At 37.4% G+C, this 43,869-nt stretch carries 38 protein-coding genes; 20 read left to right on the forward strand and 18 right to left on the reverse strand.

Going from position 1 to position 43,869, the window contains the following annotated elements:
* Positions 1-351 precede the first annotated feature (351 nt).
* Positions 352-1,119, reverse strand: coding sequence for a MerR family transcriptional regulator (locus ASU02_RS10950; protein ID WP_057763455.1), 768 nt, complete (start codon positions 1,117-1,119; stop codon positions 352-354).
* Between the two features lie 272 nt (positions 1,120-1,391).
* Between ASU02_RS10950 and ASU02_RS10955 the strand changes: the two genes are divergently transcribed.
* From ASU02_RS10955 to ASU02_RS10970, 4 genes are all read left to right on the forward strand, one after another.
* Entirely contained in the window at positions 1,392-2,573 is a 1,182-nt protein-coding gene (locus ASU02_RS10955; protein ID WP_057763456.1) for a YhgE/Pip domain-containing protein, read from the forward strand.
* Positions 2,574-2,617: 44 nt separating this feature from the next.
* Entirely contained in the window at positions 2,618-3,154 is a 537-nt protein-coding gene (locus ASU02_RS10960; protein WP_057763457.1) for a PadR family transcriptional regulator, read from the forward strand.
* Positions 3,155-3,421: 267 nt separating this feature from the next.
* The gene (locus tag ASU02_RS10965) at positions 3,422-4,615 is read left to right on the forward strand and encodes an epoxide hydrolase family protein (RefSeq protein WP_057763458.1); all 1,194 of its coding nucleotides are present in this window, start codon (positions 3,422-3,424) and stop codon (positions 4,613-4,615) included.
* Positions 4,616-4,756: 141 nt separating this feature from the next.
* The gene (locus ASU02_RS10970) at positions 4,757-5,647 is read left to right on the forward strand and encodes a helix-turn-helix transcriptional regulator (protein ID WP_057763459.1); all 891 of its coding nucleotides are present in this window, start codon (positions 4,757-4,759) and stop codon (positions 5,645-5,647) included.
* A gap of 336 nt (positions 5,648-5,983) precedes the next feature.
* Here the strand turns inward: ASU02_RS10970 and ASU02_RS10975 are convergent, their stop codons facing one another.
* Together ASU02_RS10975 and ASU02_RS10980 are read right to left on the reverse strand one after the other, a co-directional pair.
* A complete protein-coding gene (locus ASU02_RS10975) occupies positions 5,984-6,853 on the reverse strand; it encodes a cation diffusion facilitator family transporter (RefSeq protein WP_057763460.1) in 870 nt (289 codons plus the stop codon).
* Positions 6,854-7,329: 476 nt separating this feature from the next.
* Positions 7,330-7,836 (reverse strand): VanZ family protein, encoded by a 507-nt coding sequence (locus tag ASU02_RS10980; RefSeq protein ID WP_057763461.1) that lies wholly within the window; start codon positions 7,834-7,836, stop codon positions 7,330-7,332.
* A 232-nt stretch (positions 7,837-8,068) separates the two neighbouring features.
* Here ASU02_RS10980 and ASU02_RS10985 point away from each other — a divergent pair, with 232 nt between their 5' ends.
* From ASU02_RS10985 to ASU02_RS10995, 3 genes are read left to right on the forward strand one after another with little or no spacing between them, the layout of a single operon-like run.
* Positions 8,069-8,776, forward strand: a complete 708-nt coding sequence (locus ASU02_RS10985; RefSeq protein WP_057763462.1) for an ABC transporter ATP-binding protein — start codon at positions 8,069-8,071, stop codon at positions 8,774-8,776.
* Position 8,777: 1 nt separating this feature from the next.
* The gene (locus tag ASU02_RS10990; RefSeq protein WP_057763463.1) at positions 8,778-9,839 is read left to right on the forward strand and encodes an ABC transporter substrate-binding protein; all 1,062 of its coding nucleotides are present in this window, start codon (positions 8,778-8,780) and stop codon (positions 9,837-9,839) included.
* Complete coding sequence (locus ASU02_RS10995; RefSeq protein WP_057763464.1) at positions 9,814-10,584, forward strand: ABC transporter permease; 771 nt, start codon at positions 9,814-9,816, stop codon at positions 10,582-10,584. Before ASU02_RS10990 ends, ASU02_RS10995 begins: the two co-directional genes overlap by 26 nt.
* Positions 10,585-10,639: 55 nt before the next feature.
* Here the strand turns inward: ASU02_RS10995 and ASU02_RS11000 are convergent, their stop codons facing one another.
* Together ASU02_RS11000 and ASU02_RS11005 are read right to left on the reverse strand one after the other, a co-directional pair.
* On the reverse strand, positions 10,640-11,323 hold the full coding sequence (locus ASU02_RS11000; RefSeq protein ID WP_057763465.1) for a response regulator transcription factor: 684 nt from the start codon (positions 11,321-11,323) through the stop codon (positions 10,640-10,642).
* Positions 11,320-12,696 carry a sensor histidine kinase gene (locus ASU02_RS11005; protein ID WP_057763466.1) on the reverse strand — a complete coding sequence of 459 codons (1,377 nt, stop codon included), beginning with the start codon at positions 12,694-12,696 and terminating at the stop codon, positions 11,320-11,322. The genes ASU02_RS11000 and ASU02_RS11005 overlap by 4 nt, the downstream gene beginning before the upstream one ends.
* A gap of 208 nt (positions 12,697-12,904) precedes the next feature.
* On the opposite strand from ASU02_RS11005, the gene ASU02_RS11010 reads away from it, so the two are divergent.
* Entirely contained in the window at positions 12,905-13,498 is a 594-nt protein-coding gene (locus ASU02_RS11010) for a YdhK family protein (RefSeq protein ID WP_057763467.1), read from the forward strand.
* Between the two features lie 101 nt (positions 13,499-13,599).
* Here the strand turns inward: ASU02_RS11010 and guaD are convergent, their stop codons facing one another.
* From guaD to ASU02_RS11045, 7 genes are all read right to left on the reverse strand, one after another.
* On the reverse strand, positions 13,600-14,967 hold the full coding sequence (gene guaD / locus ASU02_RS11015; protein WP_057763468.1) for a guanine deaminase: 1,368 nt from the start codon (positions 14,965-14,967) through the stop codon (positions 13,600-13,602).
* 204 nt (positions 14,968-15,171) lie between these two features.
* Positions 15,172-16,263: a GerAB/ArcD/ProY family transporter gene (locus ASU02_RS11020; RefSeq protein WP_057763469.1), complete on the reverse strand. Its 1,092-nt coding sequence runs from the start codon at positions 16,261-16,263 to the stop codon at positions 15,172-15,174.
* 24 nt (positions 16,264-16,287) lie between these two features.
* On the reverse strand, positions 16,288-17,382 hold the full coding sequence (locus ASU02_RS11025; protein WP_057763470.1) for a GerAB/ArcD/ProY family transporter: 1,095 nt from the start codon (positions 17,380-17,382) through the stop codon (positions 16,288-16,290).
* 43 nt (positions 17,383-17,425) lie between these two features.
* Positions 17,426-17,650: a hypothetical protein gene (locus ASU02_RS11030; RefSeq protein WP_232426225.1), complete on the reverse strand. Its 225-nt coding sequence runs from the start codon at positions 17,648-17,650 to the stop codon at positions 17,426-17,428.
* Positions 17,650-18,825: a Ger(x)C family spore germination protein gene (locus tag ASU02_RS11035; protein ID WP_057763471.1), complete on the reverse strand. Its 1,176-nt coding sequence runs from the start codon at positions 18,823-18,825 to the stop codon at positions 17,650-17,652. Before ASU02_RS11035 ends, ASU02_RS11030 begins: the two co-directional genes overlap by 1 nt.
* 31 nt (positions 18,826-18,856) lie before the next feature.
* The gene (locus ASU02_RS11040; RefSeq protein WP_082631763.1) at positions 18,857-20,428 is read right to left on the reverse strand and encodes a spore germination protein; all 1,572 of its coding nucleotides are present in this window, start codon (positions 20,426-20,428) and stop codon (positions 18,857-18,859) included.
* A 178-nt stretch (positions 20,429-20,606) separates the two neighbouring features.
* A complete protein-coding gene (locus tag ASU02_RS11045) occupies positions 20,607-21,392 on the reverse strand; it encodes an ABC transporter ATP-binding protein (RefSeq protein WP_057763472.1) in 786 nt (261 codons plus the stop codon).
* Positions 21,393-21,510: 118 nt separating this feature from the next.
* Here ASU02_RS11045 and ASU02_RS11050 point away from each other — a divergent pair, with 118 nt between their 5' ends.
* On the forward strand, positions 21,511-22,524 hold the full coding sequence (locus ASU02_RS11050) for an NAD(P)/FAD-dependent oxidoreductase (RefSeq protein WP_057763473.1): 1,014 nt from the start codon (positions 21,511-21,513) through the stop codon (positions 22,522-22,524).
* A 44-nt stretch (positions 22,525-22,568) separates the two neighbouring features.
* Here the strand turns inward: ASU02_RS11050 and ASU02_RS11055 are convergent, their stop codons facing one another.
* Entirely contained in the window at positions 22,569-23,564 is a 996-nt protein-coding gene (locus ASU02_RS11055; protein WP_408607264.1) for an iron-hydroxamate ABC transporter substrate-binding protein, read from the reverse strand.
* Between the two features lie 147 nt (positions 23,565-23,711).
* Here ASU02_RS11055 and ASU02_RS11060 point away from each other — a divergent pair, with 147 nt between their 5' ends.
* The 3 genes from ASU02_RS11060 to ASU02_RS11070 all read left to right on the forward strand — a co-directional run bounded on the left by ASU02_RS11060 (position 23,712) and on the right by ASU02_RS11070 (position 26,974).
* Positions 23,712-24,758 (forward strand): FecCD family ABC transporter permease, encoded by a 1,047-nt coding sequence (locus ASU02_RS11060; protein ID WP_057763474.1) that lies wholly within the window; start codon positions 23,712-23,714, stop codon positions 24,756-24,758.
* On the forward strand, positions 24,758-25,777 hold the full coding sequence (locus ASU02_RS11065; RefSeq protein ID WP_057763475.1) for a FecCD family ABC transporter permease: 1,020 nt from the start codon (positions 24,758-24,760) through the stop codon (positions 25,775-25,777). Before ASU02_RS11060 ends, ASU02_RS11065 begins: the two co-directional genes overlap by 1 nt.
* A gap of 225 nt (positions 25,778-26,002) precedes the next feature.
* Positions 26,003-26,974: a nuclease-related domain-containing protein gene (locus ASU02_RS11070; RefSeq protein ID WP_057763476.1), complete on the forward strand. Its 972-nt coding sequence runs from the start codon at positions 26,003-26,005 to the stop codon at positions 26,972-26,974.
* Between the two features lie 33 nt (positions 26,975-27,007).
* Here the strand turns inward: ASU02_RS11070 and ASU02_RS11075 are convergent, their stop codons facing one another.
* Both ASU02_RS11075 and ASU02_RS11080 read right to left on the reverse strand, forming a co-directional pair.
* Positions 27,008-29,122, reverse strand: a complete 2,115-nt coding sequence (locus tag ASU02_RS11075) for an MMPL family transporter (RefSeq protein WP_057763477.1) — start codon at positions 29,120-29,122, stop codon at positions 27,008-27,010.
* 116 nt (positions 29,123-29,238) lie between these two features.
* Positions 29,239-29,814 carry a TetR/AcrR family transcriptional regulator gene (locus ASU02_RS11080; RefSeq protein WP_057763479.1) on the reverse strand — a complete coding sequence of 192 codons (576 nt, stop codon included), beginning with the start codon at positions 29,812-29,814 and terminating at the stop codon, positions 29,239-29,241.
* A 253-nt stretch (positions 29,815-30,067) separates the two neighbouring features.
* Between ASU02_RS11080 and ASU02_RS11085 the strand changes: the two genes are divergently transcribed.
* Genes ASU02_RS11085 through ASU02_RS11090 form a run of 3 tightly spaced genes read left to right on the forward strand, consistent with a single transcriptional unit; the run spans position 30,068 to position 31,289 of the window.
* Positions 30,068-30,667, forward strand: a complete 600-nt coding sequence (locus ASU02_RS11085) for a TetR/AcrR family transcriptional regulator (RefSeq protein ID WP_057763482.1) — start codon at positions 30,068-30,070, stop codon at positions 30,665-30,667.
* Positions 30,668-30,696: 29 nt separating this feature from the next.
* A complete protein-coding gene (locus tag ASU02_RS25805; protein WP_082631764.1) occupies positions 30,697-30,840 on the forward strand; it encodes an anti-repressor SinI family protein in 144 nt (47 codons plus the stop codon).
* Positions 30,841-30,899: 59 nt separating this feature from the next.
* Positions 30,900-31,289: a PilZ domain-containing protein gene (locus ASU02_RS11090; protein WP_057763484.1), complete on the forward strand. Its 390-nt coding sequence runs from the start codon at positions 30,900-30,902 to the stop codon at positions 31,287-31,289.
* Positions 31,290-31,440: 151 nt separating this feature from the next.
* Here ASU02_RS11090 and ASU02_RS11095 read toward each other — a convergent pair whose 3' ends face one another.
* Positions 31,441-31,680, reverse strand: a complete 240-nt coding sequence (locus tag ASU02_RS11095; protein WP_057763486.1) for an EAL domain-containing protein — start codon at positions 31,678-31,680, stop codon at positions 31,441-31,443.
* A 163-nt stretch (positions 31,681-31,843) separates the two neighbouring features.
* On the opposite strand from ASU02_RS11095, the gene ASU02_RS11100 reads away from it, so the two are divergent.
* Positions 31,844-35,251 (forward strand): MHYT domain-containing protein, encoded by a 3,408-nt coding sequence (locus tag ASU02_RS11100; protein WP_057763488.1) that lies wholly within the window; start codon positions 31,844-31,846, stop codon positions 35,249-35,251.
* Between the two features lie 233 nt (positions 35,252-35,484).
* On the opposite strand, the gene ASU02_RS11105 is transcribed toward ASU02_RS11100, so the two are convergent.
* Together ASU02_RS11105 and ASU02_RS11110 are read right to left on the reverse strand one after the other, a co-directional pair.
* Complete coding sequence (locus tag ASU02_RS11105) at positions 35,485-36,063, reverse strand: helix-turn-helix domain-containing protein (protein ID WP_057763489.1); 579 nt, start codon at positions 36,061-36,063, stop codon at positions 35,485-35,487.
* 144 nt (positions 36,064-36,207) lie between these two features.
* On the reverse strand, positions 36,208-36,927 hold the full coding sequence (locus ASU02_RS11110) for an EAL domain-containing protein (protein WP_057763492.1): 720 nt from the start codon (positions 36,925-36,927) through the stop codon (positions 36,208-36,210).
* A 342-nt stretch (positions 36,928-37,269) separates the two neighbouring features.
* On the opposite strand from ASU02_RS11110, the gene ASU02_RS11115 reads away from it, so the two are divergent.
* From ASU02_RS11115 to ASU02_RS11130, 4 genes are all read left to right on the forward strand, one after another.
* Positions 37,270-37,995, forward strand: a complete 726-nt coding sequence (locus ASU02_RS11115) for a LytR/AlgR family response regulator transcription factor (protein WP_057763494.1) — start codon at positions 37,270-37,272, stop codon at positions 37,993-37,995.
* A 133-nt stretch (positions 37,996-38,128) separates the two neighbouring features.
* Positions 38,129-39,658, forward strand: coding sequence for a glycine betaine uptake BCCT transporter (locus ASU02_RS11120; RefSeq protein WP_057763496.1), 1,530 nt, complete (start codon positions 38,129-38,131; stop codon positions 39,656-39,658).
* 160 nt (positions 39,659-39,818) lie between these two features.
* On the forward strand, positions 39,819-40,277 hold the full coding sequence (locus ASU02_RS11125; protein WP_057763498.1) for a MarR family winged helix-turn-helix transcriptional regulator: 459 nt from the start codon (positions 39,819-39,821) through the stop codon (positions 40,275-40,277).
* A gap of 2 nt (positions 40,278-40,279) precedes the next feature.
* Positions 40,280-43,408 carry an MMPL family transporter gene (locus tag ASU02_RS11130; protein ID WP_057763500.1) on the forward strand — a complete coding sequence of 1,043 codons (3,129 nt, stop codon included), beginning with the start codon at positions 40,280-40,282 and terminating at the stop codon, positions 43,406-43,408.
* The last annotated feature ends 461 nt before the right edge of the window (positions 43,409-43,869 follow it).

The raw sequence follows: 43,869 nt of genomic DNA on the forward strand, positions 1-43,869 counted from the left end.
CCTATGAGACGAATCCCTGAAAAATCATAAGGAAAAGTCCCATAGAAAGGCCCTATGAGACGAATCCCCGAAAAAGCATAAGGAAAAGTCTCATAGAAAGGCCCTATGAGACGATTCCTCGAAAAAGCTTAAAGAAAAGTCCCATAGAAAGGTCGTATGAGACGAATCCCCGAAAAAACATAAGGAAAAGTCTCACAAAAGAGTTCTATATGACAAATTCATCAAAAAGCTAATGGGAAAGGTCCATAAGCTAAAAAGAGAAGCTGACTCAAATTGATCGTTTGTAAACGACAACGGGAGTCAGCTTCTTTTTTGTTGTAGGCTATAATTCATCACTAAAAAACCTTTTTCCTAGTCCAATTCTGCTTGTTTCATACAATATTCCATTGCCTCGTTTAGCCATTGCTGCTCATCATCAGAAAACGGGGAAGGTGTCAAATTTTCAAGTTCCTGAATATCGAGTTCCTCGACGTCAGTATCTGCTAGTTCTTGTATCAAATCCTCACCAAGAAATGCAAAAGATGCTTCAAGATAAGTTTGAATCATTTCTTGTACTTTTGGGTCCTCTACAGGTTTTCCATAAAGCTGTTTTACTTCCTTAGCTAATTGAATAAATGTCTGATCTAAGGTGGCTTTTTCTTCTTCAGTTTTTTTCGACAATTCTTCTGCAATATCCGCTTGTATATGCCGTTCCATCCATTCCTTCTGTATATTTTCTGTTTGCATACTATGGATGAGAGTGAATAAGATGGCACTATCTACCTCCCCCTCTACCTCCAGCAGCTTAGTAACTCTTTTAATTGCCGTCATTGATTGTTCGATTCTTTCTTTTTCATTTTCTAATGCTTGAAAGTGGAGAGATAACGTTTCATTTAAATCAACAGTAAAACTTGATTCGTTTAATAAATGAAGGATTTTATCCAAACTATACCCAAGAAATTTTAGACTTAAGATTTTCTGCAAGGTTAGAATATCTCGGTGACTGTAAATGCGATGTCCTGACGTTGGATTCTTTTCTGGCTGTAAAAGACCCATTTCGTCATAGTAATGCAAAGTACGAATAGAGATTCCAGTCTTTTCCGAAAATTCTCCGATGGAAAACTTATTATTACCTTTCATCTAAATTCCTCCCATAAAAAAGTATAGTTTCATTATAAAACCTGACGGAACTGTAGGTTCAAGCAAGAATTGGGATGTTGAATAAAGTTTATATAATTTAATGCCATTAATGTATTAAATAAGTTTTTACCTTAACTAATGTATTAATAAAGATTTTTTAATTGACTTTATATAAAAGTATAGAATAAAATAAGGGAATACTTTAATCAATGTACTCTAATTAGAGTACATTGATTAAAGTAAAAATATAATTCAACAAGGAAGGATACATCATGAAATTTACTCAGTTCATAAAAACTAAAGGTGCAATTGCTGCTATCATTATGGGGATTTTCTATTCCCTTGCGATGCTAGGTATATTCTTGCCTGGTTATACGGCAATACCAGGAAATATCGATAAACTGCCGATTGCTATTGTCAATGATGATGCTGGTGAATATGGGGCAAAGATTGCTGGCCAGTTACAAGAAAATTTACCATTTAAAGAAATAGATACAAATCTATCAAATAAACATGCCTTAGAGGATTTGGAGAAAAATGATTTAGCATTAGTTGTGCATATCCCTGAAACATTCTCTGCGAATATGAAAGAAGGCAAAACATCATCAAGTATCGACTTTACAATGAATGAAGCAGGAGCAACGGTTGTTTCTTCTAGTATGAATTCAATTGTTACGCAAATTAATAACCAAATAAGCGCACAATTCTCTCAGCAAACAGCTCAAGGCGTGTTAATGAATTTACATGTACCAGAAAAGCAAGCTGCTGAATTAGCTGAAAAGATTGAAACAGCTTATGTGGGAAATATTGTTACTATTAACGATATTCCTAATGGCATGCATCATAATATGCTGCCAATGTTCTTAACAATGGCAGGCTATGTTGGTGCAATGATCGGGGCGATGCAATTAGTAGGGGCTTTCAAAGCGAGCAGAGGAAAGGCAAGTAAAACTCGTTTATTCATTTATGTGCAAGTAGCTGCGTTATTCATTGCAGCTGTATCATCACTAGCTGCTGCTGGCTTGGCCTACTTAGTGAATGAACTAAGTGGGGACCTGTTCTTCAGTCTGTTAGGACAGCAAGTTTTAAACTATATGGTTGCCTTTAACTTCACTGCAATTTTAATTTTCTTAGTTGGTGAGGGCGGGATGATTTTGAACTTGCCCATTCTATTGATACAAACAATTGCAAATGGTGCCACGATTACACGTGAAATGATGTACCTTCCATATGAATGGATGAGCTACATCTCTCCCATGTATTACTCTGTACAAGCATACTTTGCAAACCTGTACGGCAGTATTAGCCCAAGTCCATATATCTGGTCAATGGTTATGATTGGTTTGGTTGCGATGCTAATTAATATCGCAATCGTTACATTTTTGCATAAACCAATGCCAGTTGAGGTACTAGAAACAGAAGATGTAAAGAATGCAGCTGAAGTCACAGCTTAGTTTTGCTAAAATAAGAGGAAACTCTTCTTGAAGGAGCATCGAGAATGTCCATTCAAATTTTTATATTAAGCAAACTAATGGAGGACAATAATTATCCATACAAATTAAAAAAACAGCTTTCAGAGCCTATTCCCTTGGATGAACTAGGCGGATTGACAGAAAGTAAATTGTACTACCATTTCGATTCGTTGGCTAAAAAAGGTTTAATTGAGCCGGTTGAAATTATAAAAGAAGAGCACCGGCCAGATAAGCAAGTATTTGCTATTACGGATAAGGGCCGTGAAGCACTGCCAAAATTAATCTACAAAATGTTTGAACAGGCAGAGGGTATTAAAGATATGGTCGTTGGCTTAGCAAATATGAAATATGTCGATCGTAATAAAGTTGCAGAAATACTTGAAAAAAAATTAAAAATGATCGAGGATGGCTGGGAGCAGCTAAGCAGGTTTGAGCATGTGCAGACAGACAAGGAGTCTGAGACAATTAGAGAGTTTTTGAGCGGTTATCTTTCAACTAAAACAGAGCATAAGATTGAATGGCTTGAAAGGTTAATTATTCATATTAAAGAAGGGGAAATATGACTTGTTGCTGATGGTATTGCACCGAATGCAGTGAACTAGCTTCAGAACATAACTATCTATAATAATTTTAAATAAAAAGCTATGTGAAAACTTATATTCACATAGCTTTTTTTTATTGTAATATGCCCTCTGGGTTATGAAAACTAAGCTGTTAGCCTTTTTAAAAAGTTTGGAGGAATTAAACTCGAAATTTTTAATCCTGACATACATGGTGTCAGGATTGATCGTATATTCTGTGAGTATCCCAATATTGAAAGGAGTTTTAGTATGAGTACTTTTAACTATGAAAAGACAAAACAATCTTCAGATCAGGTGGCTGATTCCATTCATCCCTTCCATATCGAGGTTTCAAGAGTTGATCTTGACGACTTGAAAGAACGATTAAATCAAGCACGTTGGCCAGATGAACTGCCGGGAACAGGATGGGAACGTGGCGTGCCGAAGAGGTATATGGAGGAGCTGTGTGATTATTGGAAAAATAGTTATGACTGGCGTATGCATGAAGCACAACTTAACGAGTACCCTCAGTTTTTAACGGAAATCGACGGGCAAAACATTCACTTTCTTCATATAAAGTCACACGAACCTGATGCAACTCCTTTGATGCTCATTCATGGCTGGCCGGGGTCGTTTGTCGAATTTCTGGATGTCATCGATCCTTTAACGAATCCACGGGCTCATGGCGGGGAAGCTGCGGATGCATTTCACCTTGTTATTCCATCCATACCGGGCTTTGGATATTCTATCCCATTAAGTGAGCCAGGCTGGACACCTTGGCGTATGGCGGAAGCTTTCATTCAGTTAATGGAACGACTCGATTACAAACAGTTCGGGGTACAGGGCGGTGACACTGGCTCATTTATCGCTCCTGAGATGGGGCATATTTCACCAGAACGAATAATTGGTATACACCTCAATGCGTTACTTACTTTTCCATCAGGTGAAGAAGGTGAGCTGGATCAATTGACAGAAGATGAACAAACACGTATGACAAGATTAGAGACGTTTAATGATGGTTATTTGCAAATACAGTCTAAAAGCCCACAAACTCTAGCATACGGACTGAATGATTCTCCAATCGGCCAACTAGCCTGGATTGCCGAGTTATTTAAAAGATTGTCAAATACTACGGATGGTTTGGCGGAGCAATCAATTAGCCGTGATCGAATACTGACGAATGTCAGCTTATACTGGTTTACCGGAACGGCTGGTTCATCTGCTCAAGTTTATTATGAGTCTATGCATGACGAAGCTGCTTGGGTGCCAAAGGGGCGTGGTACAGTTCCAACTGGAGTGCTGTTGTCCCTGTCCCAGGATACAACAATCAGGGGTTTAGCTGAAAAAAAGCATAACATTGTTCATTGGAATGAATATAAAAATGGCGGTCACTTTTTTGCCTTAGAACAACCTGAACATTTTGTTGAAGATATACGTATGTTTTTTAGGAATATTCAATCATAATAGTCTGCACGTAGAGAGAGGAAAAGAAATTGAAAAGTATACTAGTTAAGTAGTATGTTAAGTCAGAGAAAGTTTTATATTTATTTTTTTCAATGAAATAGAGGCAGCAAGAAAAGTTTATTCATGTGAGGAGGGAAGAGGATGAAACTCGATCGTTTGCTGGGTATCACGATGGCTTTGTTAACCAAAAGGAGAGTGACAGCCACGGAGTTAGCTTCTAGGTTCGAGGTCTCTATTCGAACAATCTATCGTGATATCGAATTAATTAATCTATCGGGTATCCCTGTTACTTCATTCTCTGGTACAGATGGCGGTTTTGAACTAATGAGCGGGTTCTTCTTAACTAAGCAATACTTCTCAATTGATGACTTTTCTGTGATCTACAATCTTTTAAAGGAAATGGATGGTGCGGTTGGAGGGAAAGAATACACAACTTTAATCAATAAGCTTAGTACCTTACAGCCTGCCCTCTTACATGCGGATCGACAAGACAAAATTATTTTCGATATGAGCGCATCGGAGGGAGAGAAGGAGATTATTATTCCCTTGCTAAAAGCGATCGATCAAACGAAAAGGATTGAGTTTACTTATACAAATGCTTTAGGTCAAGAATCAATCAGAAAGATAGAACCGTTGAATCTTTTATGGGAGCGGGGAACTTGGTACATAGACAGCTATTGCCTATTACGAAAAGACAAGCGCTATTTTCGCGTTTCAAGGATGACTAATCTCGAAGTGTTAGAAGAGCTTTTTACACGGAAAATATACTTCAAACGTCCGGTTCAAGAACATGGCACAAACGCTCACCTCCGTTTTGATTTATCGGCACAGCCTCGAGTGTTCGAGCAATTTCCAGGAGAATTTACACATCACGGAGATTTTATTGACGTACAAACCATATTTTATTCAAGAGAGTATGCGATCTCAATCATTTTAAGCTATGGCGAAAAAGTTGAAATCATTTCCCCTGTTGAACTGAAAGATGATTTGATGCAAAAGATGAATGAGATCCGAAAGGTTTATTTCAATTGAAATGCCTAGCATATGCATAGATTGACAGAAATAACGCCAGTAACCTAACTTGAAAGGGGACTGGCGTTGATTTTTCTTTATGTCAAAGTATTTAAAGATCCTATTATGCCTTTTTCCATAAGATCGTGTTCAATCCCATCTAGGTGCCCATAGTCATACCCATTCACTGCAATTGTTGAAGAGATACTTTTGACATAAGAAAGGTGATCAAGGCGCTAAACAATCAATTAAATTCTTCTTTAAAGTATCATGGGGCTTTGTATATATAACAAAAAAAGTCGGTTTCTAATCGTATAGAAATCCGACTTTTTTATTATTTAGAGTTGTTTTTGCTAGTTAATTCGGCTCCACATGAACATGTACATCAAATACCCCGTAATCCTTCATCATGACTTTTTCGACATGGGTTGCAATATCATGTGCTTCTTTAATATCCAGCGTGGAATTAACCAGAATGACGACATCTATGACTTCGTTATTTCCGTAGTATCTTCCTTTAATTTCTTTTATTCCTTTTACGCCATCCACTTTTGTGATTACATCCTGATAAAGATGAATTTTCTCTTCATCAAATCCGTCGGAAAGTTCATGAGAGGCTTGTTTAAAGATATCCCAGGCTGTTTTACAGATCAAAAGTCCGACAATAACGGCAGTTACCGTATCCAGCCAGGGCATTTTCAATTGAGAGCCTAGAATACCTACGGCTGTTCCTATACTCACCCAGGCATCTGAAAGGTTATCTTTTGCTGCTGCCATAACGGCTTTGCTATTAATTTGATTAGCTAACCTTTTGTTGTAAAGGTATACAACATACATGGCTAATGCAGAAAAAATACCTACATAAGCTGCTAGAATATCGGGTGTTTCATTATCTCCTCGGAACATGGAAGTTATTGCATCAATCAGCACTTCGAGTCCTACTGCAGCCATAATAAATGAGGCGACCATTGAGGCAATCGTTTCACTTTTCCAATGTCCATAACGATGATCTTTATCTGGCGGTCTTTGTGATAACTTAAGTCCAATGAGTACGGCAATAGATGCAATAATATCGGTTGTATTGTTAAGCCCATCTGCTTTTAATGCAGCAGAATCACTCATATGCGCAATAACTAATTTTAAGATAGAGAGGCAGATGTAAGCAAGAATACTAATGATTGCCCCTCGTTCTCCTAATTTAAGATCTTTATATTTTTGTTCTTCCATTTTCTTTTGCCCCCTATTAACCCTTGAACATGATACAACTTAAAATATGGGTGGGTCTAGAGCAATCTTTTTGCACTATTTTATATAAGTAAGTAAGGGGCAAGTAAGTTGCGTTTGGGAAAAAACACTATTTGGTCACAGTACTTAAAGGTTTTATCAGCGATTGATAATTTGTTTTATCTGCTTCTCCTTTAACGAGGAGGTTAATTTTTATTTTTTGTTCACAATTCCTTTCAACTTTTCTCACTGAATCTTCACCCTTCCAGTCATGGGAACAACAAGATAATGATCTTCACTTGATTTAAAGGAAGCCTCGAAATGATTTATTTGGAGGGAGCTAAAGGAGTTTTGAAATGGAGGGGAAGAAATAACCTTTTCGATAATGCAGTTCGTTGAGTTTCACAAAGCACTGTTTAAGATGTAACACAGATTAGGATAATTAAAACAGCAAGGGCAATTGCTAATTGACAGATAAATTACCAATTAGCAATTGAAACCAAAATTGAAATAAATAAAACGGGTACCCCTACTAAAGCGGAAGCAACGGTTATTAACTTTCTTACTCGGTGCCCATTTTTTAAAATTCTCTCCAATAATAAGTAAATCAGTATTCCGATTAATCCCCCTAAAGAATTTAAAATAAGATCATCAATATCACTTGCACCAATAGCGAATATATATTGGATGATTTCAGCACCTAAGGATAAACCGCAAATAACTATAAAACTTTTAATCGCTCTCTCTTTAAAAATCATCAGATAAATCCCTGCAGGAACAAACATTAGTACATTTCCCCACACATTTACATCTACCGATTTGGTGCGGATGCCATCATCAACTCGAATATAGCTGCGGATGGTTTCGAATGGGATAAGATTTATGCTTCTATATTCGCCTCTTGATAAAAAAAGCAAATCTATTAATAAAAATAGATAAAAAATAAGCATTGCCCAAAATAAAAATGGATATATTCCTTTTTTCATAGTTAATCTCCTTCTAGATTCTTTCCCCTTTAACTTAATAGACGAGACGGAATGGGAGAAACCCTACAAGGGAAAGTATTAATATTTCCCGTCACATTTTTGCCATAATTTTATGGGCAAGGTGTGATTGTTATCATAAGTAATGAGAAATGTTATCAATTATAATTCCAAATGAAAACTATTATCATTTATGGGATTGATAATACTTTGACAAAAATACTAGGGGAATGCTATGGACGTACTACTAGAGTTTAATTCTGTGTCGGTTAGTTTTTACGAGGAGAAGGTAATTGAAAATCTATCTTTTTCTTTAAAACAAGGGGATGTGATTGCATTATTAGGTCCTTCTGGCTGTGGGAAAACAACGATATTAAATATTACTTCAGGCTTGATAGATCCAACTAGAGGGAAGGTTAGCCTTCATACCAAAAAGTTTGGTTATGTATTTCAAGAGCCAAGATTACTGCCATGGCGAACAGTTATAGACAATATTTTATTTGTTATGAGGGAAAAAAATAAAACTGACAAGAAGCAGAAGGCAATTGAAATATTAAGGATGGTTAGATTGGATCATGTTGCGAACTATTATCCTTCTAAGTTATCGGGAGGTATGAAACAGCGAGTCTCAATCGCTCGTGCACTAGCAACCCATCCTGAACTTATATTAATGGATGAGCCGTTCTCTGCACTTGATCCAAAATTAAAATATGAACTTCAGCAAGATGTTATTCAATTAATTGATGAAAATCATATCGGGATCATCTATGTCACACATGATCCATTGGAGGCACTGAGACTGGCTGACCGAATTTTAGTGCTTTCAAGTCAGGGCTGCTCAATCATACATGAAATGAAAATTGCTAAAAAAAGAAATGAAAGAGATTACGAATTTTTAACGCAAGTTGAAATAGAACTCAGGAAATGGGTTGGGGGGATTTAACGTGGAAAAACTATATAAAAACAACATTCATTATCTACTTGTATTCTTCTTATTAATCACTGTATTTTTAACGGGATGTTCACAATCAACTGATAAAGAGTCAGCTTCTCAAGCGAGTGAAGGACAAAGCAAGAAGACTGAAATAGCAGAAAAGTTAAATGAACTGACCATTCAAGCACCAATGGGAATCTCAATTGCTGCACCAATTTACAAAGTAGTGGATGATAATAATTTAGACGAATTTACGAATCAACTAATTTACATGCCTTGGAAGAATCCAGATGAGCTTCGTGCACGAATTAGTGCCGATCAAGCAGATATATCAGCCGTCCCAACATATGTTGGTGCCAATCTATATAATCGAGGGATGGATGTAAAACTAATGAATGTTTTAATTTGGGGAATTTTGTATGTAGTAGGACCAGATGGTGAACAAGTGAGCTGGGAGCAATTAAAAGGGCAAACCATTCATGTTCCCTTCAAAGGTGATATGCCTGATCTTGTATTTCAATATTTATTAAATAAAAACGGCATTGATACAACAAAGGATATAAAGATAGAGTATGTTTCTTCCCCGCAGGAAATTGTTCAGCTTATGATTGCAGATAAAGCAACATTTGCAGTTGTTCCAGAACATGTAGCTACACTATCCGTTGTTAAAGGAAAACAGGAAGGAAAGAACCTTGCAAAGATTATGAACTTACAGGAGGAATGGAAAAAAGCAACAGGAAGGGATTCATATATTCCACAAGCAGGTATCCTCGTCTCAAATTCATTGATTGAGGAACAGCCTGAATTAGTAAAGGAAATTCAAAATCAATTTGAACAAAGTGTTCAATTTATTAATGAAAATCCGTCAGAAGCTGCAGCGATTATTAATAAAACGAATGAGGATGTACCAAAACCGATTATTGAGCAGGTTATTCCGTCACTAAATTTGCAGTTTGTTTCAGCCAAAGATGCCAAAGATGATTTAGAGTTTTTCTTTAACGAGCTTTCAACGCTTTCTCCTGAAATTATTGGAGGGAAACTGCCGGATGCAGGCTTCTATTACGAAAAATAAAAAAAGAATTATTAGAATCTTAGTTATCCTGTTATTACTTTGTATTTGGCAAATATGCTCCTATTTTTTGCCTAGTATATTATTGCCTTCACCCATCGAAACGTATGATGAATTTGTAAAATTAATTATTAATGGGGAATTAATTAGCCAGCTAGCTCAGTCTGGCTTCAGAATGCTGATAGGGCTTGCGATTGGCATTATCATTGCCATTTCTAGTGGATTAATTGCAGGAAAGTTTGAAGTTGTCTATGAAATCTTTCGTCCCATTTATTCTATGATTATGGGCTTGCCACCGATTATTGTCGTTGTATTAGCGATCGTTTGGTTTGGAACAAGCTCAGCTGTCCCCATTTTTGTTGTAAGTGTGCTCGTTTTTCCTGTCATTTATTTAAATACGGCAGATGGATGGCGAAATATTGATAAGCAATTACTTGAGATGGGGGCCATTTACAAAACTTCGCACCTTCAAAATTTAAAGTACATTATTCTCCCAGGATTGGCTGTTCCAATTATCTCAGCGCTTTCATTAGCGGCTGGTTCAGCTGTACGAATTACAATTATGGCAGAATTATTAGGTTCTAATTCTGGGATAGGCTATTCCCTTGCATTGGCAAGAGTAAATATAAACACAGCGAAAGTATTTGCTTGGACGATTATTTGTATATTAATTATACTTATCCTTGATCATTTTGTGCTTAATCCAGTAAAAAATTATGTACTTAGATGGAATAAACAAGGGACTTAAACTTTTTAAAGCTAATCCAACACAATGTTAAGTGGCTGTTAGATTAGCTTTTCTATTATAATGTTTCTTTCCCAGCCCATTTATATCCAACTCCCCAAACGGTTAGTAGATGATTATCAGCAGGGAATCCGGCTTTTCGAAGCTTTTCTCGCAAATTCCGGACATGAGAGTCAATTGTCCGATCTTCAGTTGATACTTCATATCCCCAAATAGAAATGATTAAATGCTCTCTCGTAAAAACTTTATTTTGATTATTAAGAAATAAACTCATCATCCCAAATTCCTTAGGTGTTAGTAAGATACCCGCTCCATTGTACAGAAGCTCATAGCAATCCTCATCAAGTAAGAGGCCGCGAAATGTGATTTTTCCTGTATCGGTCTTCTGTCTTCTTAAAACTGCTTCAATCCTTGCGATCAGCTCTTCTTCGTCAAAAGGTTTAGAAATATAGTCATCCGCACCATAATTTAATCCTTTTACTATATCGGACTTTTCGCTCATAGCTGTAAGCATAATAATTGGAATGTCCCATGTTTGTCTGATCCTTTCACAGGCTTCCAGTCCATTCATTTCAGGCATCATAATGTCTAAAAGAATTAAATCTGCATGATGGGATTCTAAATAGTTTATTGCCTCTCGGGCTGATTCCTTTTTAATACATTGATATCCGATAGGCGATAAATATAAAGTTAATAAATCAAGCATCATTGGTTCATCATCAACGAGTAAAAGAGTCTTCATCGTTTCAGCTCTCCTTTAAAGATTAGTTCAATTTCAGTCCCGACATTCTCTTGGCTCCTAACCATAATTTCTGCTCCATGTGCTTGAACAAGTTCTTTTACAATCGCAAGCCCTAGTCCTGTGCCGCCTAAAGAGCGTGCTCTTGATTTTTCTACTCGATAAAAACGATTAAAAATGAGTGGAATTTCCTTTTCCGGTATTCCTTTTCCGTTATCTAGGACAGAAATATGAATTGATTTTTTATTTTGCCATGCCTTCAGTTCAATTTTTGCGCCCGCTTGAGAGTATTTCATGGAATTATCTAGTAAGTTGAGAATGATCTGTTCAAGTCTTAATGGATCCGCTTGTATTAAGGTGTTTTCTGGGCATAGCAGTTCAAAATTTATTTTTTTCTCTTGAAAAGCAAGGGAAAGCTTCTGTTCCATTTTCTTGAAAAATGGCTTTAAATCAATACGTTCTTTATGGATAACAAACGAGTTTTGATCAATTTTTGCGAGATTAAATAATTCTTTGATTAACTCTGATAAACGGTTTGTCTCTTCAACAATAATTTTTAAATACTTTTCTCTTTCTTCATCGGGAAGTTTCCGTTTTTGCACAATATCTGCATATCCTTTGATATAAGTCAGAGGTGTTCTCAGTTCATGAGAAATACTTGCCAGGAATTCATTTCTTTCTTGTTTTAAATAATTTAAATCTGTAGCTAATAATTCGATGGATTTTGCTAAATCACCTAACTCATCATGAGATGATATAGGCAATGAGACTGAAAACTGACCTTTGCTTATTTGTGATGTTGCTTCTTTCATTTTTAGAAGTGGCTTTGTAATTCCCCTTGAAAGAAAAATGATAATAATAATAGTCAGACACACGGAGATCCAGCCGGCTAGAAAAAAGTGGTCATTTAATCCTTGTATGAGCGAATGTACAGATGCTGTGTTTTCAAACATGAAGACATAGGCTGCTGGCTGTCCGTTCATTTCAATAGGACTAATGGTGGCAATATAGGGCTCATCTTTCCAGTTGTCTTCTACGATTTCCCCCTCGGCTGAAATAGAGGAGGAAGGTATCCTCAGATATTTCTCAAATGAGGCCGTATCGGATGAGGATCCGAGTACATTCCCGTTTTTATCCGTGATAATTACATCGGTCATTGATTCAGATTCCATTAAGACGACATGATCAATCGTTTCAATACTGAAATGCTTTTCAAGGATGGCACTATGTGAATTCCCCCTTGCTTTCAGTGCTTTAAGCTCTTCTTCCACTCTTGATTCAGCAATTCCCTTATGCAAAAAGAAAAACATGAAGGTTATCAAGCCAAATATAATCAAAAAAAACAATATCCCGAGCTTTACAGAGAGTTTTTTCAATACACTCACCTAATTTCAATTGTTTTTTCTATTTTACTTACTATATCTGAAGATTTTATGCAGAAAATAGGATCATACTAAATGTAGTTTAATTACTTTTGGGTGTATGTGCATAAATAATGCACATTTTTATAGTACTCTATATTCGTAATAAAGGTAGCCTCTGTGCCCCCAAATATTGAACTAATCATCGAAAGGAGAATTTTTTATGTTGATAAGAAGGAAGCGAGTATTTTTAACTGTATTTGCTGCCATATTTTTAGTACTAGGTGCATGTTCTAATGATACTGACAAAAACACAAAGAAATCAGAGGAGGAGAACACTGAAAGCGCAGATAAAAAGGAAGGAATGGATCACAGTAACATGGATATGTCTAGCTCTGGCGAGATCCCTGAAGACTTGAAAGCAGCTGAAAATCCAACCTATCCAGTTGGAAGTAAAGCTAAAATCGAATCAGATCACATGGAAGGCATGAAGGGGGCAGAAGCAACGATTGTAGGAGCCTATGATACGATTGCATATACCATTTCATATACACCAACGACTGGTGGGGAAAGAGTGGAGAACCATAAGTGGGTTATTCACGAGGAAATTCCAGAAGCGGGTGATAAACCGCTTGAACCAGGCTCTGAATTTGTAATAAATGCTTCGCATATGAAAGGCATGGACGGAGCGACAGCAGAAATTGACACAGCCGAAGAAACTACTGTTTATATGGTTGATTTCACAACCACTACCAGTGGAGAGGAGATTAAAAATCATAAATGGGTAACAGAAAGTGAATTGTCACCAATTGAATAATGCAGCTTATACTTTAAGGGAAGGCTTAAATAATTTAAATTATCTATCAACTATTTGCCCTCACAAATGTTTTGATTTTTAAGCTGTGAGGGCAACTAGTTCTACATACGTGAATGAACCTTCTCTCCTTGAACCCAAACTTCACGGATGTTTTCTGGGCGGGCCAGATACATAATTTTCTGAAAGACATCAAATAAATCTTCATTTGTACTATAGATAGGAAGTTTTGCAGATGCAATAGTTGTATCGATAATTTGTACGTCCCAAGCATAGTTTTCTGCTAAGCGTCCAATTGGTAAGCTCAGGCTTTCTCCGCCGCCTGCAGTAGCAAAATAAAAGGCTTCATTTATTGTGATTCGTGAATTTGGAACTCCTCGTTTTTCAGCAGGAAGGGATGGATTTACCCCATCATCGAGCATTCTGGATGAAATAACTGCTTGTCGGGTATTATCGAAAAGACTTGGGGAGAACCCTCCGGAAATATCTGATCCTAAACCGATCTCTACACCCTTTGCATGTAAATGGGCGATTGGTATGACACTATTGGCAAAGTAGGCATTGGAGATTGGACAATGACTAACAGCCGTTCCTGTATTCGCAAATAACTCTGCATCATCGTCATTTAAGAAATTACAATGTGCCATGACAGACTTATCACCCAATAAACCAAAATCATGTAAAGCAAATGCGTCATTCTTATTAAAACGATCTTGAACATATGTATGCGCCCAGTCGCTTTCACTGCAGTGAGATTGGATGTGTGTATCATATTTAGCAGCTAATTCTCCTAAGCCCTTTAAGGCTTCATCCGTACAGCTAGGAATAAACCGAGGTGTAATTACAGGGTATACTCCTTGTTTGACTGACTTTGCCAATTCTTTAACTGCTAGAATAAATTCTTCTGTATCTGCTAATGCAGTCTGTGTATCCGCATCACGATAATTCTCGGGGGTTTGTTCAGGATCATCCATAACAACCTTGCCAACTAAACCGCGCTGTCCTTTTTCAGCACATATTTTTGCCAGCAGCAAACTAGCCTCTTTATGAATGGTAGCAAAATAAAGTGCGGTAGTTGTTCCATTTGCTAGGAGGGTGGTGACTACGCCCTCGTAGATATCCTTCGCAAACTGTATATCAGAAAATTTTGATTCCAGCGGGAAGGTATACGTGTTTAACCAATCATAGAGAGGAAGATCTAAGGCTGTTCCAGATTGGGCCCATTGTGGTGCATGAACGTGCAAGTCGATAAATCCGGGTAAGAGATATTGACCATCTGCTAAACGATGGAAGTTTTCTGTCCCTTGGTATAATTCTAGTAAGTATTTATAGTCATCCGCTTCTGGACCAACGACTTTTTCAATCAATCCGTCTGCATTAATACAAAATAAATATTCCTTTAAAATCTCTACTTCTTTTGGTGAGCTGCTGGAAAAAGCAGTGGCTTGAAAAACTTTTGTGTATGAAATCATAGGTACCCTCTTTCTTTTGCTGGTGATATAGAGTCCTGAAAGCAAGAATGCCTATTCCTCATAAGACTCCAAATACACCTTAGAAAAGGAATGACAACTTGTCCCCAAAAAAGTATATCGTATTTTTTCATTTTCCTTAAGTATTTAGAGTGCATGGAATTGGGAATGGATTATCTGGGGGATCCACCGAAGAAAAGCTTCAGACTAATGAACCTCTAAAGTCTTTGATTTCTTCCTTATCATAGCCACACCTAAAATAAATAAGGGAATGAATGTCTGCATGATTGGAAATAAAAGCGGAAAAACAGTTATATCTATATGATTGTTTACCATTAAATTCGGCACTCCCCAAACACTAACTTCCACTATTAAGATGCCAATCGGCCAAACAATGGGTTTATAATCAGATAATTTTAGCCATTGAGCTGTTGTTAAAATTGTAACATAGTAGAAAACAGTAATTTTTATAAAAGTTCCTAATATCCATATCGCAATGATAATAGGTTCGATACTTTCAATGAAATCTCCAAGGTTTACTAATTGAGTGGCTGATAAAAAAGGGTAAATATAAAATTCAGTATTTTGATTTAGAATAAACAGAACTGTAATGTTTGTTATTATAAAAGTGACTAAAATTAAAAGGACAGTAAAGATTCCCCATTTCATCCCCTTTGAATCTGATAAGGAGGGGAGGAGAAACACAATTAGAAATAGCTCGCCAAACCATACTTGAGGGATAATTGCTCCTTTTAAAGAGGGAAGGAGCCCATTTTCTAATATCGGAAAAATATTTGAAGGTTCTAATTGCGGAAGTAATAAGAAAATAATAATAAATACCGAAAAGATAAAGATTGGAAAGAAGAATTGAGCAACTCTTCCAATCACTTCTATCCCAGCAATGACTGTAAATGCCGAAAGTAAAAGCATGGAAATCATAATGACACTTACAGGAGTTTTAATAAAGAATACCTTTATAAATTCTGCATAGGTTCTAGTAATTTGCCCGGATGCAATGAGAAAGAAAGTGAAATATAGAAAGCCGAGAAGTTTTGTAGCAAGCGTGCCAATGGTATGCTCACATATTTGAAAAAATGTTTGCCGAGGGAATCGTTTTGATAATTGAATCACAATGATAACCGTAAAAAAGCCGATGATTGAAGCCCAAATAGGAGAAAGCCACAAGTCTTTCTGAGCATATTTGGCAGTAATTGAAGGGACTGTAAGAATAGCTGTTGCGATAATTGTCAAATACATCATCATCCCCATTTGCATGGAGGAAATTCTCCCTTTATCCATCATCCCGCTCCTTTCATCAAAAAATTATATCTTCACTGGCTTTACTTTTTTTCTAAAACTGGAAATGCCTAATAAGAGTAATGGAATGAAAGTCTGCATTATTATGCCAAGAAAAGGAGAGACGGTTTCATCGTGTTGATTGATAACCATTAAATTTGGTAAAGACCAGAAGCTTAATTGGACGATTAGAATGCCGAGCGGCCAAACGATTGGTTTATAGTCAGTCAGATTTAGCCATTGTCCGATCCCTAATGCAGTCACATAATAAAAGACAGTTATTTTTACAAACGAGCCCAATATCCATAATGCAATGATGATTGGATCCATATTTTCGATGAAATCACCTAAGTTAACAAATCTAGTAGCTTTTAAAAAGGGGTAAATGGAACCGGCTATGTTTTGTCCTAAGATGAAAAGAACAATTAAATTTGCTGTTAAGAAGGTGAACAACACCATAAATATCGTAATCATTCCCCATTTCCTTCCCTTGCTTTGATCTGATAAAAATGGAAGGAGAAAAATGATTAGGAAAAACTCACCAAACCAAACTTGAGGGATGATGGCCCCTTTTAATGAAGGGAGGATTCCGTCTTCCATAATAGGCAATAGATTACTTAAATTTAGTTTAGGAATTAATAAAATAATAATGATAAAAATTGAAAAGAAAAAAATAGGAAAAAAGATTTGTGATACTCTTCCAATTACTTCTAACCCTCCAATGACGGTAAAAGCGGCAAGAACGGTCATTGAAATAACAATGACACTTATTGGTGTTTGCGGTAAATACACTGTTAATATAAAATCAGCGTAGCTTCTAATGATTTGCCCCGTAACATAAGCTAAAAAGCAAACATAAATAAATCCTACTAGCTTACCGATATAAATCCCTGCTGTTTGTTCACATATTTGAAAAAAGGATTGCTGCGGATGATTTTTAGACAACCTGATAACAATAATTAAGGTTATAAATCCAACAAGTGAGGCCCAGATTGGAGAAAGCCATAGATCTTGTTTGGCATACTTTGCAGTTATTCCGGGAACTGTTAAAATGGCTGTGGACATTATTGTCAAATACATGATCATCCCCATTTGCAAAGAGGAAATTTTTCCTTTCTCCATTCCTAAACCTCCAATCAACAAGAAATCAAAAACAGTTAAAAATTTATAGACTTTCCATAAAATTGCCGAACGGGCGAAATATAGTTTCAAGCAATGTGACTGGTCCTGGTAAGTTTGGAAGATCAAAAAGGGAAAGAGCTCCAGCTATTATAAGCAAAATAAAAAAGGTGATCTTATCTCTTTTAGGATAGGTTTTTATTTTCTTCCACTCATATAAAATAATGGTCCCAATAATCACCATGACACAAAAGAATATTCCCCATTTCACTATTTTTTCACCTCGTTCTTAGGCAGCCCGCTAGGAGTACTTGTATATCCAGGTCTGCGAATATAGGCATCAACATCCACAATTACTTCAACCTGGGGGAACATTTCATTCCAACGGTTTTTTACCTTTTTCCATTCCTTTGGATAGTGGTGATGAAATTCTGTCGCAAAATTAATAATATCAATATTAAATTCATTTTGAAGCGGATTGATTGCTGCTTGAATCCGATGCTTTATATTTTTTTCAAAATCATTTTCTAACCTCTTAATTGTTTCAGGATCCATTAAATTTAGCTTGGTTTCATTTTGAACTACATCTCCTTCAGCTTGCACTTTAATTGTCATTTTCCATTTATCTTTTGATATTCTAGGCTTTAGTTTGACATTAGATTGTACTGGACTAACTGAAATCTCTTCCCCTTCATTACCAGCTTTAAAGGAAATGGTGCTATCTTTTAGCATATTTTTTATCCACATGATTCCACGTGTTTCATATTCTCCTATCGTGCCGATCATTTTATCTTTCGAAAATATAGCCGAGCCTGAAATATAAGGTATTGATTCATTTTCCATTTTTCCTTTATTTGGAGGGTAAACTTTTATAAGCGGAAGCACGGCGTTTTGGGCATCACTTGTCAACATTAAATCCAAGTCCTTCATTGTTACAGAAAGCCCAATATTGAAATCTAATAGCTCTTTAAGAACCTCCCCAGAATATCGTTCTAAAGGAGGCAGTAACTGAAGAACCTTTTCTGTGTCAGCTTTACTAACAAACATAAATGCCCTGCCGCGTGGCTCTGGATGACGCACTAAGAAATCGAGCTGCTCCCGAATTCCATTTTCGGCGAGTCCCATACCAAAAATGAAAACTTTGCATTGCCCCCAAAAGATTGTTCGGGGCAGCACCATTTGAAGTTTCGAAACAGCATCCGCTAAATTGCTGCCAGTCCCTTTCCGAGTTAATGTTAGATCCCCTCCGCCTGTCCCCAAGCCGCCGCCGCCGCTGAGTGCCCGGGGGATAAATACTTGTGCGGTAACTTTAATCTGATTATCCTCTGTTAGGTCTATTGCTGTCGCTGTTATGATAGCTATATCATTGACTTCAACGCGATCCCAGCAGCCACTGAGCATAAAAATACTTAGAAAATAAGAAAGAGATAGGAAAAAACGCTTCATCAATATTTTCTCCTTTGCGAATAAAATTAGGCTATTCTCCTCCTTTAGAAGGATCAGGTTTTAATCCAGGAGATTGACGGTTTTTGTTATATTCACCCGTCAGATGAGGACGAGTTTTAAGTTTCCACCAAGGGGCCCTTATCAATGTATCTTTCAGTTCCGACCCTTTTAATGGAGCTAAAGGACTTAAATAGGGAACACCAAAAGAACGAATAGTTGATAAATGAACAATGATTGCAATAATCCCCATCATCACTCCGAGAAGACCTAATGCCCCAGCCAAAAAAATAATGGGGAAGCGCAGAATTCGAAATCCGATGCCCATCGCATATCGTGGAATCATGAATGAAGCAATGCCAGTAATAGCTACCACAATAACCATGGGTGCTGATACAAGTCCCGCTTGGACTGCGGCTTGTCCAATTACTAATGCGCCAACAATGCTGACTGCAGCACCAACTTGTTTTGGCAATCGAATCCCCGCTTCTCTTAAAGCTTCAAAGGTAACTTCCATCATTAGGGCTTCTACAAGAGCAGGGAAGGGTACAGCTTCCCTTGAAGCAGCTACACTAAGCAGTAGAGCTGTAGGGACCATTTCATGGTGAAAAGTTAGGATGGCTACATAAAGGGATGGCAGCAGCACTGATATAATTAGGAATAAATAACGCAGCCAACGAACCGCTGAACTGATTGGGAAGCGCTGGTAATAATCTTCGTGTGATTGCAATAACGAAAAGAATGTTGTTGGAGCAATAATTACAAATGGAGTCCCATCAACTAAGATGGCAACCCTGCCTTCCAGCAAATTGGAACAAACAACGTCAGGACGTTCTGTGCTTAATATTTGCGGGAAAGGAGAGTAAGGATGGTCTTCTATTAATTCTTCAATATACCCGCTATCTAAAATGCCATCAATCTTAATTCGTTCTAAGCGATTGTGCACCTCTTCGATAAGGTTATGATTGGCAATCCCCTCTATATAAGAAATAACAACCTTAGTTTTTGTGAGCTGACCGATAAATAATTCTTCCATTTTGAGAGAAGGACTTTTAATAATCCGCCGTAACTGAGAGGTGCTTACGTTAATTGTTTCCGTAAAACCTTCTCTTGGTCCTTTAATGCCTACTTCAGCAGTTGGCTCTCCAATTGCTCGTTTCTCCCATTTAGCTAGGCAGAGGGAATAACCAATATTAATTCCATCACATAGAAGCAAAGGATTTCCTGTTGAAATAGAGTCAATGCATTCGGGTAGTGTAGAAAGCTTTCGTAAATTAGTAACAGGGATTTTGTTTTCGAGCATGTTCATCATTTCATTTGTATTTTTCGCAGAAGAATTCATTAATGGATTAAGAATTTGCTCATCCGCTTCTTCCACATTTGCCAGCCCATCGATATATAGGAGGTAAGCTTGAATGACTCCTCCTATTAAAATTGGCCGGAAAACAACATCAGAGCAATTAGCATATATAGAACGGAAATATTCAATATTTTCATTAATAGTATAGGTCAAAGTAGCTTGTTTGTCTGATGGTTTTTTTTGTGTAGCTGAATGTGACAGGTTTATATGTTTTGTTTTAAGCAGATTTTTTACTCGACGAACCAACCATTTTTCCTCCTATAAAAAAATCCCTTTTAATTACAGGTTTTCTTAGTTATCCCATGAATTAATAAAAGTTATACACTTGATTAAATGTATGGGGAGAGGTTAGGTGGAGAGGAATAAGGCGTATGATGCCAATAAAAAAACTGCAGAGAGAGCTGCAGTTCTGAAACAATATTTCCTATTTTATTAAATCATACGTCACGCACATCGGTTTTCCCGTTCGCGGATCACGGCTGATTTCTGCATCGATATGGAATACTTTCTGCAATATATCTTTCTGCATTACTTCTTCGCTTGTTCCAGCCTTAATAAGGCTGCCATCCTTTAAGGCGATCATGTTGTGTGAAAAGCGTGCTGCATGGTTTAAGTCATGTAAAACCATGATAATGGTTCGATTTTGAGTTTCGTTTAAGTTTTTCAGCAGCTCCAAAACCTCTAATTGATGGGCCATGTCAAGATAGGTGGTAGGCTCATCTAAGAAGATAATTTCGGTTTCTTGTGCAAGAGCCATAGCAATCCATACACGCTGTCTTTGGCCGCCTGATAGGGAATCTACTGTCCGAAATTTGTAATCAAATGTATTTGTCACTTGTAAAGCCCAGTCAATAACTTCATAATCTGCATGTGATAATTTTCCGAATCCCTTTTGATAGGGGAATCTTCCATATGAAACGAGCTCTCCTACTGTTAGGCCAGATGCACTATCTTGGGTTTGCGGCAAAATAGCCATTTTCTGGGCCAGTTTTTTCGTGTTTTCCTTTGCAATAGATTGCCCATCTAGTAATATACTTCCTTTAGAGTGGGGGATAATACGAGTAATGGCCTTTAGCAAAGTGGATTTTCCACAGCCATTCGGGCCGATGATGGTCGTAATTTCATTGCTATTAAACTGTATATTCATTTGGTTAACAATGATATTTTCTTGATAACCGATAGATAAATCTTTCGTTAATAGACGATTCATGCCAAAGCCTTCCTTCATGAATTCTTGCATTCATTATTGAGTTGTATCTAAATTCATCTTATACTAGTTGATAATGAGAATCAATCATAAATAGACTTTAGGAAGTGGGACTGCAACCATGGAAATATTTGATGTAACCATAATTGGCGGCGGGCCAGCAGGATTGTATGCAGCTTTTTATAGCGGATTAAGAGAACTAAAAGTAAAGATTATTGAGGCACAGCCATATTTTGGCGGGAAGATGCAATTATATCCAGATAAAGTCGTATGGGATGTAGGGGGACAGCCGCCCACATTAGCTTGCAAGCTTATCGATCAAATTATACGGCAAGGCTTAACATTTAATCCGGCTCTAAGCCTGAATGAAAAAATAACGAGTATTGAAAAGCAGGAAGATGTATTTATTGCACGTTCAGACAAAGAGGAGCATTACTCTAAAACCATTATCCTCGCTATTGGCGGTGGGATATTCTCCCCGCAAAGGCTGACGCTTTTTGAAAATCACCTGGAAAATGTCCATTACACATTAAAAGCTCCTAGCTTTTATAAAGATAAAAGAATTGCTGTTTCTGGTAAAGGGATTTCAGTATTTGACTGGGCAAATGCAGTGGCAGATGTTGCTCAAAAGGTAACGATAATCATTTCTGAGGGGAAGGAAAAAATTCCTCCAGAGCTTCTAAAACAGTTAAAGGAGAAGTCGGTAGACATATTTGATCACTCGATGATTACTCAGGCTGAAATGAATGATAAGAACCGCATCATATATTTAAGATGCGAGAGCAAGGAAAAAGGATTAACCCATCAAGTGGATGAGGTACTGATTAATTTAGGCTATGACAGGGATTTTACTTTACTTAGAAACTGCCAGCTTCCGATACAGACGGTAGAAAATAGCTATATTGATGGGCAGCCTAATGGGACAACCTCTGTGCCAGGTCTATTTGCGATTGGTGATATTATAAAGCACGACGCAAAGCTTAATTTAATCACTGGCGCCTTTCAAGATGCAGCGAATACAGTAAATGAATTGACGCAATTTATCAATCCGAAAGCGCGCAAAACAGCGATGGTCTCGACTCATAATACTGTGTTTAAGGAACGAAACAAAGAGATCCGCAGAAAACTAAACTAAAAAATATGGGCTATCACACTAATTTGTGATAGCCCATTTATCAATTATTTTACGATGCTTTTTAAGATGTTATCGATCATTTGTTCATTTGCAATCGCACCAGTGTATAACCAGCTTTCATCAGGTGAGAATTCGTATACATTTCCAGCCTTCACTGCAGGAACACTCTTCCATAATGCATCGCTTAAGGAAGCAGATCCGCTTGCAGCATCACTGTTAATAAGAAATAGGTGATCTGCATTAAGTTCCACTAATTTTTCTAAGGAAATCGCATTCCAGTTGCTTTCTCCGCTAGCTGAAATTTCCTTCACCACTTCTGGCACCTTTAATCCTAAATCCTCATACATAACTGCACCGCTTGATAAGTTTTCACTCACGACGAAGAATTTTCCGCCTACAAGCCAAATAGCTGCAACAGAAGGATTACCAACTTTATCTTCTATTTCTTTTTTTGCTTCCGCAGCCTTTGTTTCGTAATTTTCTAATACCTTCTTGGCTTCATCTTCCTTGCCAAATACTTCACCAACAAGCAGAAGCTCATCTCGCCAGTCATTGTTTACCTCTGTACCGATTACATAGGTAGGAGCAATTTTGCTATATTGTTCATACTTTCCGCCTTCAACCATACTCGCAGAATCCATAATAATTAAATCTGGTGAAAGCTCTTGAACTGCTTCGAATGGCAGATCATGAGGGATAGTCGGGATTCCCTTTAAGTCACCTTGTAAATAGCCTTGAATACTTGCCCCATCATTTACACTCCATTGAGCGACAGGCTTGATTCCTAATGCGACTAAATTATCTTCAAGATAGGATGCAATCACGCGCTCAGGATTAGCAGGAATAACCACTTTGTTGCCCATCGCGTCAGTTAATGTCCGTTCAGCTGCAGCCTCTTTATTTGTATCTTGCTGCTCAGTTTTCTCTGTAGAAGATTGATCCGTACTCTTGTCCGCATTTCCGCAAGCAGTAAGTGACAGTGCAACAAGGCTAGCACTCATTAGCTGAATGAATTTCTTTTTGCTTAACATGTTACTCATTGGAATCCCCCTAATAGTATGTTAAAATATAGTCAATGTTTAATTGATAACGATTATCGCTTTCAATTAAAATATAAAACCATTAACTTGTCAATAATGTAATTGAAATAGATATGTACATTATTTGAAGAAAGAAGTTTTTTTATTATGAGTCACAATGAAAATAACCATACTGAATTAGTGGAAAGTAGAATACATAGTAATCGGCTATTTGGATCACTTATCATATTGGGTGGTTCTATTTTGCTATTATTTTCAGTCATCGCATCGATCCATTTTGGTGCAGCCGATCTTAGCTACCACGCCGTTTGGAGTGCGCTGTTTGACTTTAATAGTGATAATTCCTCCCATGTCATCATCCGAGAATTACGGCTTCCACGTGCGATTGCTGCCGTCATTGTTGGTGCAGCGCTGGCAGCATCGGGGGCAATTATGCAGGGCATGACTAGAAATCCGCTTGCTGACCCCTCAATCATGGGTGTTACATCAGGGTCCTCTTTTCTGATTGCTATTGCCTTTGCCTTTCTGCCAGCGATTTCATATTCAGGCTTAATTTCTTTTTCATTTATTGGTGCAGGTCTGGGAGCTGCTTTGGTGTTTGGGATTTCTTCCTTATCTAAAGGGGGAGTGACCCCTGTAAAACTCGCTCTTGCCGGTTCAGCCATCGCTTCTTTGCTTAGTGCGCTATCAACAGCTATTGGGATTAAATACAATGTGTCGAAGGATATTAGTTACTGGTATGCTGGTGGCGTATCAGGGGTGCAAATGCAGCAATTAATGTATGTCCTTCCTTTTGTGGCAGGCGGATTAATCCTGGCATTACTCATCTCTCGGTCGATCTCAATTTTAAGCTTAGGTGAGGAAATTGCTAAAGGTTTAGGACAGAATACACGACTCATTAAATTATTAGGAACGATTGCAGTGTTATTTTTAACGGGTGCAGCTGTTTCTATTGCTGGAATGATTGGATTTGTTGGTCTTGTTATCCCGCATATTACCCGTTTTATAGTTGGGGTAGATTACCGATGGATTATCCCTTGCTCAGCTATTCTTGGGGGAATCTTGTTAATTGTTGCCGATATTGTCGGACGGATGGTAAATGCTCCTTTTGAAACACCAGTCGGTGCGGTAACTGCGTTAATCGGTGTGCCGTTCTTCCTTTACTTAGCTCGTAAAGAAGGGAGAGGACTGTAATGCATTTATCGAAAAATCAGCATAAATTTAAAATCCTTATGATTGTAACAAGTATTTTAATAGTCATTGCTTTTCTACTTAGTATAAATGCAGGCTATCTTAAAATTCCCATGAATGAGGTTTTTGCTACTCTCATTGGTCAAGGGACACCGAATAATGAACTGACGATATTCGATTTTCGTCTCCCAAGAATTATAATGGCCCTGCTAGTTGGGATGGGAATTGCTGTCTCAGGCGCGATTCTCCAAGGTGTTTCACAAAATCCGCTTGCAGACCCGGGCATTCTTGGCATCAATTCAGGTGCAGGGTTTGCAGTTGTCTTGTATATGTTCTTCTTCCAAGGAACCGCATTTTTTACTGGGATGCTGTCAATCTTTATCATGCCGCTGACAGCATTGGCTGGAGCGTTTATCGCTGCCCTATTGATTTACTTGCTCTCCTGGAAAAATAGAACTGTGACGCCTGTTCGGTTATTACTAGTTGGAATCGGAATTAATGCTGCCTTTGGTGCAGGATTGATCATTTTCCAAATGAAAATGGATTCGATTGATTTTATGAAAGCGATCATATGGATTTCAGGGACGATTTGGGGCACGAATTGGACCTATGTATGGGCGCTTTTGCCTTGGCTGCTTATTCTTATTCCATTTGCTGTGTATAAGGCCCGATTTTTAGATGTCTTGCGCTTAGGAGATCCGATCGCCATTGGGGTCGGTGTTCGAATTGAGAGAGAGAGAGTAATCTTGCTGCTTGTTGCTGTTGCTTTAGCGGGTGCCAGTGTATCAGTTGGAGGCGGTATTACTTTCTTAGGGTTAATCGCTCCGCATATTGCTAGGCGTCTCATTGGTGCGCGACATGCAAAGATTATCCCGCTAACTGCGGCAATTGGTGCATTATTGCTGCTCTCAGCTGATACGCTGGGCAGAGTCGTTATGGCCCCGATGGAATTGCCAGTGGGATTAGTTGTATCGATTTTAGGTGCACCCTATTTCATTTATTTATTAGTGAAAACCGTCTAGGACGTTCAGAAAGGGAGCTTTCTGAACGTTTTTTTTGCAGGGGTTTGTCGAAAAATCGATATTTCGGAAATTTCGTAGATATATTTACTGATTTCGTAGATAATATTAATTTTTCGTAGATATCTCCTCGAATATCGCAGATATCTTTCTTCTTCAAGAAAAAATAGAAGGGATATGGCTCAGAATGGCGAATCCATTATTCGAAAATATATTAGGAGTGGTAAAATGATTGTTAAACCCCGCAAAATTCCTCTTTCTATTCGAAAACTTGAAGCACTGATACGCAGGCTTCCTCCTTATCATCCGAAACTCCCCTTAATTTCTGATGAACTTAATAAAAAGATGGCAGGTTATAAAGGTGAGAGCTCTCTCGACTTTTACTTGGGCTTTCTTGACCCGAAACAGTACTTTATTTTTCATGATCTGCGTTTAAGGGATGATCCCCGTTTCTTTCAAATCGATACACTAATCGTAACTAAGAGCTATCTTTTAATAATAGAAGTAAAAAATATTGCTGGTACGATACACTTTGATCCTTTATTCAATCAGTTAATTAGAATAAAAGACGGAAAGGAAATGGCTTTTCCTGACCCCCTTATACAAGTAAAACGTCATGAATTACAATTGAAAAAATGGTTTAGAAATAATGGGTTAAAAGAATTGCCAATCTGTTCTTTCATTGTAATTAGCAATCCGCAAACAGTTATTCGTACGACTCCAGAAAACAGCTTGCTAAGTCAGAAAGTTATTCACCGTGAAGCTCTTCCCTCTAAAATCATTCAGTTCGAAAATTCCCTTCATACATGCGTTATTTCCGAAAAAGAATTAAAAAAGGCAATACGCCTCATTAAAAAACAGCACACAGAATTAGATTCCTCCATTATGGATAAATACAATATAAGCAGAAATGAACTAATCAAGGGAGTTTTATGCAAAAATTGTCTGAAGCTCCCTTTAGAAAGAAAGCATGGCACATGGTTTTGTTCAGTCTGCCTGGAAAAATGCAATCATGAACATAAAGCGGCGTTAAATGATTATAGACTCTTGATTAGCAAGACGATAACGAATAGCCAGCTTAGAGATTTTTTAAAAATAGAATCCGCAGCGACTGCAACTAGAATTCTGCATTCAATGAATATCCCCTATTCGGGGATAAATAAGGGGAGAGTGTATCAGCTGCCCCTCTTTGAAGAATAAAAAGCCGATAAACATGGTTTATCGGCTCAGAAATTAATTTGCAGTCTCTTTCTTGCTATCCTTATCCTTCTCAAATAATACAATCAAACCAGGCAATAAAACCCCTCTGACTAGGAATGTATCTAATAAAATCCCAACGGCGACAATGAATCCGAACACAAATAATAATTGAACGGGCTGTGTCATTAAGACTGCAAAGGTCGCAGCAAGGATAATTCCTGCTGAAGAAATGACTCCGCCTGTATTGGCAACGGCAATTTCTACAGCTTCTTTGACAGAATGCTTTCTTCGTTCCTCTTGGAATCTTGAAATTAAAATAATATTATAGTCAATGCCTAGCGCGATTAAAAAAACAAAGGCATATAGTGGAACTCGGTTGCTGATAGTGCCAATATCAAAAATCAGATTAGTTAAGAACATACCTAAGCCTAAGGCGGCAAGGAAGGAAACGAGAATCGTGCCCATCATATAAATTGGCATTTTAATAGATTTCGTCAATACAATTAGCATAATAAAGATTAAGATTGTTTCCAATAGAACGATGAGGAGAACATCCTTATTATTTACAGACCGATCATCTACTTTTGTGGCTGTTTCTCCTGCGAAGTAAAGCTCGCCGGTTAGATTGCTGTCAGCTACAATCTGATCCGCATCTGCTATCATCGTTTCCAATGCATCGATAGTTTCAACAGAATACGGACTTTCTTCGAAGGTAAGGCTGTAATTTATTGCCTTATTATCATCGGTTTTTCCATTAATCCGAACATTGCTGACGAGCGGCTGATCCATAAGTGCTGCTTTTATTGCTTCCTGCTGCTCATCACTAACCTCATTTTTTGCTTCGAATAATACAGTTGTCGGAGCCAAATCTCCTTTTTCAAACTTTTCTTCTAGAATTTCATAGCCCATCCTAGAAGGCATGTCTTCAGGGAAAGACTTCATTGTATCGAATTCATATTTTAGATTGAACATATTGCTTGCAGATAAAAGGAGAAAGGCTCCAACGACCACTACGGATAATCCAGGTTTTTTCACGACAAAGCGGCCGATTTTACTCCAAATAGAGTTTGTTTTTACTTTGGCATCCCCAACTCGTGGAATTTTAGGCCAGAAGGACTTCCTGCCGAATAATGTAAACAATGCTGGGACAAGTGTAATCGACGCAAGCATGATAATCGCCATGGTTGTAGCAAAGGTTGGTGCAAAATTACGATAATCTCCCAACCCAGCAAAGAATAATACGAGCATGGCGGCTAGTACGGTTCCGCCCGAGAAGAAAACAGGCATACCCGTTTCTCTCATCGCAGCTTTCATCGAAATAAACTTATCATCATGCTCCTTCAGTTCTTCACGGTAACGAGAAAAGACAAAGAGGGAATAATCGATGACCGCAGCAAATAAAAGAATAGATGCAATTGAAATCGTTTGATTACTAATATCTAATCCAGCTTTCCCCATTAAACCAAGTGTCTGCATGACAATCTCGTAGACAAAGACAGCAGCAAGGAGCGGAATTAACGCTAATAATGGCGAACGGTAAATGACAATCAATAGGATAAGAATTAATCCTACTGTTGATAAAATGAGGACAAGATCTGCTCTAGAAAATAAATCAAGCGAGTCTGTGGCAATTCCTGCAGGTCCTGTCACATATAAGGTTAAATTTGATGATTCCTTGACGATCTTTTGAATAGATTTTAATGAATCCCTCATTTCTTTCGTCTCCAAGGAAGAGTCGAATGTTAAAGGAATTAAAGAAGTTGTCTTATCTTCTGAGAAAAATCCGGCAGCGGCCTGTGGCGGCAAGGCAGATAAAAGAATCACCTGCTCGACGCCTTCAATATTTTTTCGCTCAATTTTTTCTAAGAGCTCAGCCAGCTGTGTGAGTTCCACCTCACCTTCTTTTGACTGAAAGACTAAAATGGCTGGAGTACCATCATTATCTTTAAAATACTTGTCTACTTTAGTTTGTGCAATAACGGATTGAGCATCTTCAGGCAGGGAAGCAACCCTTGAAACTTCATAATCCTTTACGTTTGGGGCAAAAACGGCTAGCAATATTGTGGCTACTAACCAAATGGATAAAGTGACCCACATTCCCTTTTTCGTTGTGACACGGTCGGTAATCGCTTGTAAAATTGTTTTCATCTGTTGACTCCTCTCCTATTTCTTTATAAAGAAGGTGACAGTTGTGTCACTTTGACGGTAATAAAAAATACACGATTGTCACTGTCATTATCTTTTAAAAGTGACACAAGTGTCAATTATTTATTTGTGAACATTCCGTGACTGATAATTTCCTTAATGGATGCGACCCACTCGGAATGGGGAACTCCGAAATGATTAGGAATGGCAATCGTTTGAAAAATGAACCCGAGAATTAACCCATCAGCAATATGAGCTTTTAATCTCTTCTCTTTTTTGCCTAGGTTAATAAAACTTTGCAAGTGTTTGTACATATCCAAATGGAGCGAATCTAAATGTGCCTTATTTTCTTTCACCTTATCATTCACGTTTACAGGAATTTGCACAGCGATTTTTATCATTTGCTGAACTTCAGGCATGTCAAAGATAAGATTCATAAGAAAATCAAACTGCTCCTCAAATCCATCATAGCGCTCAATTTTTTGTAAATCAGTTAAAAATTGATTCAATTCAGCGATCATATAGTCGGTTATTAATTCATCTTTATTCTCATAGTACTTGTACAATGCTCCTCTTGAGACACTCAACCGATCCGCCAGCAAACTAAAGGTAAATCCTTCATATCCATGTATAAGGAGAAGCTCTTTTGCTGCTGAGAATAACTCTTCCATTGAAAACTTTCGCTCACGTGCCATTTGATCACCTCCATATTTATTATAGTGAAATACTGTAGATACACAATCGTATTGTATCTTGTTTCCAATAAATGTGGCAAAATAAGAATGGTTCAAAAAAACAAGGTAAGCCTTACAATGGATATGCAAGAATGTATAAACCCACCTGTTGAAGAAAATGATAAATTCAAAAAATATTGACTATCTGGGTTGTTTCATAAGATAATAATACTCATGAGTAATATAAAATATTTACAGCATGGAGATGTCATTAATGGGTCAAAGAGGGAGAAAAAAGGGATCGAATGGAGAACAAAGCAGGGCACTCCTGCTAAGTATCGCGGCAAATGAATTTGCAGAGAATGGCTACCATGATACAAAGGTAAGTTCAATAGTAAAAAGAGCTGGTTTGACTCAGCCAACCTTCTATCTATATTTTCAAAATAAAGAAGCGATTTTTCAGGAATTAGTCGAATTATTTAGAGAGAACTTATTTAGCCTCACTAGGAAAAGCCGTCTGGAGCCTGGAATTGAATTAAGTTCTTTATCTGATCGGATTACATACGGTTTAGCAGGAATTTTTTCCTTCTTCAAGGAAAATCCTGATTTAACAAAAATCGGATTCTATGAATCTGCCATTGCCGAAGAGATGAAAAGGGAACTTGCCATACAAATTGAAGAAAATCTTACATCAGAAGTACAAAATGGGTACTTTAGTCAGGCTATTGATATGTGTATTTTTGCGGAAAGTCTTGTTGGGATCATTGAACGTTTGACAGTTACTAAATTATTGCCTGGCTTAAAGCAGCCGAATAGACTTGCCGAAGAGATTGTTGATATATTCTTGAATGGAATCATAAATAAGAATAACTGAGGAAAACGATCATAGGGGTTGAGAGTTAGATGAATTCGATGAAGAACGTGCAGTATAAAGAGCTAGACAAAGAATGGATTGCTCTTATTCTTCAGGCGAAGCAGCTAGGGCTTTCTACAGAGGAAGTACGGGCATTCATTCTAGGAAACCAAGTAAAATCCATGAAGAGTTAGAATAAAAATGACCTGTTTTTTTGTAAAAAAGAAGGTCTGCGACAAAGGAAGGACAATTTATGAGATATAAGAGGGATGAGGGATTCCGTTTTTCATTTGGAACACCAATACCTGTCTTTTTTACGATTGATGATATGAATAATGGAAGTATAGCTGGAACTTCAAAAGGTGAGGCAAAGCTGATTGATTTAAGCCCAAATGGGATGAAGTTAAGCCTGCCGCTTGACATCGCCATATCAAATCAAAAGGATGTAAAGATTACGGCAAAATTTAAATTATCTCAATTAGAACACTGCATACAAGGGAAAGTCATGTGGAAGAAAAACACATTCAATAGCATCTTTTATGGCATTCATTTTTCAATGGATGAACAAGAGCAAGAAGAAATGATTAGAGATCTAAAGGAGTATGCTAAAAGTCAATATAATAAAAACAACTCTGCTTACTAAAAATAACAGTAAATCTCGCCAATCAGAAAGTAACTGGGGGATTTGCTGTTATTTTATGAATCAAGGAGCGCACTCAGCTATACTTTGCAAGATACAAACAAGCCGTTTTTTTTATTCAATCCAGGTGATTGGCTATAGTAATACATTTGTGCTAGTAAAAGTTATTCTTCAAAAAATACGAACTTTGTTCCAGTGTTTCTACACCTACAAAGACAACCTCGATAGTCAATTCCTTCACTAAAGAGGCAATCGACTTAATGATTGCCTGATCCTTCAAATCATTTTCACTGAAAATATCTTGCGTAAACGTATCATCTTTTATTTTTATTGATTGGAAGCTTTTTGAAATTGACGAGGATTGAGAAGCTTGAGCCGAAATCATCAAGGTCAATGCAAATTTCCTTATAAAAGTAGTAGGAGGAATAATCTCCTCTGCACGTATCCTTATATTTGCCAGGGAGTATTTTTACTGCAGATTTTGGTAATATAATACCAATTGTCTAACTGAAAGGAATCCTATATTATGAAAGCGGTGAAATAAAAGGAGTGGTTAAGTGACACACATTGGACTATATAATGATAAGCTTGTCCTTTTATCGATATTTATTGCTATCATATCTTCATATGTCTCATTAAATATTTTCTCTCGAATCCCCCGATCAAAAGGGAATAATCAAGCATTTTGGTTATTGACGGGGTCCTATATATTAGGCCTAGGGATATGGACAACACACTTTATTGGAATGCTTAGCTTTGAAATGCGTGCTCCTGTTACTTATCAACTAAAGCTGAATGCATTTACTTTACTTTTGGGAATGGCTGTTTCGTTCATTTGTTTCTATATTGCTACTTATTCGGAGAGGAAATTTTCTTCTCTTTTTATTTGTACATTGATCCTTGGAATTGGAATCATTGTCATACACTATGTCGGCATGAAATCCATGCACACAAAAGTTGAAATGAGCTATAATTCTTTATTTGTTATTTTGTCCATGTTCATAGCTTTACTAGCATCAGGGACTGCCCTCTTTGTATTCTTTCATAAAAAAATGACCAATCAGAGGGTACTAAAGCTTTCAGCCAGTTCTGCCATACTAGGAAGTGGGATTATTGGTACGCATTACACGGCAATGCACGCTGTCACGTTAAACAGAATCTCATCTGCTTTTGATGATGAGAACATGACTCATTTTGACTCTGCTCCCTACCAAATATCAACAGATGCTTTAGGCTATGGGCTTGCGATAGCGGTCTTCATTATGATTGTTGTCGTAATTTTTTTAGCTTATCTTGATAAAAATAAAGCAGAAAGGCTCCATAAGCTTTCGCATGCTCACTATAAATCGCTAGTTGAACACAATCCGGATTTAGTATTCTGTGTAAATGTTAATGGCATTATTACTGACGTAAATCCAAAAGGGATAGAGATGTTAGAGGAAAGCAAAGAGAAAATTATTTCGAGAAATCTTTTTTCCTATTTTAATGATGCAGATAGTGAGAGGGTAAAACATAAATTTTTTCAATTGCAGGACAAGAATCAAAGTGATTTTGAAGTGATGATCAAAAATGGAAGAGACAAATGGATCCCCATTGTTATTACCTTTGTTCCGATTATTGTTGAAAAAAAACTTATTGGGATCTTTGTGGTGGCAAGGGATAATACGGAATTAATCAAATACAAGGAACAGATGAAGAAAGCTCAAAGGGAATTAATAGAGACAATACAAAAGCAGCAAGGATTAATTTTTAAGTTTTCTAAACTTGGAAATCGTTTTATTCATACACTATGTGATGGTGAATTACTTTACAGAGTAGGTCTAACTCCAGATAAGGTAATTGGAAAGGAACTGCACCATTTTCTTAATTTAAAAGAGGCTGAAAAAAGTCTGCTGGCATATAAGAAAGCTTGGGAAGGGGAAATTACTAAGTTTGAGGCAAATGCAAATGGAATCGATTATTATATCTATCTAAGCCCTGTATTTAGAGATGGTGAAGTTATTGAAGTCATTGGTTCAGGAATGGATATAACGGAGCGGAAAAGGGCTGAGAAAATTCAGCAGGACAATGAAAAATGGTACCGAAATATCTTGAATATGATGACTGAGGCTGTGCTCGTATATGGGGCGGATGATCAGCATATTGGTTTAAATGACAGTGTCTATCAAATATTTAATATGAAAAAAGAGGATTTTCATAAGCAAACGATCCATCAGCATACACTTTCTCTTGTAAAGGAGGACGGATCTCAATTACTAAATGAGGAGCTTCCAATCGGTATTACACTTGAAACGGGAAAGACAATAGCAGGAGAAATTATCGGGATCAAAAAGAAGAACCGAACGAACTGGTATTCCATCAATACAAAACTAATTAATCCAGCAGACCGAAATGATATTCCAAGAGTACTAATGACGATGTCGGATATCACCGCACTAAAAAAGCAGCAAATTAAATTGAGAGAGTCTCAGGCTTTACGAAAGACCCTAATTGATAGTTTGCCGATTGGTGTTTTAGTAGTGGATAATGACTGGAACATCGCGGCATTAAATCGACAGTTTTGCCAAATCTTTAAGATTGAAGAACCAATTAAGAATATTATAGGGAATAGAAAATCACCAAGCTATCAATATATTTATTCAAATTTGAAGAAGAGTGAGGAAACAATTTTTAATCATTTTTCTAGTGGAGAACCGGTTGTTGATGAAATAGAAATGGATGATAATCGAATGATTAAAAGAAGCTATTTTCCATTCATAATGGATGGAGAAATCAGGGGACATTTATGGACATTTGAAGACATCACAGAACGGAAATCAATGGAACAAGGGTTAATTAAAGCAAAAGAAGAAGCGATACAGGCTAACTTAGCAAAATCTGAATTTTTATCAAAAATGAGTCATGAGCTGCGAACGCCATTAAATGGCATATTGGGCTTTTCTCAATTACTAGAAATAGACGAGCTGTTAGGTGATCAGCAGAAAAAGTTTGTTCTGGAAATTTTAAAGGGCGGAAGACATCTTTTAGATCTAATAAATGAAATACTCGATCTTTCTAGAATCGAAGCGGGAAAGTTTAAAATTACGAATGAAACAGTAAAGTTTAGTATGCTGATCGATGATTGTTTGAATTTAGTCGGACCATCAGCCAATAAAAAAGGCATTAAAATCATAAAAACACATGAGTGTGATGGTAAATATGTATGTATAGATGAAGTGCGCTTTAGACAGATCCTGTTGAATTTATTGGAAAATGCTATCAAGTATAATCAGGAAAATGGTGAAGTTACGTTATCATGTGAATTTAAAGAGGGGCTTTTGGTTGTCCATGTGATCGACACCGGAATTGGAATCCCAAATGAAGAACAGAAGCGAATCTTTGAGCCTTTTTACCGCTTAGACCATAATCATACGATCGAAGGGACAGGAATTGGCCTTGCGATAGTTAAACAGCTTGTTGATATAATGGGTGGAAAAATAGGGGTTAGCAGTCAAGTAGGCAAAGGCAGTGATTTCTGGTTCAGTCTCCCAATTGAAGATGCACATATAGTTGAATTGAATGAGGGGCCAGTTCCTCCATACAAGTCATCCATTGGAGATGAAAACTATCAAATTCTCTATATTGAAGACAATTCTTCTAATTTAGAGCTAGTATCCGAAATTCTAATGAATGAACAGGGAATGACCTTATACACAGCTGAGACGGGTAAAGAGGGAATAGAAATAGCATGTGAAAAAGAGCTTGATCTCATCCTGTTGGATTTACATCTTCCAGATATGAATGGCTTTGATGTGTTGGATCAGTTAAAGGGGAATCCTAATACCAATCACATTCCAGTTATTGTTGTAAGTTCAAATGCGATGCTGGACGATATTCGTAAAGCGACAGATAAAGGGATCAAGGAGTATGTAACAAAGCCTATTCAAATTTCTTCATTTCTTGAGACAATTTCGAAATATTTATAATTAAAGAAATGACAAAATAAAAAAACGCTTGGGGTATTTTGGAATTTCAAAATACCTTAAGCGTTTTTCATTATCTAGCATGTATAGCGTTTATTTCTTTTATTGCAAATCTGGCTATGGGCTGAGCAATTAATAGCTCAATCCAAAATGCCAAACCAAAGTTTCTAAACCAGCTAGGAAAGAAATTCTGAAAAGGTTCGAGGCTTATTTTTTTCGTGCCAACCCAAGTTCTGCTATTCAGGAGTGTTGATGATTTTTTTGTATCTTCGCTCAACACTAATGGCACTTCGGTTCATTACCATGCCGATTTCTTTGTATTTATAGCCTTGAGAACGTAATTCTAAAAGCTTGTAATCTTCTTTTGTTGTCCAAGTTTGATACGTTCTTTTCTTCGTTATGCATGTATCCTTCCTACGCTCCTCTGCTGCCCATTCAGGTTCAGGCAGAAGAGTTTGTGGTTCTATATTTGAAAACTGTACTTTTTCTTTATGAAGGGCTGCCCAATTCCAAAAATCCATTGGGTCAATAAAATAGAACTTTCTTGATTGTCTAGTAATTTTTTGGGTATAGGGCAATCCATGTTTTTTTGTCCATCCTCTTACAGTAGCCCGGTCTACTTTTAATATGGCTGCTAATTCACCTATTGTAACAAGACCTGTATGCTGTCTTGTATTAGACATTTTTAATCTTGTTATTTTTACTCGAACAGATTCAAAAGAACGCTCTAACTTTTGAGCAATGGTAGACACTTTATACATTCCAATAGTATCTTCTAGAAAAAGGAGCTCATCATCTGACCAAACCTTTCGCACGTAAAAGCCTCCTCTTAAAAAAATAAAAAATATATTGCCAACTGAAATAAATAAGTTGGATTTTTTCTGTTTATAAACTTTCGGTTTATTCCGTTTGTATATATTAGTTATACCGACGAAACGAGTATCTTTTATGAACCTCACTTAGATCATTTCTGGCTTTCCTAAAAGATAGCCTTGAGCAAAGGGAACATTCAAAGCAATAGCCTGAGCTAAATCTTTATTCTTCTCTACCCCTTCTAAAATCAACTCCATCTTTTGCTCTGAATATTGAAGCAAAAGGGCAATCATTTGTTGCTTTTCCTTCGATTTATGGAGGTTATTGGCAAAATACCGATCAAGCTTAATAAAATGGGGTGAAAACTCAATAATTTTGCGTAAGGATGCTCCCCCTTTTCCAATGTCATCGATGGCAATGCGGAATCCATAATCCTTCATAACCGCTAATCTCTCTTTAAAATCAGAAAGTTCCCAAATAAGATCTTCCTTATCTGTTTCACTAAGTTCAAAGACAACCTTTCCTTTAATATGCGGGAAGTTTTTTAGCAATAGATGAATGAATTCTTCAAAGTTCTCATGAAGAATTGTTGAGGGATAAATATTAATAAACAACAGTTCATCTATTAACCGATCGAAAGGAAAGCAGCTTATGGCATGTCTGATTGCCTTAGTGTCTAATTCATATAAACAGCCGTTGCCCCTTGCTAATTCGAATGCACTTTCGATATTCCCATTGCAAAATCCATTTGGAAATCTTAGGAGTGCTTCATAGCCAAAGACCTTCCAGCTATTTAAGTTCCACATAGGCTGATAAACACTTTCAATGATTTGTTCCTCTATGCGTGTTAACATATCAATGCTCATTTTTATCCCTCTATTTCCAAGCGATCTTGTTGTTAAATAATATAATTAATGTAACTTTTATCCCATATTCTGTCGAACGCTTAAAAGGCATGAGGAGTAGGGAAAGGGGCAGTTTGAACTATTTTAGAGACAGCTTAAAACGAATTAAAGACATCTTAGGGTATTTTTTCACAAAATCCTTTTGAGTGATTATAAATACCTATTTTTTTGGAAGAATCAAGTTGAGGGTTGGACAATTTTTGACATGCCTGCTATTCTATTTGGATGTGCAAAGTCATATAGGAATAATATTTTTATATTTGATAACGATAAATCATATGCAGGTTTTAATAGGGGATGCGAATGGAGAAATTTAAAGTAATTATTGCAGATGATGATCACCCTTCGAGAATGATATTGATCCATTTTATTCAGCTGCTCTCGGAATACGAGGTTGTTCAGGAAGCATCAAATGGAGAAGAGTTCATTCAATTAGTCATGAGGGAACAGCCGGATATTGTACTTGTTGATATAAATATGCCTGGTTTAAATGGGATGGAGGCAGTTAAGATTTGCAAAGAAAGGCTGCCATCATTACAGGTTATTTTCACAACGGGTTATGATGAATTCGCTGTGGAAGCATTCAATATTTCGGCAGCGGATTATATTGTTAAGCCAATAGAGCGGACAAGGTTATTTATAGCTTTGGAAAAGGCGAAAAAACTCATTCAATTGAATAGCGGCCCAAATCAATTAAAGAAAACGGTAAACAAGCTAGTAATCAAATCTAATAACACCTTCCTATATCTTTCAGTGGATGACATTCTTTATGCAGAAAAAGAAGGGCGAAAAACGATTCTTCATACGAAAAACGGGTTTTTCGAAACATCAGAATCCCTCCAAGAGCTTGAAGGGAAGCTGCCAAAGCAATTCTATAAAACCCATCGGTCTTTTTTAGTTAACTTAAAAAAAATAACAAAAATTGTATCGTCCGGTGAAACGTATTTAGCCTATTTCAATGGGACGGAAAAGATTGCTTATATTTCTAAGCTGAAAATAAATGAGGTTCATCGATCAATGGGAACTTAAAGGGCACTGCAATCCTAATAGGAGAGCAGGCCCTTTTTTTATTTCTGATTGTTAAAGATCATTCATCCCATACTAAATATAAGAGATTGTATGCATACTAAGAGAAACAATTTGTAACAGAAAGGAAATTCTAATGAAGAGGGTATCGAATGTTTTTTGGATTTCAATTGCAATTGTTCTTGCTGCGGTAATCTTTGGATCGACCGCTCCTAACAGCTTTGAAGAGGCAACAGGTAATTTACAAGCATTTCTTACAACCGCGTTTGGCTGGTATTATCTCATTTTAGTAACCATCATTGTCGTTTTCTGTCTTTTTCTTATTTTTAGCCCTATTGGCGCCATTAAATTAGGAAAGTCAGATGAAAAGCCCGAGTTTTCAAAGGTTTCATGGTTTGCGATGCTGTTTAGTGCTGGAATGGGAATCGGACTAGTATTCTGGGGTGCAGCTGAACCGTTATCCCACTTCATCGATCCGCCTTTAGCCGAAGGGGGAACATCTGCAGCCAATAAAGAGGCAATGAGATATACGTTTTTTCACTGGGGGATTCATGCATGGGCAATCTATGCATTAGTAGCCTTAGCATTAGCCTACTTTCAATTTCGTAAAGAGGAGCCAGGGCTTATTTCAGCAACTTTAAAGCCTGTGTTAGGTAAAAGCATGGATGGAATTGCAGGAACAGTTGTTGATGTCCTGGCTGTTTTTGCAACTGTGATTGGGGTTGCGACAACATTAGGCTTTGGAGCAGCACAAATCAATGGGGGATTATCCTATTTGTTTGGAATCCCGAGTAATTTCTTTGTTCAATTTATAATAATCGCAGTTGTAACGGTCCTATTTATGATCTCCGCTTGGTCTGGATTGGGAAAAGGAATCAAATATTTAAGCAATGCTAATATGTTGTTAGCTGTAGCATTATTGATATTAATGTTTATCACCGGACCGACGCTTTTGATCCTTGATATGTTTACAGATTCCATTGGCAGCTATATTCAAAATATCATTCAAATGAGTTTTCGTATCGCCCCTCTTAATGAAGAGCATCGTACATGGATTAATAATTGGACGATCTTTTATTGGGCGTGGTGGATCTCATGGTCGCCGTTTGTTGGGATATTTATTGCTCGTGTTTCGAGAGGAAGAACCATACGGGAATTTATCATCGGCGTGTTATTGCTCCCTGCTCTTGTTAGCTTTTTCTGGTTTGCGGTATTTGGGACCTCATCCATTGAGGTACAAAATGCAGGTACGGTTGATTTAACGAAATATGCGACGGAAGAAGTTTTATTTGCTGTCTTTAGCCAATTCCCATGGTCAATGGTTTTATCAATCGTGGCTATAATCCTTGTTAGTACATTTTTTATTACGTCTGCCGACTCAGCAACATTTGTACTAGGCATGCAAACAACCAATGGTTCACTTACACCGCCAAATCAAGTGAAATTAACATGGGGAATTGCGCAATCAACTGTTGCCTTAATTCTACTGTATAGCGGTGGGCTGCAAGCACTCCAAAATGCGTTAATTGCAGCAGCATTTCCGTTTTCGTTTATCATGCTGCTAATGATGATTTCTCTTTATCGCTCTTTATCAAAGGAGAAAAAGGAACTCGGGTTATTTCATAGACCAAAACCACGCAATAAAAAACTGAATAACGAAAACTAATAAGAGCTTGCGGATTCAAAACGAACCTGTCCAGATGATTGGCGGTTCGTTTTTTTTATTGACAAAAAAGCCCTCTTTTTAGTAAAGTTAAATTCGTTAATAGTTAACTAGTTGAATAATTAATCAATAGAATTAAATTTAAACGAGGTGAAGAAATACATTGTTAGAAAATATCCAAGAACTAATAGATCAATATATTGATTTGTCATTTTCAGTCCATCGAAAAGGCGAGTCGCTCATTAGGGATCAAATTGGCAGTGATCTTACAAATGACCAGCATTATATATTGAGATATATTAGTCAAGCTAAATCATGCACATCATCTGAATTAGCTGAAGAATTTGATGTGAAAAAGAGTGCCATAACAGCTATTATCAACCGAATGTGGGAGAAGGGACTGGTTGAGCGGACACGTGATGAGAAGGATCGCCGAGTGGTATATCTTACATTAACGGATAAAGGAAATCAGCTGTATGTAGATTGTGAGGAACGGATATATAAACTTGTCGAATCTTTTATTAAAAAGTTTGATCCTAAGGAAATTAAGCAATTTCTTGAGACATACAAAAAATTGAACCAAATATTAATAGAGAGTAAAGACTACAAGGTGGAGGAATAAGGATGCATCAAATTATAAAAAATAAGTGGATAGTCATCATTGCCTGGATCGTTATTGCTGGCGGTCTATTTATGGTTGCGCCAAACATGGCAGAGCTTGTCCGTGAAAAAGGACAGATTAGTGTACCTGATGAATACTCTTCCGCCCTTGCAGGGGAAATAATGGCAGATGTAGCCAAGCAAGAGGGAGGAGGAGATGAAACTCAAGTTGCATTAGTTTTTCATAATGAAAAAAAACTGACAGCAGAAGATATGAAGGAAGCGGAAAAAGCGATCCGCATTCTTGAAAAAGACAAGGATTTAGGAATAAAAGAAATCCTAACCCATTTCAATGAAAAATCTTTAAAGGATCAGCTAGTTTCAGAGGATGGAAAGTCAATTCTTACCTCCATCACCCTTAACTGGAATGACCGTGAACCAAGTGAAGTAAATGATGCTTTATATAAAGCCATAAAAGACATAAAAGTAGACCACTATTATACAAGTGAATGGCAGATAAATGAAGATCTAATGGCAAGTTCGGAAGAGGGATTAAAGAAAACAGAGGGAATTACTGTTGTCTTTATCTTAGCTGTATTATTGCTCGTGTTTAGATCGGTCATTGCTCCAATTATTCCTTTAATGACGGTTGGATTGTCATATCTTGCTTCACAGTCGATCGTTTCATTTTTAGTCGATCGATTTGATTTTCCGCTCTCCAATTACACGCAAATTTTCTTAGTAGCTGTTTTATTTGGGATCGGTACGGATTACTGTATTTTATTGCTTAGCCGCTTTAAAGAAGAATTATCACAAAGTGAAAGTGTTGCTGAAGCAATTGTTGCAACCTACCGCAATGCAGGGCGTACCGTATTCTTTAGCGGTGTAGCAGTTATGATCGGGTTTGCAGCGATCGGATTTTCTCAGTTTATTTTATATCAATCGGCTGCAGCAGTAGCAGTAGGTGTAGCTTTATTGCTTGTAGCGTTATTTACAGTTGTTCCATTTTTCATGGCTGTATTAGGACCAAAGCTCTTCTGGCCATCGAAAAGTAAAGCAGAGCATGGTGAGAGCAAAATCTGGGGTGTAGTTGGCAGATTTTCATTAGCCCGTCCTTTCATAGCTTTGCTTATTGTAGCTGTCGTTTGTGTTCCTTTCCTAGTTACCTATGATGGAGAACTATCTTATAATTCATTAGAGGAAATTAGTGGCGACGTTAATTCTATAAAAGCCTTTAATGCGATTGCAGATAGCTTTGGGCCGGGTGAATCCATGCCAACACAAGTCGTTATTAAAAATGATGAAGAGATGGATTCAGCTGAGTACATTGGGTTAGCTGAAAAAATTAGTAAAGAGTTAGAAAAGGTTGATTTAGTTGATACTGTACGTTCAGTAACACGACCAACAGGTGAGCCAATCGAGGACTTCTTTGTTGCAAAGCAGGCTGAAACGCTTGAAGAGGGCTTGGGTGAAGGAAAAGAAGGAATCGATAAGATTAGTGAAGGCTTAAACGAGGCCGGCAGTGAATTATCTAAATCAGAGCCAGAATTAAAGAAGGCTACGAATGGGATTAATGACTTAATTTCTGGAACGAGTGAACTGCAATTAGGGTTAAAAGAAATTCAATCAAATCTAGCAAAGATTGAAAACGGAATTCGTCAGGGGACAAAAGGGTCTGATGATATAAAAGCAGGTTTAGCCCAGTCTAAAAAAGGTGCGGAGGATTTACTTGCTGGTTATAAAGAACTCCTTGGAGGATATCAAAACTTACACGGGAACTTACAAACGATTACAGCAAATTATCAAAAAGTCGGTCAAGGATTGTCTGCTTTATCTGCTGGAATTGCACAGGCAAATGACGGGATGTATGGTTATTTGGAAAATAAGTATACAGACTTATCAGCTGATGACCAATATCAAAAGATGAAGCAAACGATATCAGGAGAACAAGGGCTGCTTAAACAGCTTGGCGGGTTGTCTGCCAATATAAATGAATTAAATGCAGGGCTTGCTAAAGTAACTGAAGGAATGGCTGGAGCCAACACCGGATTTGAAAAAGCAATGGGCGGCCAAGGCGGTTTGGCGTCAGGTCTGGAACAATTAATTAAAGGGATTGAGGCACAGCAAGCCGGATTTAATCAGCTTGCCAATGGGCAAGGGCAGATTATTAAAAATATGCCAAAGGTAACAGATGGATTAAATAGTGTGAATGATGGGCAGAAACAGCTTCTTGCAGGCTTTGGCGATCTTGGCGGCCAAATCGGCCAGCTAACAGATGGCCTCGGCCAAAGTGCGGAAGGATTGAATAAAGTTTCTGAAGGATTAGAATCTGCACAGGATTACCTTGCTGGATTGTCTAAATCCGAAAATATGGATGGCTTTTACTTGCCTTCAGAAGTATTGGAAAGTGAAGACTTTGTTCAAGTGTTTGACACGTATATGTCAAAAGATCGTAAAGTGATGACGGTTGATGTTATCTTTAAAGCGAACCCATATTCCAATAAGGCAATCAATCAGGTTGATGAAATAAAAGATGCTGTTGAAAGAGCAACAAAGGATACGAAGTTAGAAAATGCAGTGGTGGCAGTAGGCGGAATTACGAGTACAAACGCTGATTTAAGCAAAATGTCTGATCAAGACTATTCTCGTACGGTTGTTCTCATGCTCGTCGGAATTTCGATTATTTTGGTATTTTTATTCCGTTCAATTATTATGCCAGTGTATATTATTGGCTCTTTAATTCTTACGTACTTTACATCAATGGCAATCAATGAAGCTATATTTGTCAATATGCTTGGCTACAGCGGCATTAGCTGGGCAGTTCCGTTCTTCGGCTTTGTTATTCTTGTTGCCCTTGGTGTCGATTACAGTATTTTCCTAATGGACCGATTTAACGAGTACAAAGATCTTTCTGTTGCAGAAGCGATGCTTCTTGCCATGAAAAAAATGGGTACAGTAATTATTTCAGCTGCGGTTATTTTGGGAGGGACATTTGCTGCGATGATGCCTTCTGGCATGCTCTCGCTGCTGCAAATTGCCGCTATCATCATTGTTGGTTTATTCCTTTACGCGTTTATCATGCTTCCGCTGTTTATTCCTGTAATGGTGAAAAACTTTGGGGCAGCCAACTGGTGGCCGTTTAAAAGAAGTTAAATTGAATAATAGAAAAGAGGCTGACTCAAAAGGTCGTTTATTAAACGGTTTTTTTGACTCAGCTTTTCTTGTAGAGTCCTATTTTAGTGGGCAATGCAATGGATATATCCCTAAGAATACGATAAAAAAGTCTCATAGAGGAAGCCTATGGGACAAAATCCTTGAAAAGATGAAAGGAAAAGTCTCATAGAGGAGGTCTATGGGACAAATCCTCGAAAAGATGAAAGGAAAAGTCTCATAGAGGAGGTCTATGGGACAAAATCCTTGAAAAGATGAAAGGAAAAGTCTCATAGAGGAGGTCTATGGGACAAAATCCTTGAAAAGATAAAAGGAAAAGTCTCATAGAGGAGGTCTATGGTACAAAATCCTTGAAAAGATGAAAGGAAAAGTCTCATAGAGGAGGTCTATGGGACAAATCCTCAAAAAGATGAAAGGAAAAGTCTCATAGAAGGAGGTCTATG

Origin of the sequence: Cytobacillus praedii, from assembly GCF_001439605.1 — a bacterium.
Taxonomy (GTDB): domain Bacteria; phylum Bacillota; class Bacilli; order Bacillales; family Cytobacillaceae; genus Cytobacillus; species Cytobacillus praedii.

Coding starts and splice junctions, on each gene's coding strand:
- ASU02_RS10950 (WP_057763455.1), bottom strand. CDS start 1,119: ATGAAAGGTAATAATAAGTTTTCCATCGGAGAATTTTCGGAAAAGACT.
- ASU02_RS10955 (WP_057763456.1), top strand. CDS start 1,392: ATGAAATTTACTCAGTTCATAAAAACTAAAGGTGCAATTGCTGCTATC.
- ASU02_RS10960 (WP_057763457.1), top strand. CDS start 2,618: ATGTCCATTCAAATTTTTATATTAAGCAAACTAATGGAGGACAATAAT.
- ASU02_RS10965 (WP_057763458.1), top strand. CDS start 3,422: ATGAGTACTTTTAACTATGAAAAGACAAAACAATCTTCAGATCAGGTG.
- ASU02_RS10970 (WP_057763459.1), top strand. CDS start 4,757: ATGAAACTCGATCGTTTGCTGGGTATCACGATGGCTTTGTTAACCAAA.
- ASU02_RS10975 (WP_057763460.1), bottom strand. CDS start 6,853: ATGGAAGAACAAAAATATAAAGATCTTAAATTAGGAGAACGAGGGGCA.
- ASU02_RS10980 (WP_057763461.1), bottom strand. CDS start 7,836: ATGAAAAAAGGAATATATCCATTTTTATTTTGGGCAATGCTTATTTTT.
- ASU02_RS10985 (WP_057763462.1), top strand. CDS start 8,069: ATGGACGTACTACTAGAGTTTAATTCTGTGTCGGTTAGTTTTTACGAG.
- ASU02_RS10995 (WP_057763464.1), top strand. CDS start 9,814: ATGCAGGCTTCTATTACGAAAAATAAAAAAAGAATTATTAGAATCTTA.
- ASU02_RS11000 (WP_057763465.1), bottom strand. CDS start 11,323: ATGAAGACTCTTTTACTCGTTGATGATGAACCAATGATGCTTGATTTA.
- ASU02_RS11010 (WP_057763467.1), top strand. CDS start 12,905: ATGTTGATAAGAAGGAAGCGAGTATTTTTAACTGTATTTGCTGCCATA.
- guaD (WP_057763468.1), bottom strand. CDS start 14,967: ATGATTTCATACACAAAAGTTTTTCAAGCCACTGCTTTTTCCAGCAGC.
- ASU02_RS11020 (WP_057763469.1), bottom strand. CDS start 16,263: ATGGATAAAGGGAGAATTTCCTCCATGCAAATGGGGATGATGATGTAT.
- ASU02_RS11025 (WP_057763470.1), bottom strand. CDS start 17,382: ATGGAGAAAGGAAAAATTTCCTCTTTGCAAATGGGGATGATCATGTAT.
- ASU02_RS11035 (WP_057763471.1), bottom strand. CDS start 18,825: ATGAAGCGTTTTTTCCTATCTCTTTCTTATTTTCTAAGTATTTTTATG.
- ASU02_RS11045 (WP_057763472.1), bottom strand. CDS start 21,392: ATGAATCGTCTATTAACGAAAGATTTATCTATCGGTTATCAAGAAAAT.
- ASU02_RS11050 (WP_057763473.1), top strand. CDS start 21,511: ATGGAAATATTTGATGTAACCATAATTGGCGGCGGGCCAGCAGGATTG.
- ASU02_RS11055 (WP_408607264.1), bottom strand. CDS start 23,564: ATGAGTAACATGTTAAGCAAAAAGAAATTCATTCAGCTAATGAGTGCT.
- ASU02_RS11060 (WP_057763474.1), top strand. CDS start 23,712: ATGAGTCACAATGAAAATAACCATACTGAATTAGTGGAAAGTAGAATA.
- ASU02_RS11065 (WP_057763475.1), top strand. CDS start 24,758: ATGCATTTATCGAAAAATCAGCATAAATTTAAAATCCTTATGATTGTA.
- ASU02_RS11070 (WP_057763476.1), top strand. CDS start 26,003: ATGATTGTTAAACCCCGCAAAATTCCTCTTTCTATTCGAAAACTTGAA.
- ASU02_RS11075 (WP_057763477.1), bottom strand. CDS start 29,122: ATGAAAACAATTTTACAAGCGATTACCGACCGTGTCACAACGAAAAAG.
- ASU02_RS11080 (WP_057763479.1), bottom strand. CDS start 29,814: ATGGCACGTGAGCGAAAGTTTTCAATGGAAGAGTTATTCTCAGCAGCA.
- ASU02_RS11085 (WP_057763482.1), top strand. CDS start 30,068: ATGGGTCAAAGAGGGAGAAAAAAGGGATCGAATGGAGAACAAAGCAGG.
- ASU02_RS25805 (WP_082631764.1), top strand. CDS start 30,697: ATGAATTCGATGAAGAACGTGCAGTATAAAGAGCTAGACAAAGAATGG.
- ASU02_RS11090 (WP_057763484.1), top strand. CDS start 30,900: ATGAGATATAAGAGGGATGAGGGATTCCGTTTTTCATTTGGAACACCA.
- ASU02_RS11110 (WP_057763492.1), bottom strand. CDS start 36,927: ATGAGCATTGATATGTTAACACGCATAGAGGAACAAATCATTGAAAGT.
- ASU02_RS11115 (WP_057763494.1), top strand. CDS start 37,270: ATGGAGAAATTTAAAGTAATTATTGCAGATGATGATCACCCTTCGAGA.
- ASU02_RS11120 (WP_057763496.1), top strand. CDS start 38,129: ATGAAGAGGGTATCGAATGTTTTTTGGATTTCAATTGCAATTGTTCTT.
- ASU02_RS11130 (WP_057763500.1), top strand. CDS start 40,280: ATGCATCAAATTATAAAAAATAAGTGGATAGTCATCATTGCCTGGATC.